Genomic DNA, 50,898 nt, shown 5'->3' with positions numbered 1-50,898 from the left:
GTGGATTCCATTCTGAAGTGCGAAACTCATCCGCGGCGGTTGCCGCGCTGACGGCGAGCCCTCCGCACAGGCTATTGGCACATGGATTGAGGTGGCAAGGCTCGCTCTCCCAGTTCACTCAAAACGCTTCGACACGTAACGCCCTCGCGCGCGGATACCTCATGCCGCTTCGCTACCATTGCGATGTCACGTCCATGTCGAATGTTAACCAAACTGCCTCACGACACGGCTTGTAACCTTGCTAGGTCTCTGACGCGCGACAGAACGCATAAATTTTATCGATGCTGAGCCGAGGAGCATCCGTTCCTCGGCTGATGCCTGTCTTGTGCGGAATGACAGAGAAGGATGCCTGGAATGGCGACGATCGACTGGAATGGCGGATCGGGTGACTGGAACGATTCGAGTGACTGGACACCCGGACAGGTGCCGACGGCAGGGGATGATGCAACAGTAGCAGGCACAATCGCATCGGCGATTACGATCAGCAGCGCGGATTCCATTGTCATCGCTAACCTGACGATAGATAATCCCCTCGCCTCGCTCGAAGTCGATGGCTACCTTTCCGCCGACACGATTGCGCTTCAATCCGGCACGATTATCGATGACGGGACGATCGCGAATGCGACCATCGCCATGGACGGCGGCACGTTCGCGGCTGGCGCCGGCTGGCTGCACGGCGATACGATCGAAGGCAATCTCGACCTCGCCAATACCGCGCTACTGTTCATCCAGGGCGGCCTGACGGCGACCGGTCTGAATGGCACCGGTGACGGCACCATCACCATCGACGGTTCCGACAGCAACCTCATCTTCAACGACGCGACCGACAGCTTCGACAATGCCACCATCACCATCGGCTCCGCCGGCGGTCTGGACAGCCTCAGCGCGGGCGGCATCCTGACGCTCGGCACCGGCGTCGTCGTGCAGACCACCACCGCCTTCTTCAGCGACACGCTGGGCAGCGACAGCGGCGGCACCATCATCAATGACGGCCTTATCGACGTTGATGCGACCTCCGGCACCATGGACCTGTCCAGCCCCGGCTTCATCAATAACGGCCAGATTACCGTCACAGGCGGTGCCATTCTTGATGTCGAATCCAATTTTGGCACCTTTGCCAATAGCGGCACGCTGACCATCGGCAATGCCTCCACCGCCGCCATCGAATATATCAACGCCTTCACCAATACCGGCTTCGTCGAAGTTCAGGGCGGCGGCGAACTCGACCTCGATCTTTATGCCAGCGCCCTCACCCAGTCCCAGACTGCCGGCGGCACGGTTGAGGTTGACGGTCTGCTGAATGCCGAAGGCGATACGCTCAATATCGGCACCGATACCGGCTTCTCCACGCTGCTCAACTACGGCACCATCGAAAATGCCACGCTCGTCCTCAATGGCGGGTCGCTCGGGATGGGCTTCAGCCTGTTCAAGAACGACACCGTCGAGGGTAATTTCACGGTTGACGGTGAAGCCACGGCCGAAATCCAGGGCAGCTTCGCGGCGACCGGCATCGACGGCACCGGCGATGGCACCATCACCATCGACGGCAGCGACAGCACCCTGCTGTTCAACGATGCGACCGATAGCCTGGACAACACCACCATCACCATCGGCAGCGCCACCGGCCTCGACTCCATCAGCGCCGGCGGCATACTGACGCTCGGCACCGGCGTCGTTGTTCAGACCACCACCGCCTTCTTCAGCGACACCTTCGGTAGCGTCGGCGCCGGCACCATCATCAATGACGGCAGCATCATCGTCGATGCCACATCCGGCACGATGAACCTGGAAAGCCCGGGCTTCATCAATAACGGCCAGATCACCGTCACCGGTGGCGCCGATCTCGACATCACGCCCTACGGCACCTTCGCCAATAACGGCACGCTGACGGTTGGCAACGGCTCCACCGCCGCCATCGAATACCTCACGGGCTTCACCAATACCGGCTTCATCGAAGTCCAGGGCGGCGGCGAACTCGACCTCGATACCTATGCCTCGGCCCTGACCATCGCGCAGACCACCGGCGGCACTATCGAAGTCGATGGCCTGCTGAATGCCGAAGGCGAGACGCTGAACATCGCCGCCAATACCGATTTCTCGACCGTCCTTAACTACGGCACCATCGAGAATGCGGTCCTGAAGCTGAACGGCGGTACCTTCAATGCCGGCGGCTGGCTGCATGGTGATACCATCGAGGGCAATCTCGACCTGGTGAATTCTGCCCAGCTGTTTATCCAGGGCGGCCTGACGGCGACCGGGCTGGATGGCACCGGTGACGGCACCATCACCATTGACGGTTCCGACAGCAACCTGATCTTCAACGACGCGACCGACACTTTCGACAATGCCACCATCACCATCGGCTCCGCCGGCGGTCTGGACAGCCTCAGCGCCGGCGGCATCCTGACGCTCGGCACCGGTGTTGTTGTGCAGACCACCACCGCCTTCTTCAGCGACACGCTAGGCAGCGACAGCGGCGGCACCATCATCAATGACGGCCTTATCGACGTCGATGCCTCCAGCGGCACGATGAACCTGTCCAGCCCGGGCTTCATCAATAACGGCCAGATCACCGTTGCGGGCGGCGCCGGCCTGAACGTGGAATCCAACTTCGGCACCTTCAGCAATGCGGGCACGCTGACCATCGACACCGGGTCCACCGCTGCCATCCAGTATCTCAACGCCTTCATCAATACCGGCGCGGTTGACGTCGATGGCGGGCAGTTGCTGGTCGACACCAATATGGTGGCAGCCATACCCACCACCGCTGACATTATGGCGGGTATTGCCGTTGCCGGCACGATTACGGTTGAGAATGGCGGCACCGCCACCTTCGACATCGCGGTTGATGCCAATCAGACGATCAGCTTCGCGGGTCATAGCAACAGCGTTGTGGTCAATGACCCGAGCGCCTTCGCCGCGACCATCGCCAATTTCGTCAACGGCGACAGCATCACCCTCGCCGGTCTGGCCGATGACAGCTTCAGCTTCGCTGACGATGTCATGACCTTCAGCCAGGACGGCACGGTGACGGGCACCCTCACCTTCACCGGCGACTACCAGGCATCGGACTTCATCACCGGCACGGATAGCGCCGGCGACCTGATCCTGAACAGCGCCGTGCTGCCGTGCTTCGCGTCCGGCACGCGCATCCTGACCGCGCGCGGTGCGGTTGCGGTGGAAGCGCTGCGGGAGGGTGACAGCGTCGTCACCGTCACGGACGGTGTGCGCCGCCTGACGCCAGTGACCTGGATCGGCCATCGTAGCATCACCCTCGCCCGCCATGCGGCACCCGAGAAGGTGCGGCCGGTGCGGATTGCGGCCGGGGCCTTCGGCGACGGCATGCCGGTGCGCGACCTGCTGCTGTCCCCCGATCATGCGGTCTTCGCCGAAGGCGTGCTGGTGCCGGTGAAACACCTCATCAACGGCAGCACGGTGCGCTTCGACCACAGCATCGGCAGCGTGACCTATTTCCACGTCGAACTGGCGCAGCATGAGGTTCTGCTGGCGGAAGGCCTGCCGGCCGAGAGCTATCTGGAAACGGGTGGCCGCGCGATGTTCGAGAATGGCGGGCTGCCTGTCGTGCTGCATGCCGATTTCTCGCCCATGGCCTGGGACGTTCTGTCCTGCGCCGCATTGAAGGTGACGGGCGTGGAAGTGGATGCCATCCGCGCGACCCTCGCCGCACGGGCGAAAGTCAGCGTCGCCGCCTAAACCCTGGCGACTGAGTGAGGCGAAACGGCGCGGGCAACCCCCGCGCCGTTTTGCGTTTTGGCTTCTCTGGTCTTGTGCACGGCATAAGACCAGCCCTAGGCTTGGTGCGCTTGCCTTGGACGATTACACCGCTGCCGGGGGTATCAAAGCCTATGACGACCGACCCGTTTCATCTGGGTTTGTTTCTGCAAGGATCGAGCGTTCAGGCCTGGGGTGAGGCCTGGACCGGCCGCATTGGTGAAACCTGGATGCGCCCGGATCTTTTCATCGATGTCGCAAAGTCCATGGAGCGTGCCTGCTTCGATTATATCCTGATCGAGGATGCCTCCTATATCGGCGAGAGCTACGGCAAATCCCGCGAGACCTATCTGCATCACGGCATGTCCGTGCCGCGACAAGACCCCTCGGTGGTCGCGACGCTGATGGCGGCGGCGACATCGCGCATCGGCATCGTGCCGACCTTCGGCACCTTCGCCTATCCGCCCTATCTGCTGGCGCGGCTGATGGCGACGATGGATCAGGTTTCCTCCGGCCGCGCAGGCTGGAACATGGTGACGGGCAGTTCGGACTTCGCCGCTCGCAACTATGGCCTGGACGGCATGCCGGAGCATGACCTGCGCTATGAGATGGCGGAGGAATATATCGATCTCATCCGCCAGCTCTGGGCCGGGTGGCAGCCGGGCGCCATGGTCGCCGATACCGACAGCGGCATGTTGATCGACCATACCAAGGTCAAGCAGATCGATTTCGAGGGCCGCTTCTACACATCGCGCGGGCCGCTGAATGCCGGGCCTTGCCCGCAGGGCCGTCCGGTCATCGCCCAGGCTGGTGGATCAGCACGCGGCCGGCAGTTCGCCGCCAAATATGCCGATACGATCGTCGCTTCCGTGGAAGGGGCCGATGCCATGCGCGCCTTTCGCGCGGATGTGCGCAAGCGCATGGCGGCAGAAGGACGCAACCCGGATGACTGCAAGGTCTTGTTCCTGATCTCGCCGCTGATGGGGGAAACGCGCGCGGATGCCGAGCGGCTGCTGGAACGGCGCAGCGCGAAGATGAGCCAGCGCACCGATCAGCGACTGGCCTTCCTCAGCAAAATCACCAATGTCGACTTCAAGCAATTCGATCTCGATACGCCCTTGGGCGAAGTAAAGACCAACGGCCACCAGCAATTGCTGGACGATTTCAGGCGCAAGACCGGCCATATGCCGCTGCGCGAGGCCATTCTGCATTACGATGCCGAGGGTGGCTCGATGGATTTCATCGGCTCCCCGGATGATATCGCCAGCCAGATGGCGGAGATGATGCAGCATATCGGCGGCGACGGTTTCCTCGTCTCCTACGCCAATATGTCACGCCGCACGATGGCGGAGATCGAGGACGGGCTGGTGCCGGTGCTGCAAAAACGCGGGTTGATGCGGAAAGGCTATGGCCACACGCAGTTCCGCGACAATCTTCTGGAGTTTTAGGGGCTGCAAGTTTTGGTGGGACCACCGTCATCCCCGTGCTCGACACGGGGATCTTCTTGTCTTGGCTCTGCGGCGAATAGAAGATGCCCGCTTAAGCGGGCATGACGGATTTGGTGCGCGTCGCGTCATCTGCGACATACTCTAACCGATGAGCGCGTAGGTTCCTGCTGCCGTCAGCATGACGGTCGCCGGGATCAGCGCGCCCCAGCTATAGAACCGGTCGGCATCCGGACTGTCATCGCCCTGCCCGTCCTGGCGGTGGAAATTCTCCCGGCAGACGCGCGCATCCCGCCAGCCGGATGCAAACATAGCCCAGGCGCGATGCGAGACTTCGGTCGCCAGATCATCCCGCCCGGCCCGGCGCAGCCCTTCCCAGACCAGAAAGATATGCGGCGGCCAGATACGCCCGCGCCAATAGACATTGTCCACACTCGCCGGATCATCGTTCGCTGATGACGGCAAAACTCGCTCGCCCCAGAATTTATCGGGGTTAAGCAGGTATCCGTCGATCAAGGCATTGATCTGCTCATTTGAAGCGGCACCGGCCAGCAGCGGATAGAAGCAGGTGACGGAGAGTGACGGCTCAAACGCGCCGGACCAGTGCCGGCCGGCGAAAACTTGCCGGTCCGCATGCCACAGCCTGTCGGCGATGCGGGCGTTCAAAGCAGAGGCTGTTTCACGAAGGGCTGCGGCCGTCTCAGACTCTCCCAGAACCTCGGCGATCCTCGCCAGACATTGCGCATCGAGGGAAACAAGGCTGTTCAGCCCCGGCTCGGCCATCGTCATTGTATGCGCGTCCGTGTCGAACCCTGCATTGTCGAAGATCGGCGCATTATCCATGAAGGATTCGTCCATCGCCCCTTGCTTGGTATGAACGAAAGCGCCGGTGCCGGTGGCGGAACTGCCATATTCGATCAGCCCATCGCCATTGCCGTCGCGCTTGTTCAGCCACCAGCGATGGGCGCGCAACAGGGTCGGGAAATGCTCGATAAGCAAGGACCGGTCGCCCGTCATCTCAAACAGTCGCCACAGCACATAGGCACCGATCGGCGATTGTGCGCGGTCGATCCATTCCTCATTGGTCGTGCGCAGACAGGCCAGATTGCCTTCCGGCGACTGATAGCCGAGGGCCGCTTCCAGATTGGCGCGCGCGGTCGCGAAATCTCCCACCATGCCGGCCATCAGGGCATGGAACAGAATATCGTTCAGCCAGACACCCCAGCCGGAGAATTTGCCCGTCAGCCAGTTACGCGTCAGCACCGTGGTGACGCGGTGATTGTCCTTATCCCAGAGCGTGTTCCAGGCGACGATATCGCGCACGGCGGCAAAGGCCTCATCGGCCGCAGGCAGGGTTGCGGGCGGGCTTTGCAGCAGTGCCACACTGGCGGTTTCCGCCATGGCGCGGTCGGTGCCGAGCGCCACCGCCACGCAAACCTCCGGGTGCATCTGAGCATTGAAGCGCAGCACGCCCCAGCGGCTGCCCGTCTCCTCGCGCGGCGGCACGTAATAGCCGCGCGCATTCATATCCTGCGCGAAGGTCTCGATCTCGGCATAGGCACCGCCATAGGCGGCGGGTTCGGAAGACTGCGCCGAGGCCCAGAGCGAGCGATGACGCGCCAATAGCCGTGGCGGCGCATTGGGGGGCATCGGCTCCTTGTTTTCCACCGTCACCCAGGGCTCATCCTCGCGCCAGGGCGCCGGGCCGCCTTGCAGATCCTGAAAGCCCATTTCCAGCGCCATCCAGAAGCGCAGGCCCCATTCCCCGGTTTTCAGAACCCGCAGGCGGGCCAGGACGGAATGCGGATCGGGCTTGCTATAGGTCAGTTCCAGTTCCGCCCCGGCATGACTGACGCGGGCGCGGATGAAACTGCCGTCGGAGGCATGGTCCAGCAGCGAAATGCCGCTGCCTTGTCCCAGCAGGCGGTATTTTCCGTCCGCGCTGCTGAACAAAGAGAAGCGCAGCGTCAGCCCCGTGGGCAGATGCACCATCGCCAGCGGGTCACGCGCATCCCAGCTGTTCCACTGGCGGCTTGGACTGACCGTCATGGCAGCAGCCTTCCGCCACGAATGACAAGGCACACCGGCATGCCGATCTCCCAGGGGCCGGCCGCCAGCACATCGGGCGAAAGGGAGAGGACGGAGACCGCCTGCCCTTCCACCTCGACGCGCAGCGTCACCACCGGGCCGCCGAATTCGGTCGCGATCAGGCGGCCGCCCAGTTGCCCTGGCAAGGCAGCGCCGGGCTGGACCAGAATCTGTTCCGGCCGCACCGCCAGTTGTAAAGCGGCACCCGGATTGGCCTTGGCCAAAGCCTCAGCAAGCTCAGCCGGTGGCGCGAAAGTCTGGTTTCCCAGCCGCAGGCTTTGGCCTTGGGCCGTGACGGCCAGAAGATTGATGGCGCCCAGAAAGCCGGCGACAAATTCATCCGCCGGATGGCTGTAGATATCGGTGGGCGCGCCCTGCTGACGCAAGGCGCCACCTTCAAGCACCAGAACGCGGTCGGCCAGGAAAAGCGCCTCCTCCTGATCATGCGTCACCATGACGGTGGTCACACCCGTCTCCGCCTGGATGCGCTTCAATTCCTCCCGCACTTCCTGCCGCACTTTGCGGTCCAGCGCGGAGAGCGGCTCGTCCAGCAGCAGCAATTGCGGCTTGATGACCAAAGCCCGCGCCAAGGCCACGCGCTGCTGCTGGCCGCCGGACAGCGCCGCCGGCTTGCGCTGGCCGAAGTCGGCCATGCGGACGAGGCGCAGAACTTCTTCCACCCTTGATGCGCGCTCGGCCTTGGCGACACCGCGCATCTTGAGGCCGAAACCGATATTCTCGGCCACTGTCATATGCGGAAACAAGGCATAGTGCTGAAAGACGACGCCGATATTGCGATGTTCGGGCGGCATATCGGTGATGACACGACCCGCCAGCGTCACGCTGCCGCGCGCGGCCGGCGTGAACCCCGCCACGATCTTGAGCAGCGTCGTCTTGCCCGAGCCTGACGGCCCCAGCAGGGTATGAAACTCCCCGCGCGGCACCGACAGGCTGACATCCTTCAAGACCTGGACAGGCCCGAAATCCTTGCCGACCGCCGTAATCGTCAGCCCGTCTTCCCTGCCGGTCATAGCGCGGCTCCTCCCGGCAGTCCGGCATTGCGCAGGCCCAGGCGATGCAGGATCGCGATGAACAGGCAGGTAATGCCGACGATGAGCGTTGCCAGCGCATTGAGATCGGGCAGATAGCCGACGCGGATGAGCGTGTAGATTTTCAGCGGCAGGGTCTGCACGCCGAAAGGTGCGAGGAAATACTGGATCAGGAAATTGTTGAAGGAGACCATGAAGGCAATGAGCGTTCCGCTGATGATGGAGGGCAGGATGAGAGGCGCGCTGACGCGCAGGAAGCTGATGATGGGGCTGGCGCCGAGGGATCGCGCCGCGAAATCCAGGTCCCGGTCCAGCGCATTCAGCCGGGCGGCGACGATGAAGACGACATAGGGCAGGACGGTCGCGAGCAGGCCGAGATAGATGGCGAAAAGACTGCGCCCGATACCGATGGCATTCATCACCAGCAGCATGGCCAGGCCCAGGATCAGCCATGGCACGGTAATGGCGCTGAGCAGCGCGGCCCGAAACAGCGTACCGGCGATTTTGGACGCGCGCCTGTCCAGCCAGACGGCCGCCATGGTGCCGAAGACGGCGGCGCTGACGGCAACGAGAAAGGACAGCTCAACCGACAGCCAGGTGGGGCCGAGCAGGCCGGAATCCGTGAAGAGCGCGCCATACCATTTCAGCGTGCCTTGAAACGGAAAGGTGCCATAGGGCGAGGTATTGAAGGACAGAAGAATGATGATGCCGAGCGGCACGAACAGGATTGCAAGGCTCAGCGCCAGCATGCCGATCATGAAAGGCGACAGCGCTTCCGCGTCACGCAGGCGGGATCTACGCATGGGTCAGGCCTTTCACCCACTGGGCGACGGGTCTGACGGCCGAGACCAGTCCAGTGATGATCAGCATCCCGAGCAGCAGCAGGATGGACAGCGCCGAGCCGAAGGACGGGTCATCCGCCCGCGTCATCTGATCGGCGATGATATTGCCCAGCAGCAACCCATGCGGGCCGCCCAGAATCTGGCTTTCCACGAAGGCGCCGCCCATGGGCACGAAGACCATGACGAGGGCCGAGACGAGCGCGGGTGCCGCCATGGGAAAGACGATATGCGTCATGCGACGGAGGCGGCCGGCGCCGAGCGACCCGGCGGCAGCCAGCAGATTTCCATCGATCCGCTGCATGCCGGAAAACAGCACGAAGATCATCAGCGGCAAATTCTCGTAGACCAGCATGACGATGGTCGCAGGTTGGCTATAGAGGATCGACGCGCCGGGCGATGCGAGACCCACCAGACGCAGCAGCGCCATGATCGGGCTGCCCGGCCCCAGAACCACAAAGATGCTGTAGATGAGCAGCAGATAAGACGTCAGGTAAGGAATGATGACGGCGAGGAGAATGAGATTGCGGGTCCGTCCCGGCAGGCGCGACAGCGCCCAGGCCGGACACCAGGCAATCGCCGCCGTGATCAGCGCCGCCAGCCCCGCTGTCCACAGCGTCTTGATCGCCAATCGCGCGTAAAGCGGGCTGTCGATCATCCGTTGATAGCTGTCGAGCGATAGCGGCGCCCCTGCTCCATCAGGCGCGAAGCTGAACCAGATCAGCACGGCCAGCGGTATGACCACCATCAGTGCCAGCACAATGGCCGCGGGCAGCAGCAGGATGGGTGTCGCCAGAAGGTTGAGGAAGCGCCGCATCATCGGCTCAGGAGGCCTTCACATCTTCCCAGAGCTGCGTCCATTTCTTGAGCGCGGCCGGGGAAATGCCGGTCTGCAGCGCGATCTTGCCTTTGTAGTTGAGCAGCGGACCCGCCATCAGCTTGTCGGAGGCCGCCTGCGGCAGCGCCTTCACGGCATCCGTGTTCACCGGCACGGCCAGTTCCTGATTGGGGCCGGGCGTGCCGATCCATTGCGTGAAATAGGCGGGGCTGGTCAGGAAATTGATCCAGGCATAGGCCAGGTCCAAATGCGGGGTCTTGGAGACGATGGCCCAGGTATCGCCCCAGACGACGGTGCCGTCATCCGGAAAGACATAGTCCAGCGGATGGCCGTTGGTCTTCAGCGTGCCGGCGAGGCCCGACCACAGATTGCCCATGGTGATTTCGCCGGTGGTGAAAGCCTTGTTCCAGTCGTCGCCCGAGGACCAGAAGAGCTTCACATTCTCCTTCAGCGCCAGAAGCGCGGTCCGCACCTTGGCCAGATCCGGGTTCTGCGGATCTTCGCCCAGATAGAGCGCGGCCGTCATGATAGCCGTTGTCGGGTCATCGAAAAAGCCGACCTTGCCCTTGCTCGCCGGATCCCAAAGCACTTTCCAGCTTGTCGGCGTCGGATGGACGTCGGTATTCACCGCGAGCGAAGTGGCACCCTGCACCCAAGGCACGGCATAGACCTGACCGTTGAGGCGGATCGACGGGTCAGCGCTGAAACGCTCCTCCAGCGACGACCATGTGTGGATTTTGGAGGTGTCGATGGGCTGGAACAGCGATTGCTGAGCCCCCGTGGCGACATATTCCAGATTAGGCAGAACGACGTCGATCTTGCCCATGCCCCCCTGGCGCAGCATCTGGAGCAAGTCATCTTCCGAGGTGAAATAGACGTTCTTGATGGTGGCGCCGGTCATGTCCTGGAACATCTTGACCGTTGCCGCGTCATCGGACCCGTAATTCTGCCAGGATGCGACGGTCAGAGCCTGGCCTTTGAAGGCGGCAGTCTGGGCGCGGGCGATACCGGGAATGGCCATCAAAGCACCGGCGGCCAGCACGGAGCGGCGAGTAAGGGACATCGTCAAGCTTCCTGTCAGATAAGGGTTATCGTGAGAGTATCAGCCAACCTTTTCCGCACGGCGCAGAACGGGATTTTCCGCACTGCCAAGAAAGTCGTCCAGTTCACGCGCATCGGGCGCCGTCGCCGGGCCTTTGCGCGTGACAGAAAGGGCTGCCGCCGCATTGGCGCGGGCGACAGCCGCAAGCGGGGCCAGACCGGCAGCGAGAGAGGCGATGAGCACGCCGCTATGCGTGTCCCCCGCGCCGGTGGAATCGATCATCGTCACAGGCGGCGCAGGCACCAGAACGGGTGCCGTGTCGATGCCCGTGGACAGCCAGGCCCCGGCCGCGCCATCGCGCAGAATCAGAAGCGCATCGGGCGCGAGGCGCATCCGGGTGCGGGCCAAGGCAGGGTCAGCCGTGCCGGTCAGCATCTCCGCCTCGCGCCGGTTCATGCTCCAGACCGTCGCACGCGGCATGACCTGCGCCATGACGGCTTCGGGAATGTCTGCAACCAAAGGGCCAGGATCGACCACGAAGCCGATCTCCCACGGCAGACCTGTCATCCAGGCCGCAATCGGGCGCCCGAGTTCAGGGTAGCTGAGGTCATAGCCGGAGGCGAAGAGCACATCCCCCATCCGCAGCGGCAGGTCCGCGAAGCGTCGGCCGGCCAGTGCGGCTTCGACACCAGGGCTGGAGACGAAAGTACGTTCGCCGTCGGGTTCCACCATGACAAGGCAAAAGCCGCTATCGGCGTCGGTCACGGGCGGATGAACGGTCGCAATGCCCTCCCGCGCGAAATCGGCGCGGATCTGCGCGCCATAAGGCCCGCTGCCGTGGCGGCCGGCGAAGATGCAGTCCATGCCCTGGCGCGCGGCAGCGGCCAGGATATTGAAGCCGCCGCCGGCCGAGACCTGCGCACCAGTGCCGATGACATCACCACCGCGCGCGGGCAGATGCGGCACATCCAGACGGATATCCGCGAGCACGCTGCCGACCGTGAAAAGCCGGGGTGCCCTGCCGTCCATCAGCCCGCCTGCCCGGTGCGCAGCGTCAGAAGATCGGCGGCCAAGGCTTCCAGTGTCAAATCCGGGTTGGCGGCATTCAGCTTGGCGACCTGATCGGCCGGAAAGGCGCTGGCGCCGTGACAGGCGCCCATGATGGCACCGGCAATGGCGCCCACCGTATCGCAGTCGCCGCCCAGGCTGGCGGCCAGACAGCAGACCCGCCAAGGGTCGTGTGGCGCGACCGCACAGATGGCAAGCGCCGCCGGCACGGCTTCGTTGGTGGCGACGCCCGTGCCGACGAGACGATAGATAAGGTCCAGCGCCGTGTCTTCGGATTGACCGCGCACCAGATCCAGCGCCCAGGCGCTGCGCGCCGCGACATCGCCGCCCGCGAAATAGAAGCCGCGCTTGGCGCCGAGTTTCGCGGCCTCGATGGCAATCACCAGCGCGTCCGCCACCGATGCGCCGTCAATGCCGGCGCTGACGGCCGCCGCCACGGCCGAGGCCCCGGCGATGGCGACCGTCGTATTATGCGTCACATGGCCGGTCTGAAAGACGGCATCGACAATGGTGCTGAGCGGCTCTGCCGGAAAGGCAATACCGACGGGCGCCACCCGCATCGCCGCGCCATTGGTGGAACCACTGCGGCCGGTGAGTTCGGTCGACATGCCGCCTGCCACCAGCGTCAGCGCGGCGCGGGTGGAAGGGCCAAGCAGGTCATGCGATCCGATCTCGATCATCCGCTTTTCCCATGCCAGCAGACGGGATGCGAAGAGTTCAGGGTCAACGGCGCCCTGCCCCGCCACCAGCAATTCACCCAGGATGACGGCCTGATCGGTATCGTCCGTCACGCGGCCCGCTGCCATGCCACGGCTGATGAAATTATCGTCTGGCCCTGGCTGGAAGCTGTCCAGAATGCCATAGCGTTCGGCAATGAGGCTGCGCGGCGTATATTGTGTCGGCATCCCCAAGGCGTCACCGATGGCCAGGCCCAGCAAGGCCCCGTAAGCGCGGTCAAGTATGGTCATTTCAAGGTTTCACCGAAGCTGAGCTGAAGCGTGAAATGGGACGGATGCAGGCGGCTGCGGACATGTTCCACAATGGCGCCCGCCGCGTCATGCACGATGCGCGTGGTGCCCAGGAAGGGTTCGCCTTCCGGCTGCTGCAATTCGGCCGCGTCAGCCGCCGAAAGGCGCACGAGGTCCACCGATTCCGTGCCGCCGACGGGGCGAATGTCCAATGCTTCCAGCGTCCGTCGCAATGACCCATCAACCAGGCCACCCTCGATGACGCCCGCGAAGCTGTCCCGCCAGGGTAGCCGGCTGCGTTCGAGGGAAATCGGCTTGCCGCTTTCCGTGCTGCGCACGCGGTCGAGCGCCAGAAAAACCGCTGTCGGTAGCGCCAGGGTTTCAGCCAGTGCCGCGTCTTCCATGCGGTCGAAGCGCAGAATGCGCGGCGCCTGCACCACGCCGTGGCGCGCCAGCGCGCGGGACCAGCCGAGATCGTCATCCAGCCGCGCACCGTCATAACAGACGAAGGAGCCGGCCCCGGTCCAGGTTTCGATCAGCCCGGCATCCTGCAAGCTGGACAGCGCCTGACGGATGGTGCTGCGGCTGACATCGAATTTGCGGGCGAGGTCGTTCTCACCGGGCAGACGCTCCCCCGGCTGGAAAGCACCCGTCTGGATGTCCCTGGTCAGCAGATCGGCCAGACGCTGATATTTTGCCGCCACCTGTACGAACCTGTACGTTCCTGTCCGATCCTAGGCAGATCGTTCGGTGGGGTGCAAGCAGGAAAGCGGTTGGGTCTCACAACAAGATCAGGCGGGCTTTTAATCTGCCAAACCGAGCATAACCAGCAGCATGCTATTCAACGCTATGAGGTCTTGCGGTTCCAAGTGCCCGAAGCTAGGCCCGCATTTCGCTCGCGGATAGGCAAGCACCTTATCCACCATGACTTGCGATGGCTTTTGCAGTCCATTGCGTGCATTGGCTTCGATGGTCAGGCGATAAAGTGGCGCGTCAGACAGCGTGCTGGTCAGCAGGGCAACCAGCACGCTCTCGGCGCCGTCCAAGGCATCAGACTGCACAACGATGGCCGGACGCGCTTTGCCGTAGTCCCCTTGGGCCGATACCGTAACAAGATCACCTCGTCTCATGGCTCAGGCCATTCAAAAGCTTCGGCAATGAAGTTGGTGGCATCGGCCTCCTCAGGCCGTCCGCGCAACATCTCACCTTGCCGTCGGGCTTCAGCCGCGAACTCCGGATGGCTTGTATCGGGTACCCAAATCCGCAGCATTTTCATGCCGCGATGCTGTTGGCGCTGCCGATAGCGTTGGAACTTCGTCAGCCCATCTCCGTCGCGGGAAGCTTGAGACATGAATACTCTCCACTGGCAGCGCGCGACTTTATCACAACAGTAGCGCGCTACCAAATGGGCCTAAAGCATCGCCGCAAACTGCTCGGGCGTATCGAGATCGTCCAGAATGCCGGCACTTTCTACCGGCAGACGATGCACCTCGGTGCTGGCCGCCAGAATATCCCTTGCCCCGCGATCCCCGGTCAGGGTGCCGAGCGCCGCGAAATGCGCCCGCCCCCACAGGATCGGGTTGCCCTGTTTGCCGTCGAAGGTCGGGCGGATGATGCCGCGCCCTTCAACGGGCGCGAAAGCCGCCATCATGGCGCGCAGAACGGCGGCCGGCACGAAGGGCATATCGCCCAGGCAGATCAGCACGGCATCGCAATCGTCAGGCACGGCGGCGATGCCTGCGCGCAGACTGGCGGACAGGCCCTGTTCATAGCTGCCGGCATGGACGCGCATCAGCGGCAGATGCACCGTTGCGCGCTCCACCGTGTCACGCTCATGGCCTGTCACCAGAATGACCGGCGCCGCCCCGCTGGCCAGAACCTGGCTCAGGGTCGCGCTCAGCACCGTGCCGCCGGCCGGCCAAGGCATCAGCAGTTTGTTGACCTCGCCCATGCGGCGCGACAGGCCGGCCGCCAGAACGATGGCCGCGATGCGCGTCATGACCGCCGTCCGCGCCGCGCCGCGATCACGCCCGCGACGATGGAGACCGCGATTTCACTCGGGCCGATTCCGCCGATATCGAGACCGACCGGGCCATGAATGCGGGCCAGCGCCGCCTCCGCCACGCCGCTCTCTCGCAAGCGCTCCAGCCGCGCCGCGTGGCTGCGGCGGGAGCCAAGCGCGCCGACATAGAAGACAGGCGCGGCCAGCGCTTCGATCAAGGCGGGGTCATCGAATTTCGGATCATGCGTCATGGTGACGACAGCGCAACGCACGTCGAGGCCAAGCGTCGCCAGTCCGCTATCCGGCCAGTCCAGCACCAGCCGCGTGTCGGGAAAGCGTTCGGGCGTGCAGAAATGCTCACGCGGATCGATGATGACGGTCTCGAAACCCGCAAGCCGCGCCATCGGCGCCAGGGACTGGGCGATGCGCACGGCCCCGATGATGATGAGGCGCGGCGCCGGGTTGAAGGCCTCGACGAAAAAGGGCTCACCCCCGACATCGCACAGCACAGGCGTGTCAGCCGACAAGGCTTCCGCCACGGCCGGGCCGAAGGCTGCCTCGCCATTGGCGATCACCCGCGCGCCGCCGCCATCCAGCCGGCGGGCGACCGCCAGACTGTCCCGCCGTTCCCGCGCCGCGAAGAGTGCTGGCAGGATCGCGGTCTGCAAGGGCTCGACATAGATTTCGATCTGCCCGCCGCAGGCCAGGCCGACCGACCAGGCGAGTTCGTCCGCCACACCGAAACTCAGGCGTTCGGCGCCGCCCTCGGCCAGAATGCGCTGCGCCGTCTGGATGACCGCACTCTCCACGCAGCCGCCGCTGACGGCACCGCTGATGCGCCCGGACTGGCCCACCACCATATGGCTGCCGGCAGCACAAGGCGAACTCCCCCAGGTGCGCAAAACGGTGGCGCAGGCAACGCTTTCGCCTGCCTGCGCCCATGTCCAGCCGTCCCGCAAAGGGTCTTGGGTCGAAGTCATCCCGCCAGGCTCCGTCGATCCCGGCTATCCTGCACCGAGGATCGGCGACACGCCAAGCGCGCGTCTTACTTGGCGGCGGTTGCCTGGTCACGGAACAGCGTGTCCGCCACCTGCTTCTGCGTGGGCGAAAGCTGGCCGTAGACGGCTGCGAAGGCATCGGCCAGCTTTTGCGTGTTATCGGCATAGGCGCGCGCCACCTGGGCGTAGGACTGCATGTTCTGCAACGCGTTCATGGTTTTGGCCGTCTGCGCACGCTGCGCGAAGACCGCATCCGTGCTGGTGGCATTGTCGCGCATGGCCTGGGCGAAAGCGTCCCAGGCCGGGGTTTCGGCGTCGGTAATGACAAGACGCGCCTTCAGCGCGGCGATGCGGTCATCGATCGCTTTGGCGGTGGTATTGCTGACATCGGTCGGGGTTGCGGCATGGGCGCTGCCCTGGATGAGGCCAAGCGCCGGGGTCAGCATCAGGGCCAGAGCCGCGGTGCGGAACAGTGTGATGGTCTTCATGATTATCCTGTGTTTTACGTCAAACTCGGAAAGCGAGGCACGCGCGTTGCGCGGTCAGTGGTGCCAGGGATTGCCGCCGCCGTGGCCCCCGCCATCGCCGTGCCAGCCGCCGCCATGGCCCCATGCAGGCCGTCCCCAGCCAGCGCGACCCCATCCGGCATGCCCCCAACCCGGACGGCCCCAACCCGGGCGGCCCCATCCAGGGCGGCCCCATCCTGCGCCGTAACCGTGACGGACGGCGTAATAGCCATGCGGATGAATGACGGCGAGGCCGACGGCCGTCGCCGCCAGACCACCGACGACGACACCGCCCGTGATATAGCCGTGGGACCACCAGGCCGGCTGCGGCGCCACAAAGGCCAATGAAGGCGGGCAAAGCGCCATCGCATAGGCCGGCGGCGCGAAAATGACGGGCGGCGGCGCGGCCGCCACCACCACTGCCGGCTGGGGCAGCACGACAATCGGCGGCGGTGCGGCCGCCATCAGCATGGCGGGAGCCGGCGGCGGTGCTTCGGCCACAACCGGCGCAGGCGGCAGCGGCGCCAAGGGCGCTGCCGCAATCACCGGCGGCGGGGCGATAATGACCGGCGGTGGCGCGATGGCCGGCAGACCCAGCACGATCGGCGGCGGCACGGCGTAGATCGGCGGTGCCGCAAAGACGACCGGCGGGGCAAAGACCACGCCGGCCGCGACCCCCACCATCATGCTGTCCCAGGCCCAGCTGCGGCCACCCCAGGCATAGGGCGCGCCGACGCCCCAGGACCGGTGCCAGTCCCAGCCGTGCCAGCCGGGCCGGCCCGGCCCCCAGGCCGCGACATAACCCGGATGGCCGTGATAGCCGGGACCACGATAGGCATAGCGCGGGCCGCCATAACCCCAGCCAGGCCCCCCGTAACCCGGACGGCCCCATCCGGGCGGCCCACCATGCCAGCCGGGACCGCCATAGGCCTGACGGCCCCATCCGCTGCCATGTCCCCAGCCCCCACCATGGCCCCAACCGCCGCCTTGAGGGCGGCCCCAGCCGCCGCCACCGTGGCCCCAGCCACCCGGCTGCCCGCCACCATGATAGCCGCCGCCACCGCCGCCGCCGTGCCAATAGCCCTGCGCGGCCGACGGCTGGGTGACCGCCAGCGCACCGGTGCCGGCGACGAGTGCCGCTGCCGCCCATCGCCGCCAACGGCGGTCTTTTCCCTGTGCCAGATTCGCCATCACCGCCTCTTATCTATCCTCGTTGCCCCAGGCTTCGCGGAGGAGACGGGCAAGATTGCGGCAAGTCTGTTTACAGTCTGAAACGTGACGTGATTGTGATCGCGCGCATGGTACCGACAATGATTGCGAGTATATCTCGCAAAATCGTGAGTGATGATCTGTCAAACAAAAAGACCGCAGTGCCTTTGGGTGCCGCAGCCTTGTTGTCGATCCATATTGGAATTAATTCCCAGGATCAAAATCCTAGGAACATTCTCCTTGCCATCCTCGCGAATGCGGGGATCTTCTTCCTAATGTGGTGCCACGACGGCCAGAAGATGACCGCTTTCGCGGGCATGACGGTCAAGGGCGGCATGACGGTCAAAGGATGGCCCCGACCGTCCCTCAGAAACTTAGCTTAAGACGCCAGATAGGTTTCCACCGGGCGGCGCATCACCGCCATCACCACATCCATCTCCGGCGAGGCATTGCCCCGGCAGTCATGGATGACGTCGCCATATTGGGACTGATGCGTCATGATCGCCTGCTGCTTCAGGTCGATCTGCTCCGCGATATCCAGCCGGTAGCCATGGGCGGGCAGTTCGTCCACCTCCGTCTCATCCGGCAAAGCCCAGCCGCTGATCGGATAGCTGAGCAGCGGCAGCCCTTCGCGCACCGCGACATGCTCGGCCAGCGTCGCGGCAGCCACGTGATCGGTATGGGGGTCATGCTGCCAGGGCGCGATGATGAGGTTGCAACCATGGCTTTCGCAGATGCCGGCGATGCGGCGAGCCGCGAATTGATAGGCCGGGCCGGCGCTGGGCATTTCATGATCGGCATGGCCCAGGAACCAGGTATAGCCGTGCGGCAGGCCGAGGACATGCAGCGCTTCCCGCGCCTCCTCCTCCCGCATATGGCGCAGCTTCTCGGGCGGATGGGTGACGGAATTGGGGTGCGACAGGCAGCCATCCGTCAGGATGACGACATGCGGCGGCGTTCCGGCGGCGCAAAGCTGGGCGATCAACCCGCCACAGCCCAGGGTCTCGTCATCGGGATGCGGTGCCACGATCAGCGGCACCCGGCCCCGCAGCATCTCCTCCAGGCTGACCAGCGGCAGCTCGTTCCAGGCCTTCCGCAGGGCGTCCATGCGCATCATTCACCGTCCCCCAAACTCACCCGAATTCACCACCGGGCACTTGACGGCGCAAGCCTAGCACGAGCGCGGCAGAGACGTCATGAAAGCGCGAGGCCGGTGGCCAGCCCCCTGCGCAGACCCCTGTCTGATGCAGATCAATGCCATCCGGCCATGAGGCGCGTCAGGGCTTTCTGAATTCGGCCCGTGCCTGCCAGACCTCTGCCATCTCGGCCGCCGCCGCTTCCGCGCCCCGGCCAAGCAGGCGCATGACAAGACCGGTCTTGCGCTTCGGTTTCAGCCAGGTGGCGCGGGCCTTGGCACCGCCGATTTCGCGCAGCAGCCCGTCGACATCGCCGAGCGCGTCGATCAGCCCGGCCGCCTGAGCCTTCGAGCCGATCATATAGCTGCCGTCGAAGAGTTCGCTCTCCGGCCGGGTCAACTTGGCGCCGCGCCGGCCGCGCACCCAATCCTTGAAATGCCCGTGCAGATCCGTCAGCAGCGCCTGGGTAAAGGCCACGTCCTCGGGCTTTTCCGGGCTGAAGGGGTCATTGCGGGATTTGTTTTGCCCGGCGGTATAGACGCGGCGGTCGATATCCAGCTTCTCCAGCAGGCGCGGCACGCCGAAACCGCCGCCGATGACGCCGATGGAGCCCACGATGCTCATGGGGTTGGCGCGAATTTCATCCGCCGCGCAGGCAATCCAATAGCCGCCCGAGGCACCGACATCGCCGATGACGGCGGTCACGCGCACGCCGCTTTCCTCCGCCCGCCGGCGGATGAACCGGCCGATGAGGTCGGACTGCACGGGCGACCCGCCGGGGCTTTCGATGGCCAGGATCAGGCGCTTATGGGCGCTGGCCTTGGCGATGGCGAAGCCGCGCTCCAGCAGCGGCCCGACGCCCTGGATATTCAGCGCGCCCTGCCGCCCGGCGATGACGCCGCGCAATTCCACGACCGGGACAGGTTTGGCACGCCAGAAGAGCAGACCCATGGCTTATGTTCCCTGTGGCGGTGGGCCGGCCGTGACGGCCGGTGGTTCGATGGCGGGCTGCGGCACGGGCCGTTCGGGCAAAGGCCGTTCCAGCATTTCGACCTGCACCGCCAGCGGATGCTGGAAGGCGGTGACGGTCGCCGGCGGCATGATGCGGATGCCGGCGTCCTGGAAGGCAAGCTTGATGCGGCGATTCAGCTCGCGCTGCACGCTCCATCGCGTCTTGTCGGTGCAGACCACCTGCCCGGCCAGTGTCGCTGTGGTGCCGTCGATCTTGTCGACACCCCAATATTGCAGATCGCTGAGCATTCCGGCCGAGAAGGCCTCCTCCGCGCGCAGGTCCAGCACGATCTGCTTCAGCAACTCGCCCGCCTTATCGGTATCCTCCTCATAGGACAAGGTGACCGAAACAGCGGCGTTGCCCAGGCCGCGATTGGTATTGGTGACGGTCGTGACCGAGCTGAAGGGGATGATGTGGACGGAGCCGTCGCTGGCGCGCAGGCGCAGCGTGCGGATGGAGAGGTTTTCCACCGTGCCGGACAGGCCGCCCGCCGTCACCCAGTCGCCCACCTGCATGGCATTTTCCAGAAGCAGGAAAATGCCGTTGATGAAATCCTGCACGAGTTTCTGAGAGCCGAAGCCCAGCGCCACGCCGATGATGCTGGCACCCGCCAGAAGCGGCGCGATATTGACGCCGATCTCGCTCAGAACCGTCAGGGCGAAGACCACCAGCAGCGTGATCAGCACGGTATTGCGCAGGATCGGCACCACCGTCTTGATGCGCGCGGCACGGACGTAAGACCCCTGCTGGGAGAGCTCGTCCATATAGATCTGCATGACGTAGTTCAGCGTCTCCCAGATCACCACGGCGACCACGAGGGTCGCGACGATGGTGCCGAGAGAACTGAACAGCCGCGTGCCGAGATCGCCGACCCGCAGCCATTGCAGTATGTTCAGCCCCCAGAACTGGCCCAACACGAAAAGCAGGGCCAGGATCATGACGAGGTTGATGACCATGCGCAGCGGCAGGTGATACCGCGCCGCCCGCTTGGCCAGCAGCACGCGGCGCGGGTCCGAGAAATCATTGCCGACCGCGAAGATTTTCTCCAGCCCGCCCAGCAGCACGATATGCAGCACGCGGAAGACGACCAGGATGGCCAGCGTGCCGAGAATGATGCGCGTGGGATGCTGGACGTGGTTCATGAACTCGGTGGCGAACACGATCCAGCCGAGCATGATCACGATGATGGCCTGCCAGTGCCAGACGCTGGCCAGGCGAGCCTTCATATTATGCCAGAATGTGTGCTTCTCGCCCGGCACGCCGCGCAGCCAGGATTCCACCTCCCGCCGGCGCTTCAGCACCATGACGACCAGCATCAGGTGGATGATCAGGCCGAACACGCGGCCAATGCCGTGCTGCACGCGATGTTCCATGCCGGACAGACCGCCGACCTGAACCACGGCGAAGCCCAGCACGATCACCAGCGCGATGCGGCGGCACCAGATGGCCAGGAAGGCCGCGCTTTCGTCCGATATATGCAGCAGCCGCAGCTTGTTGCTGGGCGCGCAGAAGGTGCCGCGCGCCGCCACCAGCAAAAGCCGGCATAGGACATAGGCATTGACCACGGCCTCGATCATCAGCCGCATCAGAATGTCGCTGACGAGGGGGGACGCCAGAAGCAGCGTCGCGACCGCCAGAAACGCAATCGGCGGCAGCGCGTCCACCGCCATGGCACCCAGGATATAGGGCAGACGCCGCAGCAGCGGCCAGCCACCCTGCAAGGGCCGCAGCCGCGTGAAACGGCCATTGGGCCGCGACGACACCGCAGGAACGGCCGGCTCGGCCAAAGCGGGTTCGGCGGCAGCCTCCGCGTCGGAGATGACGGGCAGCGCAGCCTCTCGCGCGGCAATGGCCCGCGCCTGGCTTTCGGCCTCGGTTCCTTCCGCGCCTTCCGGCACATCGTCCTCGGCTGTCACGACGCTATCGACCGTCGGCGCGCCGGCTGCGGCCATCTCCTGTTTGGCGCGCGCCTCAGCGGTCTTGGAATTGCGCCCCAGCCGTTTGTAGAGCGGCGCGGTAAAATGCCAGACGCCGAATTCGCAGGCGAAGGCGACCAGCAGCACAAGCGCCAGGCGCCAGACGGCGGAGAGGATGATTTGCAGGATGATCGGATCCTGCACCGTCTCCTTCACCCAATCGCCGACCGCGCGATACTGGGTGATTTTCGTCAGCGTCACGATCACCGAATTGTCGAGTTCGGTGAGGATGCTGTCGGCCTGATCGATCAGATCGGCGCCCAGGCTATTGGGCTTCAGCGCCACCGTCGCCTTGGCAGGGGCCGCAGCGGCCGCCGGGGTCGAGGCCGCAGGCTTCGCCGTGCTGTCGGCGGCAAGGGGCGGTGCCGTCGCCGGCAGAACCTTTTCCAGCCCTTGCAGGGTCTTGACCAGTTGCGACCGCTGCTGCGGGCTTTGCAGCACGGACAGAAGCTGATGCGCGTCCGCCGCGCTCAGTCCCGCAGGCACCTGGGCCGGGGCTGGCGCCGCATTGCCCTGCGCGGCGGCCGGCCGGATCGGCATCGCCGCCGCCATGAGCGTGAAGACGGCAATGAGGATGGTCGAAGGAACTAATCGCATGGCGCATCCCGGATCACGGGCACAGGGTTCCTGTCAACGCCCCGGCCCGGACGCCAGCCCCGAAGGACTGGCCGCACGAGGCCTCAATAGCCCAGAGCGAAACCGTCCTTGCGCGGCTCGGAACCGCCGTAAAGCGCGCCCTTTTCCCAATCCAGCCAGATGGCCTGGGCGCCGCCGATGGGGTCATCCGTTGTCACGATCTTGTGGCCGAGCGCGGCCAGACCGTCGCGTGCGAAAGCCGGCAGCGGGGCTTCCGCTTCCACATAGTCCCGCCCCGGTACGGGGAAGAGGCGCGGCAGCGCCATGGCGCTTTGCAGGTCCATGCCGAAATCCACGACCTTGGAGACCAGATGCGCCTGACCCATGGCCTGGAAATGCCCGCCCATGACGCCGAAGCTCATGGCCACGCGGTCTCCCTCGGTCATCATCGCCGGGATGATGGTGTGCATGGGTTGGCGGCGGGGGCCGAGCGTATTGGCGTGGCCCTCGTCCAGCGTGAAGCACATGCCCCGGTTATGCAGCAGCACGCCGCTGTCGGGCGCCAGGATGCCGCTGCCGAAGCTCTCGAACACGGAGTTGATGAAGCTGACCACATTGCGGTCGCTGTCCACCACGGTGAGATAGACCGTGTCCTTGTGTTCCGGCCCGGCGAAGGACGGCAAGTCCGTCATCGCCTTATCCGGGCTGATGCGGGCGGCGAGGCTGGCCGCGAATTCCGGCGACAGGATGTGCCGGCCCGTGGCGGGTGACCCTTCCGCCAGAATGGCACCGCGCACGGCATAGGCGAGTTTGGCGGCCTCGATCTCGATATGCAGGCGCGCCGGGTCCATCGGGTCACCCTGCCCCGGAAAATGCGACAGGATGTTCAGAATCAGCAGGGCGATGATGCCTTGGCCCGGCGGTGGGCATTCATGGACCTTGTATTGCCGGAACTGGGTCGCAATCGGCGTGACATAGCGCCCGCCGGCGTCATGGAAATCCGACAGCGTATGAAAGCCGCCTTCGGCCTGAAGGACGGAGACCATCTCCGCCGCGATGGGGCCTTTGTAGAAGGCATCCGGGCCGCCCGCCGCGATGGCGCGCAGCGTGCGGCCGAGGGCGGGCAGTTTCAGCCGCTCGCCGGCCTGGGGCGCGCGACCGTCGATCAGATAGGTGGCGGCCGTCGCCGGTCGGCTGCGCAGCAGCGGCTCGGTCTCGGCCCAGTCATGCGAGACGCGCGGTGTCACGGCAAAACCCTGCTCGGCATGGGCGATGGCGGGTTCCAGCAGTCGGGCTAGCGGCAGTTTGCCGTGATCGGCCGAAAGCCGGCACCAGGCGTCGATGGCACCAGGGACCGTCACCGCATGGGGCGAGCGGTCCGGGATTGAAGCCAGACCCTGGGCGCGCAGCGCCGCCGCAGAGATGGCGTTGGGGGACCGGCCGGCGCCGTTGAAGGCGGTGATATGGGCCTGACCCTTGGGTGCCCAGAGCACGAAGCAGTCGCCGCCGATGCCGGTCATCGCTGGCTCCACCACCGCCTGCACCGCCGCCGCCGCAATCGCCGCGTCCATCGCATTGCCGCCCTCGCGCAGCACGTCCAGCGCCGCCAGCGTCGCGGCGGGATGGGAGGTCGCGGCCATGCCGCGCGCGCCGACGGCGACCGAACGGCCGGGCTGCTGGAAGTCGCGGCTTATTCCGTTTTTCATCTGGCTCTCGGTTCTTTCTCTCGGCTCGCGAGCAAAAGCCTAGCCCGCCCAGGCTCTTCACAGAAGCCCCGGACAGAGGCCTCGGGCAGAAGGCCCGGTGAAAATTTCCGCCTTCCCTCCCACTTGTTACGAATCAAAGGGGAAACGGTGCATGACACGACGGGGCGGCACGAAACTCGGCCTTTTTCTAGGAATTCCGGTCGTCATCATCGTTCTGGTGATTCTGTTCTGGGACTGGGACTGGTTCATCCCGATCGTGGATTCCCAGGCTTCGGCCCAGATTGGGCGTCCCGTGACCATCGCACACCTGCATGTGAAGCTGGGCCGCACGACCCGGATTGTGGCCGACGATGTGGTTGTCGCAAACCCCCACGGCTTCGCGAGTGACGTTCCGCCGCTGGCCCGTATCGCGCATCTCGGTATCGATCTCGACGTGATGTACTATATCCATCACCGCATCATCTCCGTGCCGCTGATCGACGTGAACGGTCCGCAGATGGAAGTGCGCGGCCTGGCCGACGGCAGCAACAACTACACGCTGGCCATGAAGAAAGCGGCGCCCCCCAAGCCGGGCCAGACCCCCAGCCCTGCGCCCAAGCTCGGCGATATCACCATCGAGAACGGCCAGTTGCACGCGCAGATCGCCAAGATGCGGACGGACTTCACCGCTCAGATTCAGACAAAGCCTGCCGAGGGCGTGGTGGCGGACCAGGGCCAGAAGACCGAGGTCTCAGCCGACGCCAAGGGTACCTATACCGGCCAGCCCATCACCGCCTCGCTGATCACCGGCGCCATCCTGACGGTGACCGACAAGGAAAAGCCCTTTCCGCTGTCCCTCAAGATCGCCAACGGCCTGACCCATGTCTCGCTGGCCGGCACCGTTCAAGACCCGCTGGCCTTCGCCGGCACCGACCTTAATCTTGATCTGTCGGGCGCCAATATGGCCGATCTCTATCACCTGACCGGCATCCCGATCCCGGATACGCCGCCCTACCGGATCAGCGGCAAGCTGAATTACGAAACAGCGACCCAGCGCATCCGCTTCGACGATTTTCGCGGCATCGTCGGCCATACCGATATCGAAGGCACCATCGCCGAGAAGCCGCAAGGCGGAGACGGCGGCAAGAAGCCCGACGTGACGATGGCGCTCGCCTCCCGCAACGTCGATCTGGCCGATCTGAGTGGTTTTCTGGGCGGAAAGCCGGGCCGCACGACGGCGAAGACCGCCAAGACCACCGCGACGGGCGGCAAAATCCTGCCGATGACGCCCATCAATCTGCCCAAGCTGAATGCCGCCAATATCCACCTGACCTATAACGGCCATCACATCGAAGGCCGCAGCATTCCCATGGACAGCCTGATCGTGGCCATGGATCTGGTCGACGGCGCCATTACCCTGCACCCGATCATCTTCACCATCGGCAAGGGCCGGGTTCAGGGCGATATTTCGGTCGCCCCGGCGTCCGAAAGCCGGGTGGCGCTGAAAGCCGATGTGCATTTCGACAATGTCGATCTGTCGCGCATCATGGCCTCCACCCACGCCTTCAAGGGGGCCGGCGCCATTGGCGGCCGCGCCACCATCGACGGCACCGGCAATTCGGTTGCGACCCTGCTCGGCGGCGGCAATGGCGGGCTGGCGCTGTATATGGCCGGCGGCAATCTCAGCGCGCTGCTGATCGATTTGTCGGGCCTCGAATTCGGCAAGGCGATCCTGTCGGCGCTGGGCGTGCCCAGCCAGACCAATGTGGATTGCATGATCACCGATTTTGCCCTGAACCACGGCTTGGTCACGACGCGCGCCATGCTGATCGATACGGGTGAAGCGCTGATCGGCGGCAGCGGCACCGCCAATCTGGCGACCGAAGCGCTGAAATTCGAAATCGAAACGCGGTCGAAGCATTTCAGCGTCGGCAATCTGCCGGCGCCGATCGAAATCGGCGGCACCTTCGGCAAGCCCTCCATCGGCATCGGCGTCGTGCCCTTGATCGCGCGTGGCGGCGTGGCGGCGGCTCTCGGCTTCCTGGCCGCCCCGCTCGCCATCCTGCCGACAATCGATTTCGGCGTCGGCGATCCGCATAAATGCGGGGAACTGGTGGCCGAGGTGAAATCCCAGGTGGCGCGTGGCAAGCCGGGACAGGCCGTGCCGGGTGCGACGATTAAAGGCCTGCCTTCGGGCAAGAAGTAGCGCGCCGGTGGGCTTGACGGATGCGGCTTCTGGGCGAAGCCTTGGGGCATGAACGCTCCGATCCAGACTGCCCAGCAACTGCACGACGCCTTGCTGACCATCGACACCCATATCGATATCCCCTGGCCGCCGGGCGCCAGTCCTTTCGAGGACGGGCCCCGGCGCGTCGACCTGCCCAAGATGCGGCGCGGGGGCTTGGGCGCCGGCTGTTTCGCGGCCTATATCCCGCAGGGCAAGAATGACGAGGCCGGTTTCCAGGCCGCCTATGACCGCGCCATCGCCATGCTGCACGCCATCCACGAAATGGGGGAAGACAAGGGCGACAGCACCCGCCTGCCCGGCCGCATCGCCACCACCATTGCCGAAATCGAAGCCGCCCGCGCCGAGGGCGCGCCCGCCGTCATCCCCGCCGTTGAAAACGGCTATGCCGTCGGCCTCGATCTGGACCATCTCGACGCCTTTCGGCGCTTAGGCGCCCGCTACATGACTTTGACCCATAACGGTCACAATCAGATTTCCGACAGCGCCGTGCCGCGCAAAGATCTGGGCGACGGGCCGGAATTGCATGGCGGCCTGTCCGACTTCGGCCGCAGCGTCATCGGCCGCATGAACAAGCTCGGCATGCTGGTCGATGTCTCCCATGTCGCGAAAACCGCCATGCTGGAAGCGATCGAGATTTCCACAACGCCGGTGGTGGCGACGCATTCCTCCGTCCGCGCGCTCTGCGATCATCCGCGCAATCTGGATGACGAGCAGATGGACAGGCTCGCCGAAAGCGGCGGGCTGGCGCAGATCACGCTGGTGTCCTTCTTTCTGAAGAAAGGCATGAAGGAGACCGAAGTGACGCTGTCCGACTATGTCGATCACATTGACTATGCGGTGCAGCGCATGGGGATTGCGCATGTCGGCATCGGCACCGATTTCGATGGTGGCGGCGGCGTGGTCGGGTTCCGCGATGCAAGCGAAAGCGCGCATCTGACGGCGGAGTTGATGCGCCGTGGCTATGACGCGAAGGCCATTGCAGCCCTTTGGGGCGGCAATTTCCTGCGTCTGCTGCGCATGGCCGAGGAGAAGTCCGCATGATGAAAACAGTGACATTGCCGGACGGGCGCGGCCTGCCCGTGATGGGTCTTGGCACCTGGCGCATGGGCGAGCGCGGCTCGGATAAGGCCGCCGAAACCCGCGTCATTCAGAAGGCCCTGGATTTAGGCATTTCGCTGATCGACACCGCCGAAATCTATGGTAATGGCGGGTCTGAGCGCGTGGTGGGTGACGCCATCCGTGGCCGGCGCGACGACGCCTTCATCGTCAGCAAGGTGGCGCCCAGCAATGCCAGCCGGCGCGGCACGATCCGCGCCTGCGAAGCCAGCCTCGGCTATCTCGGCATCGAAACCCTGGATCTGTATTTGTTGCATTGGCGTGGCGGCGTGCCGCTGGCCGAAACGGTGGAAGCTTTCGAGACGCTGAAGACCCAAGGCAAGATCCGGGCCTGGGGCGTCTCCAATTTCGACGTTGATGATCTGGAAGATATGCCAAATCTGGCGGAATGCAGCGCCAATCAGGTGCTGTATAACCCACAGTCGCGGGGTATCGAATTCGATCTGCTCCCGTTCTGCCAGTCCCACAATATTCCCATCATGGCCTATACGCCGCTCGGTCAGAGCGGCGTTGTTCTCAAGAACGCCGCCATCGCCGGCGTTGCTCGGCGTCATAACGCGACACCCGGCCAGGTCATTCTGGCCTGGGGCATCCGCCACGCTGGTGTCGTGACCATTCCGAAAACGGCGACCCTGGCCCGGGTCGAGGAAAACCTGGGTGCCGTGTCGCTTCAACTTTCTGCGGAAGACCTGGCCGAAATCGACCGGGCCTTTCCGGCTCCACGTCGCAAGGCGTCGCTGGAGATGCTGTAACGAGGGAAAACATGGCCTTACAGAAACGCACACTTGGCCGTCAGGGCCTGGAAGTTTCGGCACTCGGCCTCGGCTGCATGGGGTTCAGCCAATCCTATGAGCCGGCGGTTGAAACGGAATCGTTGAAAACGATTCATCGGGCCATTGAACTGGGCTGCACTTTCTTTGACACCGCCGAGGTTTATGGTCCTTTCACCAACGAAGACCTGCTGGGGCTTGCCCTGGCGGGCAAGCGGGACCAGGTGACGATCGCGACCAAATTCGGATTTCGGATCGAAGACGGCAAAAATACCGGCACCGACAGCCGGCCGGAACGGATCACCGCCGCCGTCGAAGCCTCGCTGAAGCGTCTGCGCACCGATCATATCGACTTGCTCTATCAGCATCGGGTTGACCGGTCCGTGCCGATCGAGGATGTGGCCGGCACGGTGGCCGACCTCATCCGCGCCGGCAAGGTGCGTTTCTTTGGCCTGTCGGAGGCCGGCGTCGGCACCATCCGGAAGGCCCATGCCGTGCAGCCGGTCTCTGCCGTGCAAAGCGAATATTCCTTGTGGGAGCGCAATCTGGAAACGGACGTCATTCCGGCGCTGAAGGACATGGGGATCGGTCTGGTGCCGTTCTCACCCCTCGGCCGTGGTTTCCTGACCGGTCAGGTGAAGCGCGCCGAGGACTATCCGGAGACCGACCACCGCCGCAACGACCCGCGCTACCAGGGCGCCAATTACGATGCGAATATGGCGGCGGCGGATTCCGTGCGGAAGATCGCCACAGCCAAGGGCGCGACGCCCGCGCAGATCGCCCTCGCCTGGGTGCTGCATAAGGGGCAGGATTTTGTTCCTATTCCTGGCACGCGCCATGTCGCCAATCTGGAAGCCAATATCGGCGCCGCCGGCTTCCAGCTTGACGATGACGATATGCGAAATCTTGAAGATGCTCTTGCCCCCGGCAAAGTCTCCGGCCTGCGCTACACGGAACGCGCCATGGCCATGGTCGATCGCTGAAGCATCTTCCAACAGGAAAGAAATCCTAGCATGACAACGGAAACCCCTGTCTGGTTCATTACCGGTTGCTCCACCGGTTTCGGCCGCGAACTCGTCACCCTGCTGCTGCGGCAGGGCTATCGCGTCGTCGCCACCGCCCGCGACGTCACCAAGATTGCCGGCCTGATCGAAGGGTATGAGGATAAGGGTCTGGCGCTTGCGCTGGACGTCACCGATCTCGACGCCATCCATCACGCCGTGAAGCAGACCGAGCAGAAATTCGGCCAGATCGACGTGTTGGTGAACAATGCCGGCTACGGCTATATGGCCGCGATCGAAGAGGGCGAGGATGCACCCATCCGCAGCATGTTCGATACCAATGTCTTCGGCCTCATCGACATGACCAAGGCCGTGCTGCCGGGCATGCGCGCCCGCCATTCGGGCTTCGTGGTCAATCTGTCCTCTATCGCTGGGCTCCGCGCCTTCCCGGGCAGTGGCTACTACTCCGCCACCAAACATGCGGTGGAAGCGGTGTCGGAATCGCTCGCTCAGGAAGGCGCCCCGCTGGGCATCAAAGTGCTGCTGGTCGAGCCTGGCCCCTTCCGCACCGATTTCGCCGGCCGGTCCCTGGGCCGCTCGAAAACCGTCATCGCCGATTACGACAGCACCGTTCACGCCCGGCTGCGCATGATGCAGGGCTATAGCGGCAGCCAGAAGGGCGACCCGGTGCGCGCGGCCCAGGCCATCATCGATGTCGTGGCCTCGTCCAACCCGCCGCTGCGCCTCGTGCTCGGCGCGATGGCCATGGATGGCGCCCGCGAAAAAGTCCGTCAACTTACCGCTGATTTCGACACCTGGGAGGAAACGACCCTGGGCGCCGATTTTCCGGAAGCCTGAGAAACCCATATGAAGCAACGTAAACTCGGGGCCGGCGGCCCCCTGGTGAGTGAAATCGGCCTCGGCTGCATGGGCATGTCCGCCTATTACGGCGGCCGGGACGAAGCGGAATCCATCGCGACCCTGTTGCATGCGGTGGAGCTTGGCGTCACCTTCTTCGACAGCGCCGATATGTATGGCATGGGCGAGAACGAAAAGCTGGTCGGCCGCGTGCTGGGGCCGGTGCGCGACCATGTCGTCATCGCCACCAAATTCGGCAATACCTGGGACGCGGCGGGCAATCGCGGCCCTGTGCGCGGCGACCCGGCCTATGTGAAATCGGCCTGCGAGGCGAGCCTGCAACGCCTCGGGCTGGATGTCATCGACCTCTATTACCAGCATCGCGTCGACCCCACTGTGCCGATCGAGGATACGGTGGGCGCGATGGCCGAACTGGTGGCCGAAGGCAAGGTGCGCCACCTGGGCCTGTCCGAGGCTGGGCCGGAGACGATCCGCCGCGCCCATGCGGTGCATCCCATCGCCGCCTTGCAGACGGAATATTCGCTGTGGAGCCGCGAGCCCGAGGCCGATATCCTGACCGTGACACGGGAATTGGGCATCGCCTTCATTCCCTATAGCCCGCTCGGCCGTGGCTTCCTGACCGGGCAGATCAAAAGCCCGGCCGATCTGGAGGCCGATGACTGGCGGCGCAATATGCCGCGCTTCCAGGGCGACAATTTTCAGAAGAACGTCGATCTGGCCGATAAGATCGCGGAATTCGCCAAGGCGCGCGGCTGCACGCCGGGCCAGTTGGCGTTGGCCTGGGTTCTGGCCCAGGGTGAGGATATTATTCCTATTCCGGGAACGAAACGGAGAACATTCCTAGAGGAAAATCTTGGCGCCGCCAATGTCACCTTGTCGGCGGAGGAATTGGCCGAGATTGACCGCATTCTGCCGCCCGATGCCTTCCAGGGCAACCGCTACCCGGCCGAAGGCATGAAGGCGGTCGGGCTTTAGGGTCTTTTCCTGCTTTGATTGAAGAATCAACCGTCATGCCCGCGAAAGCGGGCATCTTCTACGTCTTGTCGGAGTAAAACAGAAAGAAGATTCCTGCCTTCGCGGGAATGACGGTTATGGGATGATGTAACAACCGTTTCGGCAGGCTACTCCTCGAAACCCGTCATCGATTTATGATCATGGCCATGCAGCAGGGCCGTCATCGCCCCTGCCCCATCCGCCAGGTCGTCCGGCCCCAACAGGTCGATGGCCGCGCCTGCATGGTTGACGACGTCATGGGCGGCCATGCCCTCGACGATTTCCGTCTCCACGATATGCTGGTTGAGGAAGCCGTAAATATCCCCGCCGGCCGCGGCGCTGTCCGCACTCTCCACGAAATCGAGCGTGATGGCACTGCTGTCGCCGTTGAGGAAAAGCTGCTCAACCTCGCTACCAGACAGGGTCACGATCGTTGAATCCTCGACGGAGGCGACGAGAAGCGCATCCTCGGCCGGCGCCATCAGGCTGGAAGATTCCAGAACCTCCGGCTCCAGCACGCTGAGCTGCACCTGCGGCTCGGGATGCAGTTGGCCCTCGACATAGTCATAGAGCGTCTGGCGAACGGCGAAGGAGATATCCGTCTCCCCTTCCGCGCGCTGCGGCGGCCCGGCCTCGACCAAGGCCAGACGATCGGCCTGCTTCATGGCACCCAGGATCTGGTCGATCGACTCCTGCGACAGTTTGCCGTCGACCATCTTCAGCTCAAAGACTTTGTAATCGGCCTGATCAAGCCGGTTCAGAACATAGGTCGCCGCACCGCCGCGCGAGGCGTAATTGGCGAATTCCTTCGTGATCTCGGCCGGGGACATCGACAGCGTGCCAAGCGAGCCATGCTTGACGGACAGCGTGTTCGGGCCTGCCGTATGCTCGTTTTTCTGATCCTGCTTCTGGACATCGCCATAGCCAGGGTTGCCGGTGAATTTAGCCGCTGCCGTATTGGTGACGAAGTTCCAGGCCTTGCCGTACCAGGGTGTTTCTTCCTTCACGTGCAGCCGGTTGTTCGCCTCTCCGCCATCGTCGAAGGTCATCAGCAAAGTGCCGGCATTGATGTCCGATCCGCCTTTGTCCGCGGCGTCCGGATCCCAGCCCGGCACCAGATGCGCCGGCATATTGCTGCCGACGCCACCATCGGTGAATTCCACGGTCTTGCCGTTGATATCCAGCTTCACGGTTGAGAAATAAACCGGAATGGCCATGGAGGCGCGCGCCGCGAAGGCAAGCGGGATATCCTTGCAGTCTGCGAAGGCCGGCTTGGCGGCATCGGAGGTGAATTCGAAGGGCTTGCCGGTCTTTTCCACCCAGGCAGTCACGCTCAGCAGTTTGAAGACCGCAGGATCGATCCGGTGCAGCAGGGCCATGTCACCGAAGGTCACCATCTGGTGGCTGCGATCGGTTGCCATATTGGTCGTCATCAGCTGTTGCAGCCGTGCACGCTCACCTTCAGCGATATTGGGATTCTGGCTGATCTGATCCCAATGCTTGTGCAGGTATGTCTGCACCTGCTCGCCCGTCAACTTGTCAACGGCATTGATCATGTTGCCGGCTTTGTAGCCAACCCAGCTGGTGCTGAACGTCGGATACAGCTTGTCGAAATTATCCGAGGTCTGCTTGAGCGTGTCCGTGGGTGTCTTGTTGACGAAGTCCTCGAACGCGGTCGCGGACACACCGGCGGCCATCACCGTCGCGGTCAGCGCGCCGGCCGAGGTGCCGATCACCCGGTCAAGCTGGTCAAGCGCGCCGGACTTGTCCAAGGCGGTCAGGGTCGGCCCATAGGCGAGGCCCTTGCCGCCGCCACCGCGCAGCACCAGATTTTCGATCGGCGCGGCTGTCTGGATCAGATTGAGCTTCAGCGATCCATCCTTGGGCTGGAAGACGGTCAATTGCGGCGGCGTGTGGTCCAGCTTGATCGCGCCGCGCGCTTCCAGCACCGCTTCGGCTGCCAGGGCATTGGCCTTCACGACGGCGAAGCTGAACTGCGCATCGGTAAAGGCCCGGCTGGCACCGGCTTCGAAGCCAAAGGCGTCATGAAGAATAGTCTTGGTCAGAATTTCAGCCTGCGTCCGCACGCTTGCCGCATCGACCTCCGATAGATTGGAGGTCGCATCCAATACCAGCCGCTGCACATGAGCGGTGAAGTCCTTGGCTATCGCCGCTTCGTCGACGCCGTGACCTTCCTGCCCGATGAACCAACCTTTGACGTCATCAGTCCAGCCGTCTTTGATTCCATCGGCCTCGGCCTTTTGGGTCCGCGACTGCCAGGCCATGCTGCTCGGCTGATGATTGGTCAGGCTCGCCGACATACGGATATCCCTCAGTGAAAGTCAAAAAGCCGGCCCGCCCGCTGGCAAGACCGTCGCTGTATCGTTCACTTGCTGGGACATCACATTTCGTTGATGACGTCAATATTGCACCTGCAACGAACACCTGTCGTCATCGGCCTGTCATCAGGCGCTAGATGTGTTCGCGCCGCCATTGTGCCGGGGTGCGTCCGGCCACACGCAGGAAATGGCGGCCGAGATGGCTTTGATCGACAAAGCCGCAGATCAGGGCGATTTCGACCAGCGTCATTTTCGAATTCTGGATCAGGGATTTCGCGCGCGCGACGCGTCGCTGAATGATCCATTGATGCGGTGTCATGCCGGTTGTCACGCGGAAGGCGCGGGCGAAATAGCTCATCGAGAGGCCGCATTCGCCGGCAAGCGCCACGATTGACGGGTCGCCGGCCAGATTGGCTTCGATGAAATCGCAGGCGCGGCGGAGTTGCGAGGGGCTGAGCCCACCGGACAGGCGGCTGCCCTTTTGTATGCCGCCGTAAGTATAGGCAATGTGGTCGAAAGTCGCGAGGCCAATATATTCCACAAAAGCCGTCGTGACTTCTGATGAATTCTCGATCGCCGGCAATATCGTATGCGCAAGGCGATAGAGTATCTGGTCGTCCGGTCCGAAATATTTGGAGTGGAAGCCGCCGATGCGGCGAATGCCTTTTTCATGAGCCATCTGATCGATGGCGGTTTGCGGAATATGGATGCGGACGGTGTCGAAAGTCGCATCAAGGCTGACGCGATGGTTGGACGTCAGATCGAAAAGATAGGCTTCGCCGGGGGATTGCAGAACCGACTGGCTTTTGCCCGGCATCGTCACCCAGGAATACCGCGCGGTTTTAAGCGAGACGCAAAAGGTGAAAGCCTCCTCGCGCTCCGGCGGGTTTGAATAGCCCGGCCGCGATTCCAGATTCTGGAACCGCGAAAAGGTCATTTGCGTGGTCCCGACGAGCTTCGCCGCAATCGTCGACGGCGGCGCGATCTTGAACCTTTCGCTCAAGGTTCTGGAGATGCGGTCAACCTGCACGCGAAACCCCTTCACTCAGCCCCACGGCCGTCGAGGAACGATGTGCCGAGGCGGCGTCTGGATGTCGAGAGCCCCACAAAAAGCCAAAAGCTTTCGGGGCAGGTTTGTCCCATAGGCACCCGATTTATCCCAGACCGTCCATGCTTCTAACCGTAGGATCAGGGTCATCCAAGCGTTTTCTGCATGGCGACGCTCGTACCGGCTTGGCCGTATTTGCAATGATAGTGTCACAAGGAAATGGCGTGATGTCGACCCAAGATTCGCCCGGTCATCTGACCCATGCGACCGGCGCCCCCGTGTCCGACAATCTCAATATCCAAACGGTCGGACCGCGCGGCCCCGCGCTGTTGCAGGATATCTGGCTGATCGAAAAACTGGCCCATTTCGACCGGGAGGTTATCCCCGAGCGGCGCATGCATGCCAAAGGCTCCGGCGCGCACGGCAGTTTCACAGTCACGCATGACATCACCCGCTACACGAAAGCCAAAATCTTCTCGGCCATCGGCAAGGAAACGCCGATGTTCATCCGCTTCTCGACCGTCGCCGGTGAGCGCGGTGCGGCGGACGCGGAACGCGACATTCGCGGCTTCGCCATGAAATTCTATACCGAGGACGGCAATTGGGACATCGTCGGCAATAATACGCCGGTCTTCTTCTTTCGCGACCCGCTGCGTTTCCCCGACCTGAACCATGCCATCAAGCGCGACCCGCGCACCGGCCTGCGCAGTGCCGATAATAACTGGGATTTCTGGACCCTGCTGCCGGAAGCACTGCATCAGGTTACCATCGTCATGAGCGAGCGCGGCATCCCCCGCAGCTATCGCCATATGCATGGTTTCGGCAGCCATACGTTCAGCATGATCGATACCGGCGGCGTGCGGCATTGGGTGAAATTCCATTTCCGCAGCCAGCAGGGAATCCAGAATTTGACGGATGCCGAAGCCGAAGGCCTGATCGGCAAGGATCGGGAGACGCATGGCCGTGATCTGTTCGAAAGCATCGAACGCGGCGACTTTCCGCGCTGGACCCTGTTCATTCAGGTGATGACGGATGAGCAGGCAAAGACCTTTCCCTTCAATCCTTTCGATCTGACCAAGGTCTGGCCCAAGGGCGACTATCCGCTGATCGAGGTTGGCTATTTCGAGCTCAACCGCAATCCTGAGAACTATTTCGCCGAAGTGGAACAGGCCGCCTTCTCACCCGCCAATATCGTGCCGGGCATCGGCTTTTCACCCGACAAGATGCTGCAAGCGCGGCTGTTCTCCTACGGCGATACGCAGCGCTACCGGCTTGGCGTCAATTTCAACCATATTCCCGTCAATGCGCCGCAATGCCCGCATCACAGCTATCACCGTGACGGCGCCATGCGGACGGACGGCAATCTGGGCCGCACCCCCAGCTATTTCCCCAATGGCATGGGCGAATGGCAGGATCAGCCGGCGTTGAACGAATTGCCCGTGGCCGCCGATGGCGCCATCGCGCATTGGGATCATCGGGTGGACGAGGATCACTATAAGCAGCCGGGCGATCTCTTCCGCATGATGACGCCCGGCCAGCGGCAGGCGCTGTTCGACAATACGGCAAGGCAGATCGGCGGCGCCGCCGAGCCTATTCAGGAACGCCATATCGACAATTGCGCCCGCGCCGACCCGGCCTACGGCGAAGGCGTGCGCCAGGCGCTGATTCACCTCCGTGAAGCGCAGGCTCGCTATTTCATCGATGCCGGCGCAGCCGAATAACCAAAAACAGGAGGACGCCATGTCACTGATGCTTCCCGGACTCTCCGTGCCCGACAGCAAGCTGGCTGCCGAAATCACTGAGCTTGTGCGCGATACCGAATGCCCTTTGCTGTTTCATCATTCCTGCCGCGTCTATCATTTCGGCGCGCTGGCCGGGCAGCATCGCGGCCTGCGCTGCGATCCGGAACTGCTTTACGCAGGCGCCATGTTTCACGACATGGGGCTGACCAGGAAGCACAGCAGCGCGGATGAGCGGTTCGAGGTCGATGGTGCCAATGCCGCGCGGGACTTTCTGCAATCGCGCCATATCTCGGCCTCCGACATCGATCTGGTCTGGACAGCCATCGCGCTGCACACCACGCCTGGCATTCCGCAGCATATGCATCCTGTCATCGCCCTGGTCACGGCCGGTGTCGAGATGGACGTCCTGGGCTTGACCTATAACGACTACAGCGACGAGGAGCGCGAGACCATCGTGCGCGCGCATCCGCGCACGGCGCATTTCAAGGAAGACATCATTCAGGCCTTCTATGACGGCATCAAGCACAAGCCGGACACGACCTTCGGCAATGTGAAAGCCGACGTTCTGGCCGACAAAGACCCGCATTTCCATCGCGGCAATTTCTGCTCGGTCATTCGCGCCTCCGCCTGGCCGAGCTGATTTTCTCCCCTCTATCCCCTGTTTGCATGCGCTGCCGGACTGATCCGGCAGCCAGAGGATTTTGCTATGACATTCAGATTTGCCCTTGCCGCGATGGCATCGCTCGCCGCCCTATCGGCGCTGCCCGTTGTGGCCTCAGCCGCCGCGCCGGTTAAAAACATCGTTCTAGTACATGGCGCTTTCGCCGATGGCTCAGGCTGGAAGCCGGTCGCCGATATCCTGATCCATGACGGCTATCATGTGAGCATCGTGCAGGAGCCGGAAACCTCCATCGCCGATGACGTGACCGGCACCAAGCGCATTCTGGACGGTCTCTCCGGCCCTGCCGTGCTCGTCGGTCACAGCTATGGTGGTGCCGTCATCACCGAAGCCGGGAACGACCCGAATGTCGCGAGCCTGGTCTATGTCGCGGCCTTCGCGCCGGATGCCGGACAGACCTTGGGCGCGCTCGCCGGGTCCATGCCGTCCGCTGCCAAAAGCATCACGCCGACGAAGGACGGCTATCTCTATGTCGATCCGGCGAAATTCCCGGCCGATTTCGCAGCCGGCGTGCCGCTGGCCGAGGCAAAGTTCATGGCCATGTCGCAGGTTCTCGTGAATGGCCAGGTTTTCGGCACGCCCATCACGACGCCGGCCTGGAAGGCCAAGCCGAGCTTCGCCATCGTCGCGACCGAAGACCGCATGATCAATCCCAATCTTGAGCGCGCCATGTATAAGCATGCCGATATGACGGTGACGGCGCTGAAGGGCAGCCACGCCATCTTCCTGGTGCAGCCGCGCGCTGTGGCGAAGGTGATCGAGGAAGCAGCCCAAAGCGCTGAAAAGGCATCCTGATCGCGGTCTCACCCAGTCTCAAGCGGCGGCATGTTGCGTGATGTCATCGCGCGGGTGACGAACACCCGGATCAACGGACGGCCGATAAGGGACGGAGTTCCGGGGGCGAAAGGGGATGACCAGCAGGGCCAGCACGACAAGACGCAGTTCTCCATAGTCGAAGAGCCGCGCCTAGCCGGCCCCGCTTAGCCGCCTGCGCGCTTGCCGGAGATTTGCATCAGCATCACACCACCCAGAATGAGCAGAAAGCCGCCCAGTTTCAGCGCATTGGCCGGGTTGCGCGCCATGCCGAAGAGACCGAACTGATCGACCAGGGCCGCCGTGCCCAATTGCGCGACGAGGATGAAGGCGATGAAATTGCCGGCCCCGAAACGGGGAATGACGATGGTCGCCGACAGCGCATAGAAGCCGATCAGCAATCCCGCGCCATAGCTGCTGAGCGGCGCCGCGCCGATGCGGCCATAGCCGTCCAGGCCGTAGAAGGGCAGCGACAGGCCGAAAGCCACCAGACAGGCCACCGCGAACATCACCGCCGTCGCCCCCAGCGGATTGCCGACGCTGCGTGCCATGCCGCTGTTCAGCACGCCGATCAGGGGAATGCCGGCGCCGGCCAGCAAGGTCCAGACGGCCAGGATGAAGGTGGATCGCATCGGAAGCTCCGTTAATCAGGTATCTTAAATGCCTCTTTACTGACCTTCGTATACATTCATGTCAAATGCCTGTATTGTGACGGGCCATGAAACTGACCCGCTACACCGACTATGCGCTGCGCGTGCTGATCCATCTGGCTGCCGACCAGGGCGAACTTGCCTCCATCGGCCGCATCGCCGCGCGCTACGATATTTCGCAAAACCATCTGATGAAGGTGGTGCAGGATCTCGGCCGCGCCGGCTTTGTGGAGACGGTGCGCGGCCGCCATGGCGGCCTGCGCCTCGGCCGCCCGGCCGGCGATATCAATATCGGCGCCTTGGTGCGGCATACCGAGGGCGGTTTCGATCTGGTGGATTGCGAAGGCTGCGTCATCGCCCACGCCTGCGGCCTGCCGCGCCTGTTGGCCGAGGCCACCCGGGCCTTCCTGGCCGTGCTGGACCGCTACACGCTGGCTGACGTCGCCGCGCGCCCGACCGAGCTGCGCGCGCTGTTCGGACAGAGAGAGACCGCTTTGTCATGACAACGCCGCGCGACAGGGCTGAGGCCTTTTGCCGCCGCTTCGGCCTGCGCGTTCCGATTTTGCAGGCGCCGATGGCCGGTGCCTGCCCGCCGGACCTCGCCGCCGCCGTCGCCAATGGCGGCGGCATGGGCGGGTTGGGCGCGCTGCTGACCGCGCCGGCCGGCATAGCCGATTGGGCCTCTGCCTTCCGCAGCCGCAGCAATGGCGCCTTTCAGATCAATCTCTGGATTCCGGATGCGCCGCCGGCGCGCGACGCCGGTCTGGAAGCCGCGCAGCGCCGCTTTCTGGAAGGCTGGGGACCGGCGGTGCCGCCCGAGGCTGCGGACACGCCACCGCTGGATTTCGCGGCGCAATGCGCGGCGGTGCTGGATGCGGGGCCGGCTGCCGTCTCCTCCATCATGGGTCTGTATCCGCCAGCCTTCGTTCGCGTATTGAAGGACCGTGGCATCGCCTGGTTCGCCAGCGCCACCACGCTGGCGGAGGCGCTGGCCGCCGAAGCGGCAGGCGCGGATGCGGTGATCGTGCAGGGCGCGGAAGCCGGAGGGCATCGGGGTGCCTTCGATGCCAACCGTGCCGAGCAGCAGGCGGTTGGGCTGTTTTCCCTCCTGCCCATCCTGGCGGATCGGCTGACCGTGCCGCTGATCGCCACGGGCGGCATTGCCGACGGCCGTGGCGTCGCGGCCGCCCTGCTGCTGGGGGCAAGCGCGGTGCAGATCGGCACCGGCTTCCTGCGCAGCCCGGAAGCGCAGATCGCGCCGGCCTGGGCCGATGCCATCGCCCGCACCGAGCCGGAGGGGACGATGCTGACCCGCGCCTTTTCCGGCCGCGCCGGCCGGGCCATCACGGGCGCTTACCTACGCGCGGCGGCAGAGCGGGATGCGCCCCTGCCCGCGCCCTATCCGGTGCAGCGCAACCTGACGGCGCCGATGCGCGCGGCTGCGGCAGCGGCGGGCGACATGGACCGGATGCAGGCCTGGGCCGGCCAATCCGCCAAACTCGCATTGGCCCTGCCGGCCGCCGATATCCTGCAACAGATCTGGGGCCGGGCTTCCGAACTGTTACGATAGGCATTTCAAAGACCCCGCTTGTCTGATCGCCATGGTCAAGCCTGTTACCTTTCGTTAGGACTGGCAGGGCCATGGCAGACGTTTCCTCCCTTCCTGACCCTCTCCAGACGCCCGCCCCTGCGGCCCGCCGGCGCAAGGCGCCGATCCGGGCCGGTGACGGGCCGGACAAGGTCTATGCCGCCATCCGCCGCGACATCATCGAGCGGCGCCTGCCCGCCGGCACCAAATTGCCGGAAGGCGATATCGCGCAGCGCTTCGGCGTCAGCCGCACCGTCATCCGTGCCGCCTTCGCCCGCCTTATCGCCGAAGGGCTGGTCGTCCGCCCCAGCAATCAGAATGCGCGCGTCGCCAAGCCCAGCCCGGACGAGGCCGCCGATATTCTGGACCTGCGGCGCAGCATCGAACTCATCGTCATCGGCCGGCTGACGGAAAGCCCAGTGCCGGCGGAAACGCTGGCCATGCTGCGCGCCCATGTGGCGGAAGAAGAACGCGCCTTGTCCGAGAATGGCGCGGAATCCATCCGCCTGTCCGGCGAGTTTCATGTGCGCCTGGCGGAAGCCACCGGCAGCCCATTGCTGGCGCGCTATGTCGCTGAACTCGTCTCCCGCTGCTCCCTGCTTCTGTCCGATCAGCATCTGCCGCATTCCGGGCAATGCGCGGTGCAGGAACATCAGGCGCTGATCGACAGTTTGGCGCTGGGTGACGGACCTTCGACGCTGGCGCAGATGGAACATCACCTGACGGCGGTCGGCGAACGCGCCGAATTGCCGAGCGCCAGCCGGCGCCCTCTGATCTGCCGCGCCGTCACCGATCCATCCTGACGCGCGGTGGACGGTCTCGGCTTCATTGCCGTTCTGCTGACGCTCGCCGCCGTCTTCGGCGTTATCAATTACCGCTTGCTGCGCGTCCATGCCTCGACCGGCGTGCTGATCATCGCGCTCGCCGTCTCGGCTGTCGCCATCGCGCTTGACCCGCTGATCGCGCCCTTCAGCTTTCGCGCCTGGGCGCTGGCTTTGCTGCATACGGTCAACCTGCCCTCCACCCTGATGAACGGGGCGCTGGCCTTTCTGCTCTTCGCGGGCGCGATGCATGTCGATATCGGGGAGCTTCTGCGCCGCAAGACGACCGTAATGGCGCTGGCCATCTGGGGCACGCTGATCGCCGTCGCGGTCTTCGGATTTGGCATCCGGCTTGTTTTCGGAGCGCTGGGCGTGCCGGTGCCTTTGATCTGGTGCCTGGTTCTGGGGGCCATCCTGGCGCCGACCGACCCGGTTTCGGTCGTCGGGCTGCTGAAGCGCCTGGGCCTGCCGCCCGGCTTTCGCGCCATCTTCGCGGGCGAAGCGCTGTTCAACGACGGCGTCGGCATCGTCGTCTTCACCGTTCTGCTGGGCATTGCCACGGCCAGCGGCCATGACGCGACGGTCTTCGGCACCGTCTACCGCTTTGTCGTAGAGGCTTGCGGCGCTGGCCTTCTGGGCCTGGCAACGGGCTGGCTGGCCCTGCGGCTGATCCGCCGGGTGGATGATTACAATCTCGAACTCATTCTGTCGCTGGCTCTGGCGACCGGCACCTATAGCCTCGCCAATGGGCTGGGCCTGTCCGGCCCGATTGCGGTCGTCATGGCCGGGCTCGCCATGGGCAGCGAAGCCGGCCAAGATGCGATGAGCGACGTGGCGCGCCAGCATGTCATGACCTTCTGGGCCATGATCGACGAATTGCTGAATACGCTGCTGTTCCTGCTCATCGGTCTGGAAGTCGTCTCGGTTCCCGTCACTGGGCTTGATCTTGTGGCCGGCGGCCTCGCCATTGCCCTGTCGCTTTTGGCCCGCGCCGTCAGCCTTGTCCTGCCGATCTATGCGCTGCGCCTGCGGGACGTCATGGGCCGGCAGGCGATTGCCGTGCTGACCTGGGGCGGGTTGCGCGGCGGCATTTCCGTCGCCCTCGCCCTCAGCCTGCCGGACGGCGCGCCGCGCGCGCATCTGCTGCCGGTCTGCTACGCCGTTGTGGTGTTCACCATCATCGCCCAGGGGCTGACCATGCCGCGTCTGGTGCGGAATTTCCACAGCCGCGAGATAGGCTGAAGCCCAGAAAACCCAATGGTATCAGGCAATTTTCACAAATTGCTAACCATCTGTGGTAATGCTATTGGCCGAAGCCTATCGGACGCGCCGGCGCCTCCCTCCGGCCAATGAGCGGAACCCAGATCATGTCGGACGTCACCTATACGTCGCTCAGCTACACGGACGGGGAAACGGTCTATTCGACCTATCTCACCGGTATCGCCGGTGAGAATATCGTCGGCATGTATGTCGATAGCAGCGGCGATGATCACGGTTTCATCTATAATGATGTGACCGGGACATGGATCATGATCGGCTATCCGGGCGCGTACAGCACGGTGCCCTACGGCCCCACCACGGGTGACGCCGCCAGCAGCATCATCGTCGTCGGCAGCTACAAGACCGGGGATTCGGCGGCCGATAACGGCTTCATCTACAATGCCGCCACCGGCGTGTACACGACGATCGACATGACGGGGGCGACGGATACCATTCCGCACAGCACGTACGGCGAATATGTCGTCGGCAATTACGACGATCTGACAACGGCCAATAACGATTACGCGGTCTATCCGTCCGGCGGCAATGCCTTCATCTACGACATGGATACCGAGACCTTCACCACCCTGGTGATTCCGGACGCGATCAGCACCACGGCCTATGGCATCTGGGACGGCGTGATCGCCGGTGGCGTCGACCAGGAAGACAACGGCGTCCAGGTCAGCGATGCCTATGTCTATGACATGGCGACCGGCGACTATTACACCTATTCCCATGCGGGCGCGGTGGTGACGCATTTCGACGGCATCACCGGCGGCATTACGGCCGGCACCTATATCGTGACCGGCGACTATCTGACGGCGGATGGAACCGAGGCTGCCTTCTCCGCGACCATTTCGGATGATTTCACCAAGATCGTCTGGACGGATCTCGCCGTTCCGGGCGCGGCCACGACCTCGGGCAATTCCGGCTATCAGGATACGGCTGTCGGTGTCTACACAACGTCGGATACGACCGACGCCACCGTCATCGGCTATATCGCGACCTTGCCCTGTTTCGCTGCCGGCAGCCTGATCGCCACACCCGCCGGCATGGTGGCGGTGGAAGACCTCGCGCCGGGCATGATGGTCGACAGCCTGTTTGGCGGCGCGCAGCAGGTGCGCTGGGTCGGCCATCGCCGGGTGGATTGCAAGCGCCACCCCAACCCGACCGGCGTCTGGCCGGTGCGCGTGCGCGCCCATGCCTTCGGCCCTAGCCAGCCGAGCCGCGATCTGTATCTGTCGCCCGACCATGCGCTTTATGTGAATGACGTGCTGATCCCCGTGAAATACCTGATCGACGGGGACGCCGTCTGCCAGATGCCGCGCGACACGGTGACCTATTACCATGTCGAGCTCGCCAGCCATGACGTGCTGACGGTGGAAGGATTGCAGGCGGAAAGCCTGCTGCCGGAGACCGACCGCAGCGCCTTTGAGAATGGCGGCGGCGTCATGCAGATGCATCCCGACTTCTCGCAGTGGCGCTGGGACGTGATGGGCTGCGCGCCGCTGGTCGTCACCGGTCCGGTTGTTACCGCAACGCGCGCCGCGCTAGCTGCGGCGGATCAGCGCGCCGTCGCGTGATCGGTTCCTGCGAGGCTCTGCTAGGTTCTGATTGAAACACCGTCATACCCACGCAAGCGGGTATGACGGCTTAGAGTTTGTCAGGTTTAGATTGAAGCGATCCTATATTCGTCATCGCCGGGCTTGACCCGGCGATCCAGCTTAGGGCGCCCAAGGTCTGGATGCCCAGCTCGGGGGCCGGGTGGGGCCGCCCGCGGCATGACGGCTTTTTGAGATGATTCGATTTAACTCCGACAGACACTAGAAAGCCCCAATGCCAGCATGAAAATTGATTTGAAATATCAATAACATGAAGGCTCCAGCATGCCGTAGATGTGATAAGCAGCAGCTTTGCCACGGATAGATTTAAGTGACCCTAGCTTGGCCGATTACTGTATTCACCGGTTTTTTGGGATATTTGTGGGCGACTGCTCGCCTTATGAAACCCAATGATCGAAAGAATGTTTTTGAATCCGTTCGGATTTTCTCATATATATTCTTTGCTTTTGCAATTACCATTTTCGCCTCTGTAAAGCTTGGCTTTTTTTCTGGCCACGGCCAACCAAGCGGCCCAATAGGGCAAATCCTCAACAAGATTTTCCTCGGGGAAATGAATCTCAAGTGCGAGCTGATCGCATTCATGAGCGGTTTGACATTGATTTATGGCCCACGCCTGTTGACTTGGATCATTTGTGGGTTTCTGGGTTGCCTACCAGAAAGAGCCAATAAATCCGGCATGCCGCTGGCTGACGGCGATATGTTTCCGGCAAATATTGAACCAAAGCTGGTTGCGATGCGTCAGCCGGCATGGTTTCAAAAACTGATGTCACCAACTTACCTACTCGTCCTATTGCTAGCCAAAGCATTCATCACCTGTGCTGCGGCTTTGATGGCTCTCAGTATCGTTGGCGGACATTATGAATGGTTTTCCGCACCCTGGCGCGTTCGGTTTACCAGCGCAGCCTGCGCTTCCGCGCTACTGACTTTTGCAAGTCTTACATTTTTCTGCCTGGAGCCAATGCACAAATTTTTGCACAGTGAAGATCCCTGGCTCAGATTGCTCTCGTCTATATTTTCTTGTGCAAAAACAAAAGTAGAAAATTCCTGCTTATTCCAGATATTGATGAAATCACGACTTGGAAAATTTCTCAAACTTCTGAAAAACTGCCTGCGAAATATAGCGTCACGATAAACGCTAGATACACTTTCTCTAGGTTCTGCCGAATTTTTGTTAAAACAACGTTATTCCCACGAATAACGGGGATCTTCTTTCGTAGCACTAGGGAGAAGCAGATTCCCGCTTTCGCGGGGGTGACCTTTCTGGATGGTCTGACAGACCCTACTCCCCCCGCGTCACCGCCGGGTCCAGACCGGCCGCGTCGAAACGCGGCAGGGCCGCGACGATGGCCGCGATATCGCCGTAGCGCTCGGGATAGAGCAGAACCGAACGCGCGAAGGCCAATGCCGCTGCCTGCGGCAGCGCGCGCACCGCTTCATCGGTAATGACCAGAAAATCCGCGATCTGCGCGAAGCCCAAAACACGGCGGATGATCTTGCAAGCCATGAACATCAGCGCGTCGCGGAACAGATCGGCGACATAGGCGCGCCGCAGCGTCTCGGCCCGCGCGGCCCCAGCCGGGCCGGAAAAATGGCTGGCCGGCAGACCGTCCGCCGCGCCGGCAAAGCCGCGCCAATGGGACAGGAACCGCGCCTCGAACCTGTCCCAGAACAGCACGATGTCGGCCGCCAGATGATCGCGGAATACGCCCACGCTCGTCGCGCCAGACTCATGAAACGGCTTGGCGTACCAGGCCATGACGTAATGGGCGATGAAATTGCCGATATCGAATCCAGACGGCCCGACGAGGGCGAATTCCCCGTCAATCACGCGCGTCTCGGCTTGCGTCACCATGATGGAGCCCGAATGCAGGTCGCCATGCAGCAGAGACTGCGCCCGTGTCAGATAGGTCAATCGCGCGCGCGTCACCGCGGCCTTCAGGTCGATATCGGCGCGGAAGGACGCGGCCCAGGCTTCCAGCGGCGCGGTGATGCGGTTGCGCTCGCTGACCGCATAAGGATCAGTGAACACGAGATCGACGGAAATGCGCTGTAGCGCCGTATTGCGGGCGAAGATGGCCTGATCGGCGGCCTTGCTCTCAAAAGGCGCGGCCAGGTCCGAGGTATAGAAGGACGCCGCGGCGACGTAATCGGCCACATCCTCCGGCACGCGCGGATGGTGCTCCCCCGCGATCATGGCGCGGCGCAAGATGATATGCGGCGACAGCTTTTCCATGACGATGATGAACTGCGCCGCATCGAAATGGTGAATGGCCGGGGCCAGCCTACCGACGAAAGGCGCGATGCGCTGGCCGTAGCTGAACTCGAAAAAGGCGCGGCTGACATCCATGGGCCAGCTTTCGCCCGCCACACGCACGTAAGGCAGCGCCTGTTTGACGCAAAGCCCGCCTGCCGGACCATCGACCAGAAAGACGGAATTGAGATTGCCGTCGGCGACGTCCTGACAGGTCCAGTCCGCAGGTTGGCCACCCAGACGTCCCGCGATAGCGGGCAGGCCCGCCAGATAGGCGGGCACATCGGCGGCGGTGAGAATCCGGTAATCGGCATTGGGGTGATCGAGCATGGGCGTCGCAGCAGCCTTTCAGACGAACGGGGCCGGTAAGGCCGGCTTCTGTTTTACAGACGGCAGCATAGCGGCGGCGCTGGGGTTTTTGAACCACCGGCCAGCGTCGAACTGGTCCTGCGATCACAGTCCCTCGATCCCGCCGGGCCGCGCTTGACGCTGCGGGCTTAGGCCTTCAAGTCAAATCCGCCGCAAAATTGGATTCCGATGTCGATCCTCGTGCATGCCTCCGGACCTCTAGCCTGCCGCTTGATGCGGGTGAGCACCCCGTGATGCCGTCCGTGCCGCAATCGGACAGCGAAGCCTATTACCGCACCCTGTTCGAATCGATGGACCAGGGTTTCTGCGTCATCGAATTCTTCGACGGTCCGCATGGGCCTTTGAGCGACTATATTCATATCGAGGCCAATCCCGCCTATGCGGTCCATGCCGGCATCCCCAATGTCGTCGGCCAGACGCTGCGCGACATGGTGCCCAATGAGGCCGATGCCTGGGTGGCGCGCTATGGCGCGGTGCTGGCCACCGGGCAGCCCATTCGCTTCGAGCAGGAACTGGTCGCGACCGGCCATTACCTGGAAGTCTCCTCCTTCCGCATCGAGCCCGCCAGCCGCCGGCAGGTCGCGGTTCTGTTCAAGGATGTAACCGACCGCAAACGCGCCGAGCGGGCTTTGATGGACGTGAATGAAACCCTGGAGGCGCGGGTCGCGACCGCTGTCGCCGACCGCCAGCTTCTGGCCGGCATCGTCGAAAATACCCATGCCTTTGTCCATGTGCTGGATATGGAGATGCGCTATCTGGCCGTGAACAGCGCGGCGGCGGCGGAATTCGAGCGTGTCTTCGGGTCGCGCCCCCGGATCGGCGACAAGATCGGTGACCTTCTGGCCGCGCATCCCGAGTTGCTGGCCGACCTGCGGAAGGCCTGGGCGAAAGCCTTCGCGGGCGAAGACTATGTGATGATCGACGAATACGGTGATCCGTCGCTCGACCGCCGCTATTACGAGCAGCATTTCAGCCCGCTGCGCAATGCCGTCGGCGAGCAGATCGGCGCCTATCAGTTCGGGTATGACGTGACGGACCGGCTGGCCGAACAGGACCGGCTGCGCATCGCCGAGGAAGCGCTGCGCCAGGCCCAGAAGATGGAGGCCGTGGGCCAGCTGACCGGCGGGCTGGCGCATGACTTCAACAATCTTCTGGCGGGCATTTCCGGCAGTTTCGAGATGATCGGCATTCGCGCGGCCCAGGGCCGTACGGCGGATGTAGAGAAATACATCCATGCCGGCCAGGGCGCCGCGCGCCGCGCCGCCGCGCTGACGCATCGGCTGCTGGCCTTCGCGCGGCGGCAGACGCTGTCGCCCAAGCCCACCATCATCAACAAGCTGCTGTCGGAATTGGTGGAGCTTGTGCAGCGGACGGTGGGACCGGGGATTGCGGTAGAGACCATCGCGGCGGGCGGGCTTTGGACCGCGCAGGTCGATGCCAATCAGCTGGAAAACGCCATCCTCAACCTGTGCATCAATGCCCGCGATGCCATGGTGGGCGGCGGGCGCATCACCATCGAAACCTCCAACCGCTGGCTGGATGAACGCACGGCGCGCGAGCGCAATATGGTGCAGGGCCAGTATGTGGCCGTCAGCGTCACCGATACCGGCAGCGGCATTGATAAGTCTATTCTGGATCGCGTTTTCGATCCCTTCTTCACCACCAAGCCGATCGGCCAGGGCACCGGGCTCGGCCTCTCCATGGTCTATGGCTTCGCACGGCAAAGCCATGGCCAGGTGCGCATCTATTCGGAACTGGGCCAGGGTACCACCGTCACCATCTATCTGCCGCGCCATCATGGCACGCAGGATGAGCGCGAGGCCGTGGCACCGGCCCGCCTGCCGCGCATTCACCCGAGCGGCGAAAGCGTGCTGATCGTGGATGATGAGCCAACCGTGCGCCTGCTGGTGGCGGATGCGCTGGGCGATCTCGGCTATCACTGTATCGAGGCGGAGGACGGCGCCAGCGCCCTGAAGATCTTCGAGGGCGAGCCGGAGATCGACCTGCTGATTACCGATGTCGGACTGCCCGGCGGGTTGAACGGACGCCAGGTGGCGGATGCCGCGCGGGTGCTGAAGCGTGACCTGCGCGTGTTGTTCATCACCGGCTATGCGGAGAATGCCGTCCTCAACCACGGCCATATCGAGCCGGGGATGGAAGTATTGACCAAGCCCTTTTCCATCGACGATCTTATTCGGCGCGTTGAGCGGATGCTGCATGAGACGAAAGCCGGCAGCGGCGGCAAGTAAAGGGCCGGCAAGCGCTGCATTGTGACGCAGCCTGAGGTGATCAACCGCCCCGATAGATTGATCCCAGATGTCATGGCGCCGTCGTGCTGCGCAATCGATATGCAGTCATAGCTGGCTTTTCGGCGGTCTCGGCTGACGGCCAAAAATGACAATTTATGTTCGGAATAGCGTTATGATCGACCGGGACACTATCTCCAGCGGATTATGGAGCTACAGCGTCCTCGACGGGACGTCCCCAGTTCAGACGGTGAGATTTCACCCCGGCGGGCGGGTTCTGGGCGTCATGCCCGGGGTCGAAATGCTATGGCATATCGACGATGACCAGCTCGTCATCACGCGCGAATCGGGCGAACCCGCCGTCAGGTTTGATAGGCCGACCGGAAGCGGCGATACCCTCGTCATGCAGGGTCTTTACCTGGCCGATGCGGGCGCCCGCGTGGCCGTGCAAATCGAACTGCAGGATTGGGACAAGCGCGACCGGGCCATCATTCGCACCGCCGATCATCTGCGCTGGCACATCACGAATCTCGGCTGGTCCGTCGGCGACTGCACTTATGGAGAGCCCACGTTCTTTAGCCCGGAGATGGCAAAGTTCACGATCGGACGCTATTCCTCGGTGGCGGACGGCGTGTCGATTGCTCTCGGCAATCACAGGCCCGATTTTGTCACGACCTATCCGTTTGCGACCCTTGTCAGGGCCTGGCCGTCGGCCCCGCCCGTCAAGGATCACAGCACGAAAGGCGATGTCGTCATTGGCAATGACGTTTGGATCTCGGCCAATGTCTTCATCAGTTCTGGCGCGACGATCGGCGATGGGGCGGTCATTGCGGCCCATAGCGTGATTACGAAGGACGTGCCGCCCTATGCCATCATGGCCGGAAATCCGGCGAAATTGATCCGATATCGCTTCGATTTTCGCGTGATCGAAGCCCTGCTTCGCATCCGCTGGTGGGACTGGCCGGTTCATAAGGTGGATGAATTCCTACCCCTCATGATGTCCGACGATATCGGGGCATTTCTGACCGCCGCCACGGCGGTGGAAACGACAAAGGCCTCTTTGCATGTCGGATGACGCTCATCTTGTATGCGGCTATGCGGTGCATGGCGGCGGCGGCATCAGCAATCAGAAAATGGCTCTGCTCGGGGCTTTTCTGGACAGTTTCGAATCTCATCTTCCGCTGGCGCTGCCGCAGATCACGGAAATGGACCAGATCGCGCGCAAATATGACGCCTATGACTTCGGCGATATTTTCGACGAAGACTGCATTCGGGATTTCTGCCGGCGATGGAACGTCACGCTGCGGCTGAGAGATGACGACACCCTCTATCGCAGCAGCTACGAAAATTATTTCTGGAAGACGTCCAATCTGTTTCACAGCGGCATGTTCGACGGTCGCTATCGGGAACGAGACGCTTTCGTGGCCGATGCCATCAGAAGCCTGAAGACCCATGTCGGGCGCAGCCGGGTCGTCGACACGATCGTGTCGGAGATCAACAGATACCCCAACCTTGCCGTTGCGCAGTTCAGGATCGAAAAAGACTGGGAGACTCACGCCGCCCATCTCTCCGCGCTGCACAATCTCGACGAGGATGTATGGCTTGATCACGACCTAATCGCGAAAAAAATTCGCGATGAATTCAGGATGCTCGAATATCTCTATGTCATCTGTGACGAAGCAGCGTTGCTTCATCCCAAAGAGAAAATCCGCCGCGATTGTTTTGACGCGACCGGGCTGAGACTGATCTTCAAGTCGGATATTCTGACCGCTCAGGAAAGCGAGGCTTTCGGTCCGTTGCGCCTGTCACTGATCGATTTTGAAATCGCCCGGTCAGCCAAAGTATTTGTCGGAAACTCGCATTCCACTTTCAGCAATATGGCGGCATTGGAAAGCTATGTTCACCTGGGCTGCCCGGTAAGGCATCACTACGTGTACAATAAAAAACAGAGCCTGCTTCGCAGAACCGATAATGGTTTGTTCACACGCCTATAACGAGAGCAATGGCGGCGGGCCGATGAGGCCCGCCGCTTGAATCGGATTACGGATGGCCCTGGCCGGGGCCACCGCCGCCCGGACCGCCGCCGTAACCGCCGCCGCCGCCACCACCATGATGGTGGCCCCAGCCGCCGCAGAAGCCGCCGCCCCAGGGGCCACAGCAGGCGGACAGGCTGCCGGCTGCGAACAGCATGCCGACCAGGATCAGAACCTGTTTCCAATTGCGCATAAAATCATCCTTCGACGTCAAGCCAGGCAAGCGCGGACAATCCGCCGCGCCGTCCTGTGTGCGGATAG

General features: G+C 63.3%; 44 protein-coding genes. 21 read left to right on the top strand and 23 right to left on the bottom strand.

What is annotated here, in order from left to right; translation table 11 throughout:
• The first annotated feature begins 354 nt into the window (after positions 1–354).
• A complete protein-coding gene (locus ASILVAE211_RS12460; RefSeq protein WP_227321631.1) occupies positions 355–3,714 on the top strand; it encodes a Hint domain-containing protein in 3,360 nt (1,119 codons plus the stop codon).
• A 152-nt stretch (positions 3,715–3,866) separates the two neighbouring features.
• Positions 3,867–5,180: an NtaA/DmoA family FMN-dependent monooxygenase gene (locus ASILVAE211_RS12455; RefSeq protein ID WP_227321630.1), complete on the top strand. Its 1,314-nt coding sequence runs from the start codon at positions 3,867–3,869 to the stop codon at positions 5,178–5,180.
• Between the two features lie 141 nt (positions 5,181–5,321).
• Here ASILVAE211_RS12455 and ASILVAE211_RS12450 read toward each other — a convergent pair whose 3' ends face one another.
• From ASILVAE211_RS12450 to ASILVAE211_RS12385, 14 genes are all read right to left on the bottom strand, one after another.
• A complete protein-coding gene (locus ASILVAE211_RS12450; protein ID WP_227321629.1) occupies positions 5,322–7,226 on the bottom strand; it encodes an MGH1-like glycoside hydrolase domain-containing protein in 1,905 nt (634 codons plus the stop codon).
• Entirely contained in the window at positions 7,223–8,296 is a 1,074-nt protein-coding gene (locus ASILVAE211_RS12445) for an ABC transporter ATP-binding protein (RefSeq protein WP_227321628.1), read from the bottom strand. Before ASILVAE211_RS12445 ends, ASILVAE211_RS12450 begins: the two co-directional genes overlap by 4 nt.
• The gene (locus ASILVAE211_RS12440) at positions 8,293–9,117 is read right to left on the bottom strand and encodes an ABC transporter permease (protein WP_227321627.1); all 825 of its coding nucleotides are present in this window, start codon (positions 9,115–9,117) and stop codon (positions 8,293–8,295) included. Before ASILVAE211_RS12440 ends, ASILVAE211_RS12445 begins: the two co-directional genes overlap by 4 nt.
• On the bottom strand, positions 9,110–9,973 hold the full coding sequence (locus tag ASILVAE211_RS12435; protein WP_227321626.1) for an ABC transporter permease: 864 nt from the start codon (positions 9,971–9,973) through the stop codon (positions 9,110–9,112). The genes ASILVAE211_RS12440 and ASILVAE211_RS12435 overlap by 8 nt, the downstream gene beginning before the upstream one ends.
• A gap of 4 nt (positions 9,974–9,977) precedes the next feature.
• Positions 9,978–11,054 (bottom strand): ABC transporter substrate-binding protein, encoded by a 1,077-nt coding sequence (locus ASILVAE211_RS12430; RefSeq protein ID WP_227321625.1) that lies wholly within the window; start codon positions 11,052–11,054, stop codon positions 9,978–9,980.
• 39 nt (positions 11,055–11,093) lie between these two features.
• On the bottom strand, positions 11,094–12,062 hold the full coding sequence (locus ASILVAE211_RS12425; RefSeq protein WP_227321624.1) for a PfkB family carbohydrate kinase: 969 nt from the start codon (positions 12,060–12,062) through the stop codon (positions 11,094–11,096).
• Positions 12,062–13,069, bottom strand: a complete 1,008-nt coding sequence (locus ASILVAE211_RS12420) for an ADP-ribosylglycohydrolase family protein (RefSeq protein ID WP_227321623.1) — start codon at positions 13,067–13,069, stop codon at positions 12,062–12,064. Before ASILVAE211_RS12420 ends, ASILVAE211_RS12425 begins: the two co-directional genes overlap by 1 nt.
• Complete coding sequence (locus tag ASILVAE211_RS12415) at positions 13,066–13,773, bottom strand: GntR family transcriptional regulator (RefSeq protein WP_227321622.1); 708 nt, start codon at positions 13,771–13,773, stop codon at positions 13,066–13,068. The genes ASILVAE211_RS12420 and ASILVAE211_RS12415 overlap by 4 nt, the downstream gene beginning before the upstream one ends.
• A 99-nt stretch (positions 13,774–13,872) precedes the next feature.
• Entirely contained in the window at positions 13,873–14,199 is a 327-nt protein-coding gene (locus ASILVAE211_RS12410; RefSeq protein WP_227321621.1) for a type II toxin-antitoxin system PemK/MazF family toxin, read from the bottom strand.
• On the bottom strand, positions 14,196–14,420 hold the full coding sequence (locus ASILVAE211_RS12405) for an antitoxin MazE-like protein (protein ID WP_227321620.1): 225 nt from the start codon (positions 14,418–14,420) through the stop codon (positions 14,196–14,198). Before ASILVAE211_RS12405 ends, ASILVAE211_RS12410 begins: the two co-directional genes overlap by 4 nt.
• A 60-nt stretch (positions 14,421–14,480) precedes the next feature.
• On the bottom strand, positions 14,481–15,068 hold the full coding sequence (locus ASILVAE211_RS12400) for a nucleotidyltransferase family protein (RefSeq protein WP_227321619.1): 588 nt from the start codon (positions 15,066–15,068) through the stop codon (positions 14,481–14,483).
• Positions 15,065–16,051 (bottom strand): XdhC family protein, encoded by a 987-nt coding sequence (locus ASILVAE211_RS12395; protein ID WP_227321618.1) that lies wholly within the window; start codon positions 16,049–16,051, stop codon positions 15,065–15,067. The genes ASILVAE211_RS12400 and ASILVAE211_RS12395 overlap by 4 nt, the downstream gene beginning before the upstream one ends.
• Positions 16,052–16,116: 65 nt before the next feature.
• On the bottom strand, positions 16,117–16,557 hold the full coding sequence (locus ASILVAE211_RS12390; protein WP_227321617.1) for a Spy/CpxP family protein refolding chaperone: 441 nt from the start codon (positions 16,555–16,557) through the stop codon (positions 16,117–16,119).
• Between the two features lie 54 nt (positions 16,558–16,611).
• Positions 16,612–17,766 carry a hypothetical protein gene (locus ASILVAE211_RS12385; RefSeq protein WP_227321653.1) on the bottom strand — a complete coding sequence of 385 codons (1,155 nt, stop codon included), beginning with the start codon at positions 17,764–17,766 and terminating at the stop codon, positions 16,612–16,614.
• Positions 17,767–17,855: 89 nt separating this feature from the next.
• On the opposite strand from ASILVAE211_RS12385, the gene ASILVAE211_RS12380 reads away from it, so the two are divergent.
• Positions 17,856–18,167 carry a hypothetical protein gene (locus ASILVAE211_RS12380; protein ID WP_227321616.1) on the top strand — a complete coding sequence of 104 codons (312 nt, stop codon included), beginning with the start codon at positions 17,856–17,858 and terminating at the stop codon, positions 18,165–18,167.
• Here the strand turns inward: ASILVAE211_RS12380 and ASILVAE211_RS12375 are convergent.
• The 4 genes from ASILVAE211_RS12375 to ASILVAE211_RS12360 form a co-directional block, all read right to left on the bottom strand.
• A complete protein-coding gene (locus tag ASILVAE211_RS12375) occupies positions 18,164–18,901 on the bottom strand; it encodes a PIG-L deacetylase family protein (protein WP_227321615.1) in 738 nt (245 codons plus the stop codon). The two genes, ASILVAE211_RS12380 and ASILVAE211_RS12375, sit on opposite strands and share 4 nt — an antisense overlap.
• A 160-nt stretch (positions 18,902–19,061) precedes the next feature.
• On the bottom strand, positions 19,062–19,871 hold the full coding sequence (locus ASILVAE211_RS12370; protein WP_227321614.1) for a S49 family peptidase: 810 nt from the start codon (positions 19,869–19,871) through the stop codon (positions 19,062–19,064).
• A gap of 3 nt (positions 19,872–19,874) precedes the next feature.
• Entirely contained in the window at positions 19,875–22,505 is a 2,631-nt protein-coding gene (locus tag ASILVAE211_RS12365; RefSeq protein WP_227321613.1) for a mechanosensitive ion channel family protein, read from the bottom strand.
• A gap of 83 nt (positions 22,506–22,588) precedes the next feature.
• The gene (locus tag ASILVAE211_RS12360) at positions 22,589–24,190 is read right to left on the bottom strand and encodes a gamma-glutamyltransferase family protein (protein WP_227321612.1); all 1,602 of its coding nucleotides are present in this window, start codon (positions 24,188–24,190) and stop codon (positions 22,589–22,591) included.
• A gap of 151 nt (positions 24,191–24,341) precedes the next feature.
• Between ASILVAE211_RS12360 and ASILVAE211_RS12355 the strand changes: the two genes are divergently transcribed.
• Genes ASILVAE211_RS12355 through ASILVAE211_RS12330 form a run of 6 tightly spaced genes read left to right on the top strand, consistent with a single transcriptional unit; the run spans position 24,342 to position 31,158 of the window.
• Positions 24,342–26,375, top strand: a complete 2,034-nt coding sequence (locus tag ASILVAE211_RS12355; protein ID WP_227321611.1) for an AsmA family protein — start codon at positions 24,342–24,344, stop codon at positions 26,373–26,375.
• Positions 26,376–26,423: 48 nt separating this feature from the next.
• A complete protein-coding gene (locus ASILVAE211_RS12350) occupies positions 26,424–27,458 on the top strand; it encodes a dipeptidase (protein ID WP_227321610.1) in 1,035 nt (344 codons plus the stop codon).
• Positions 27,455–28,285: an aldo/keto reductase gene (locus ASILVAE211_RS12345; protein WP_319799564.1), complete on the top strand. Its 831-nt coding sequence runs from the start codon at positions 27,455–27,457 to the stop codon at positions 28,283–28,285. Before ASILVAE211_RS12350 ends, ASILVAE211_RS12345 begins: the two co-directional genes overlap by 4 nt.
• 11 nt (positions 28,286–28,296) lie before the next feature.
• Complete coding sequence (locus ASILVAE211_RS12340; protein WP_227321609.1) at positions 28,297–29,286, top strand: aldo/keto reductase; 990 nt, start codon at positions 28,297–28,299, stop codon at positions 29,284–29,286.
• Positions 29,287–29,316: 30 nt separating this feature from the next.
• Positions 29,317–30,162 carry an oxidoreductase gene (locus ASILVAE211_RS12335; RefSeq protein WP_227321608.1) on the top strand — a complete coding sequence of 282 codons (846 nt, stop codon included), beginning with the start codon at positions 29,317–29,319 and terminating at the stop codon, positions 30,160–30,162.
• A 9-nt stretch (positions 30,163–30,171) separates the two neighbouring features.
• Complete coding sequence (locus ASILVAE211_RS12330) at positions 30,172–31,158, top strand: aldo/keto reductase (protein ID WP_227321607.1); 987 nt, start codon at positions 30,172–30,174, stop codon at positions 31,156–31,158.
• Positions 31,159–31,304: 146 nt separating this feature from the next.
• Here ASILVAE211_RS12330 and ASILVAE211_RS12325 read toward each other — a convergent pair whose 3' ends face one another.
• Complete coding sequence (locus tag ASILVAE211_RS12325) at positions 31,305–33,497, bottom strand: patatin-like phospholipase family protein (RefSeq protein WP_227321606.1); 2,193 nt, start codon at positions 33,495–33,497, stop codon at positions 31,305–31,307.
• Between the two features lie 151 nt (positions 33,498–33,648).
• Positions 33,649–34,452 (bottom strand): AraC family transcriptional regulator, encoded by an 804-nt coding sequence (locus ASILVAE211_RS12320; RefSeq protein ID WP_227321605.1) that lies wholly within the window; start codon positions 34,450–34,452, stop codon positions 33,649–33,651.
• A 338-nt stretch (positions 34,453–34,790) separates the two neighbouring features.
• On the opposite strand from ASILVAE211_RS12320, the gene ASILVAE211_RS12315 reads away from it, so the two are divergent.
• The 3 genes from ASILVAE211_RS12315 (at position 34,791) to ASILVAE211_RS12305 (ending at position 37,779) form a co-directional block, all read left to right on the top strand.
• A complete protein-coding gene (locus tag ASILVAE211_RS12315; RefSeq protein ID WP_227321604.1) occupies positions 34,791–36,284 on the top strand; it encodes a catalase in 1,494 nt (497 codons plus the stop codon).
• Positions 36,285–36,303: 19 nt separating this feature from the next.
• Positions 36,304–36,945, top strand: coding sequence for an HD domain-containing protein (locus ASILVAE211_RS12310; protein WP_227321603.1), 642 nt, complete (start codon positions 36,304–36,306; stop codon positions 36,943–36,945).
• A 66-nt stretch (positions 36,946–37,011) separates the two neighbouring features.
• Complete coding sequence (locus tag ASILVAE211_RS12305; protein ID WP_227321602.1) at positions 37,012–37,779, top strand: alpha/beta fold hydrolase; 768 nt, start codon at positions 37,012–37,014, stop codon at positions 37,777–37,779.
• Positions 37,780–37,964: 185 nt separating this feature from the next.
• Here the strand turns inward: ASILVAE211_RS12305 and ASILVAE211_RS12300 are convergent, their stop codons facing one another.
• On the bottom strand, positions 37,965–38,429 hold the full coding sequence (locus ASILVAE211_RS12300) for a DMT family transporter (protein ID WP_227321601.1): 465 nt from the start codon (positions 38,427–38,429) through the stop codon (positions 37,965–37,967).
• Positions 38,430–38,515: 86 nt separating this feature from the next.
• Between ASILVAE211_RS12300 and ASILVAE211_RS12295 the strand changes: the two genes are divergently transcribed.
• From ASILVAE211_RS12295 to ASILVAE211_RS12270, 6 genes are all read left to right on the top strand, one after another.
• Positions 38,516–38,950, top strand: coding sequence for an RrF2 family transcriptional regulator (locus ASILVAE211_RS12295; protein ID WP_227321600.1), 435 nt, complete (start codon positions 38,516–38,518; stop codon positions 38,948–38,950).
• A complete protein-coding gene (locus ASILVAE211_RS12290; protein ID WP_227321599.1) occupies positions 38,947–40,017 on the top strand; it encodes an NAD(P)H-dependent flavin oxidoreductase in 1,071 nt (356 codons plus the stop codon). The genes ASILVAE211_RS12295 and ASILVAE211_RS12290 overlap by 4 nt, the downstream gene beginning before the upstream one ends.
• Positions 40,018–40,088: 71 nt before the next feature.
• Positions 40,089–40,838 carry a GntR family transcriptional regulator gene (locus ASILVAE211_RS12285; protein ID WP_227321598.1) on the top strand — a complete coding sequence of 250 codons (750 nt, stop codon included), beginning with the start codon at positions 40,089–40,091 and terminating at the stop codon, positions 40,836–40,838.
• Positions 40,839–40,844: 6 nt separating this feature from the next.
• On the top strand, positions 40,845–42,098 hold the full coding sequence (locus ASILVAE211_RS12280; protein ID WP_227321597.1) for a cation:proton antiporter: 1,254 nt from the start codon (positions 40,845–40,847) through the stop codon (positions 42,096–42,098).
• A gap of 125 nt (positions 42,099–42,223) precedes the next feature.
• A complete protein-coding gene (locus ASILVAE211_RS12275) occupies positions 42,224–43,699 on the top strand; it encodes a Hint domain-containing protein (protein ID WP_227321596.1) in 1,476 nt (491 codons plus the stop codon).
• A 349-nt stretch (positions 43,700–44,048) separates the two neighbouring features.
• On the top strand, positions 44,049–44,870 hold the full coding sequence (locus tag ASILVAE211_RS12270; protein ID WP_227321595.1) for a hypothetical protein: 822 nt from the start codon (positions 44,049–44,051) through the stop codon (positions 44,868–44,870).
• A gap of 147 nt (positions 44,871–45,017) precedes the next feature.
• Here ASILVAE211_RS12270 and mtnK read toward each other — a convergent pair whose 3' ends face one another.
• Positions 45,018–46,319 (bottom strand): S-methyl-5-thioribose kinase, encoded by a 1,302-nt coding sequence (gene mtnK, locus ASILVAE211_RS12265; protein WP_227321594.1) that lies wholly within the window; start codon positions 46,317–46,319, stop codon positions 45,018–45,020.
• A gap of 272 nt (positions 46,320–46,591) precedes the next feature.
• Here mtnK and ASILVAE211_RS12260 point away from each other — a divergent pair, with 272 nt between their 5' ends.
• The 3 genes from ASILVAE211_RS12260 to ASILVAE211_RS12250 all read left to right on the top strand — a co-directional run bounded on the left by ASILVAE211_RS12260 (position 46,592) and on the right by ASILVAE211_RS12250 (position 50,598).
• Positions 46,592–48,607 carry a hybrid sensor histidine kinase/response regulator gene (locus ASILVAE211_RS12260; RefSeq protein WP_227321651.1) on the top strand — a complete coding sequence of 672 codons (2,016 nt, stop codon included), beginning with the start codon at positions 46,592–46,594 and terminating at the stop codon, positions 48,605–48,607.
• 247 nt (positions 48,608–48,854) lie between these two features.
• The gene (locus tag ASILVAE211_RS26325; RefSeq protein WP_227321593.1) at positions 48,855–49,679 is read left to right on the top strand and encodes a CatB-related O-acetyltransferase; all 825 of its coding nucleotides are present in this window, start codon (positions 48,855–48,857) and stop codon (positions 49,677–49,679) included.
• Positions 49,669–50,598: an O-fucosyltransferase family protein gene (locus ASILVAE211_RS12250; protein ID WP_227321592.1), complete on the top strand. Its 930-nt coding sequence runs from the start codon at positions 49,669–49,671 to the stop codon at positions 50,596–50,598. The genes ASILVAE211_RS26325 and ASILVAE211_RS12250 overlap by 11 nt, the downstream gene beginning before the upstream one ends.
• A 46-nt stretch (positions 50,599–50,644) precedes the next feature.
• Here the strand turns inward: ASILVAE211_RS12250 and ASILVAE211_RS12245 are convergent, their stop codons facing one another.
• Complete coding sequence (locus ASILVAE211_RS12245) at positions 50,645–50,830, bottom strand: hypothetical protein (protein WP_227321591.1); 186 nt, start codon at positions 50,828–50,830, stop codon at positions 50,645–50,647.
• Positions 50,831–50,898 lie beyond the last annotated feature (68 nt).

Source organism: Acidisoma silvae, from assembly GCF_020618775.1.
Taxonomy (GTDB): Bacteria; Pseudomonadota; Alphaproteobacteria; order Acetobacterales; family Acetobacteraceae; genus Acidisoma; species Acidisoma silvae.
The sequence above is the reverse complement of the archived record's forward strand: the minus strand, read 5'-3'. Positions and strand labels throughout refer to the sequence as shown.

Excerpts from the sequence above, each read along its gene's own strand:
- ASILVAE211_RS12460 (WP_227321631.1), top strand. The coding sequence starts at position 355 with ATGGCGACGATCGACTGGAATGGCGGATCGGGTGACTGGAACGATTCG.
- ASILVAE211_RS12455 (WP_227321630.1), top strand. The coding sequence starts at position 3,867 with ATGACGACCGACCCGTTTCATCTGGGTTTGTTTCTGCAAGGATCGAGC.
- ASILVAE211_RS12450 (WP_227321629.1), bottom strand. The coding sequence starts at position 7,226 with ATGACGGTCAGTCCAAGCCGCCAGTGGAACAGCTGGGATGCGCGTGAC.
- ASILVAE211_RS12445 (WP_227321628.1), bottom strand. The coding sequence starts at position 8,296 with ATGACCGGCAGGGAAGACGGGCTGACGATTACGGCGGTCGGCAAGGAT.
- ASILVAE211_RS12440 (WP_227321627.1), bottom strand. The coding sequence starts at position 9,117 with ATGCGTAGATCCCGCCTGCGTGACGCGGAAGCGCTGTCGCCTTTCATG.
- ASILVAE211_RS12435 (WP_227321626.1), bottom strand. The coding sequence starts at position 9,973 with ATGATGCGGCGCTTCCTCAACCTTCTGGCGACACCCATCCTGCTGCTG.
- ASILVAE211_RS12430 (WP_227321625.1), bottom strand. The coding sequence starts at position 11,054 with ATGTCCCTTACTCGCCGCTCCGTGCTGGCCGCCGGTGCTTTGATGGCC.
- ASILVAE211_RS12425 (WP_227321624.1), bottom strand. The coding sequence starts at position 12,062 with ATGGACGGCAGGGCACCCCGGCTTTTCACGGTCGGCAGCGTGCTCGCG.
- ASILVAE211_RS12420 (WP_227321623.1), bottom strand. The coding sequence starts at position 13,069 with ATGACCATACTTGACCGCGCTTACGGGGCCTTGCTGGGCCTGGCCATC.
- ASILVAE211_RS12410 (WP_227321621.1), bottom strand. The coding sequence starts at position 14,199 with ATGAGACGAGGTGATCTTGTTACGGTATCGGCCCAAGGGGACTACGGC.
- ASILVAE211_RS12405 (WP_227321620.1), bottom strand. The coding sequence starts at position 14,420 with ATGTCTCAAGCTTCCCGCGACGGAGATGGGCTGACGAAGTTCCAACGC.
- ASILVAE211_RS12400 (WP_227321619.1), bottom strand. The coding sequence starts at position 15,068 with ATGACGCGCATCGCGGCCATCGTTCTGGCGGCCGGCCTGTCGCGCCGC.
- ASILVAE211_RS12395 (WP_227321618.1), bottom strand. The coding sequence starts at position 16,051 with ATGACTTCGACCCAAGACCCTTTGCGGGACGGCTGGACATGGGCGCAG.
- ASILVAE211_RS12390 (WP_227321617.1), bottom strand. The coding sequence starts at position 16,557 with ATGAAGACCATCACACTGTTCCGCACCGCGGCTCTGGCCCTGATGCTG.
- ASILVAE211_RS12385 (WP_227321653.1), bottom strand. The coding sequence starts at position 17,766 with ATGGCGAATCTGGCACAGGGAAAAGACCGCCGTTGGCGGCGATGGGCG.
- ASILVAE211_RS12375 (WP_227321615.1), bottom strand. The coding sequence starts at position 18,901 with ATGATGCGCATGGACGCCCTGCGGAAGGCCTGGAACGAGCTGCCGCTG.
- ASILVAE211_RS12370 (WP_227321614.1), bottom strand. The coding sequence starts at position 19,871 with ATGGGTCTGCTCTTCTGGCGTGCCAAACCTGTCCCGGTCGTGGAATTG.
- ASILVAE211_RS12365 (WP_227321613.1), bottom strand. The coding sequence starts at position 22,505 with ATGCGATTAGTTCCTTCGACCATCCTCATTGCCGTCTTCACGCTCATG.
- ASILVAE211_RS12360 (WP_227321612.1), bottom strand. The coding sequence starts at position 24,190 with ATGAAAAACGGAATAAGCCGCGACTTCCAGCAGCCCGGCCGTTCGGTC.
- ASILVAE211_RS12355 (WP_227321611.1), top strand. The coding sequence starts at position 24,342 with ATGACACGACGGGGCGGCACGAAACTCGGCCTTTTTCTAGGAATTCCG.
- ASILVAE211_RS12350 (WP_227321610.1), top strand. The coding sequence starts at position 26,424 with ATGAACGCTCCGATCCAGACTGCCCAGCAACTGCACGACGCCTTGCTG.
- ASILVAE211_RS12345 (WP_319799564.1), top strand. The coding sequence starts at position 27,455 with ATGATGAAAACAGTGACATTGCCGGACGGGCGCGGCCTGCCCGTGATG.
- ASILVAE211_RS12340 (WP_227321609.1), top strand. The coding sequence starts at position 28,297 with ATGGCCTTACAGAAACGCACACTTGGCCGTCAGGGCCTGGAAGTTTCG.
- ASILVAE211_RS12335 (WP_227321608.1), top strand. The coding sequence starts at position 29,317 with ATGACAACGGAAACCCCTGTCTGGTTCATTACCGGTTGCTCCACCGGT.
- ASILVAE211_RS12330 (WP_227321607.1), top strand. The coding sequence starts at position 30,172 with ATGAAGCAACGTAAACTCGGGGCCGGCGGCCCCCTGGTGAGTGAAATC.
- ASILVAE211_RS12325 (WP_227321606.1), bottom strand. The coding sequence starts at position 33,497 with ATGTCGGCGAGCCTGACCAATCATCAGCCGAGCAGCATGGCCTGGCAG.
- ASILVAE211_RS12320 (WP_227321605.1), bottom strand. The coding sequence starts at position 34,452 with ATGACCTTTTCGCGGTTCCAGAATCTGGAATCGCGGCCGGGCTATTCA.
- ASILVAE211_RS12315 (WP_227321604.1), top strand. The coding sequence starts at position 34,791 with ATGTCGACCCAAGATTCGCCCGGTCATCTGACCCATGCGACCGGCGCC.
- ASILVAE211_RS12310 (WP_227321603.1), top strand. The coding sequence starts at position 36,304 with ATGTCACTGATGCTTCCCGGACTCTCCGTGCCCGACAGCAAGCTGGCT.
- ASILVAE211_RS12305 (WP_227321602.1), top strand. The coding sequence starts at position 37,012 with ATGACATTCAGATTTGCCCTTGCCGCGATGGCATCGCTCGCCGCCCTA.
- ASILVAE211_RS12300 (WP_227321601.1), bottom strand. The coding sequence starts at position 38,429 with ATGCGATCCACCTTCATCCTGGCCGTCTGGACCTTGCTGGCCGGCGCC.
- ASILVAE211_RS12295 (WP_227321600.1), top strand. The coding sequence starts at position 38,516 with ATGAAACTGACCCGCTACACCGACTATGCGCTGCGCGTGCTGATCCAT.
- ASILVAE211_RS12290 (WP_227321599.1), top strand. The coding sequence starts at position 38,947 with ATGACAACGCCGCGCGACAGGGCTGAGGCCTTTTGCCGCCGCTTCGGC.
- ASILVAE211_RS12285 (WP_227321598.1), top strand. The coding sequence starts at position 40,089 with ATGGCAGACGTTTCCTCCCTTCCTGACCCTCTCCAGACGCCCGCCCCT.
- ASILVAE211_RS12275 (WP_227321596.1), top strand. The coding sequence starts at position 42,224 with ATGTCGGACGTCACCTATACGTCGCTCAGCTACACGGACGGGGAAACG.
- mtnK (WP_227321594.1), bottom strand. The coding sequence starts at position 46,319 with ATGCTCGATCACCCCAATGCCGATTACCGGATTCTCACCGCCGCCGAT.
- ASILVAE211_RS12260 (WP_227321651.1), top strand. The coding sequence starts at position 46,592 with ATGCCGTCCGTGCCGCAATCGGACAGCGAAGCCTATTACCGCACCCTG.
- ASILVAE211_RS12250 (WP_227321592.1), top strand. The coding sequence starts at position 49,669 with ATGTCGGATGACGCTCATCTTGTATGCGGCTATGCGGTGCATGGCGGC.
- ASILVAE211_RS12245 (WP_227321591.1), bottom strand. The coding sequence starts at position 50,830 with ATGCGCAATTGGAAACAGGTTCTGATCCTGGTCGGCATGCTGTTCGCA.